42 protein-coding genes (1 of these 42 running past the window's edge) are annotated in these 57671 nt (G+C 63.1%); 32 read left to right on the top strand and 10 right to left on the bottom strand.

Annotated elements, in window-relative coordinates; translation table 11 throughout:
- From prmA to BMX59_RS29540, 8 genes are all read left to right on the top strand, one after another.
- On the top strand, positions 1 to 854 hold the 3' portion of the coding sequence (gene prmA / locus BMX59_RS29575; protein ID WP_071491599.1) for a 50S ribosomal protein L11 methyltransferase. The gene continues 25 nt to the left of window position 1, outside the view; 854 of the gene's 879 nt are visible here — the last part of the coding sequence; the start codon falls outside the window, past its left edge; it ends in the stop codon at positions 852 to 854.
- Between the two features lie 30 nt (positions 855 to 884).
- On the top strand, positions 885 to 2087 hold the full coding sequence (locus BMX59_RS29570) for a DUF3426 domain-containing protein (protein WP_093128475.1): 1203 nt from the start codon (positions 885 to 887) through the stop codon (positions 2085 to 2087).
- Between the two features lie 185 nt (positions 2088 to 2272).
- Positions 2273 to 3286: a tRNA dihydrouridine synthase DusB gene (gene dusB, locus BMX59_RS29565; RefSeq protein WP_092249945.1), complete on the top strand. Its 1014-nt coding sequence runs from the start codon at positions 2273 to 2275 to the stop codon at positions 3284 to 3286.
- Positions 3283 to 3603: a DNA-binding transcriptional regulator Fis gene (gene fis / locus BMX59_RS29560; RefSeq protein ID WP_002555375.1), complete on the top strand. Its 321-nt coding sequence runs from the start codon at positions 3283 to 3285 to the stop codon at positions 3601 to 3603. The genes dusB and fis overlap by 4 nt, the downstream gene beginning before the upstream one ends.
- An 81-nt stretch (positions 3604 to 3684) precedes the next feature.
- Positions 3685 to 5292, top strand: a complete 1608-nt coding sequence (purH, locus tag BMX59_RS29555) for a bifunctional phosphoribosylaminoimidazolecarboxamide formyltransferase/IMP cyclohydrolase (protein WP_092249942.1) — start codon at positions 3685 to 3687, stop codon at positions 5290 to 5292.
- A 113-nt stretch (positions 5293 to 5405) separates the two neighbouring features.
- A complete protein-coding gene (gene purD / locus BMX59_RS29550) occupies positions 5406 to 6698 on the top strand; it encodes a phosphoribosylamine--glycine ligase (RefSeq protein ID WP_071493000.1) in 1293 nt (430 codons plus the stop codon).
- A gap of 100 nt (positions 6699 to 6798) precedes the next feature.
- The gene (locus BMX59_RS29545; protein WP_093128470.1) at positions 6799 to 9570 is read left to right on the top strand and encodes a hybrid sensor histidine kinase/response regulator; all 2772 of its coding nucleotides are present in this window, start codon (positions 6799 to 6801) and stop codon (positions 9568 to 9570) included.
- Between the two features lie 115 nt (positions 9571 to 9685).
- Complete coding sequence (locus tag BMX59_RS29540) at positions 9686 to 10282, top strand: MarC family protein (protein ID WP_003171467.1); 597 nt, start codon at positions 9686 to 9688, stop codon at positions 10280 to 10282.
- Here BMX59_RS29540 and BMX59_RS29535 read toward each other — a convergent pair.
- The 5 genes from BMX59_RS29535 to cobG form a co-directional block, all read right to left on the bottom strand.
- Complete coding sequence (locus tag BMX59_RS29535; protein ID WP_092249936.1) at positions 10279 to 11058, bottom strand: hypothetical protein; 780 nt, start codon at positions 11056 to 11058, stop codon at positions 10279 to 10281. The genes BMX59_RS29540 and BMX59_RS29535 overlap by 4 nt on opposite strands.
- A gap of 236 nt (positions 11059 to 11294) precedes the next feature.
- A complete protein-coding gene (cobJ, locus tag BMX59_RS29530; RefSeq protein WP_092249933.1) occupies positions 11295 to 12932 on the bottom strand; it encodes a precorrin-3B C(17)-methyltransferase in 1638 nt (545 codons plus the stop codon).
- A complete protein-coding gene (locus tag BMX59_RS29525; protein WP_071491607.1) occupies positions 12932 to 13663 on the bottom strand; it encodes a precorrin-2 C(20)-methyltransferase in 732 nt (243 codons plus the stop codon). The genes cobJ and BMX59_RS29525 overlap by 1 nt, the downstream gene beginning before the upstream one ends.
- Entirely contained in the window at positions 13663 to 14289 is a 627-nt protein-coding gene (locus BMX59_RS29520; RefSeq protein ID WP_093128465.1) for a precorrin-8X methylmutase, read from the bottom strand. Before BMX59_RS29520 ends, BMX59_RS29525 begins: the two co-directional genes overlap by 1 nt.
- A complete protein-coding gene (cobG, locus tag BMX59_RS29515) occupies positions 14282 to 15628 on the bottom strand; it encodes a precorrin-3B synthase (RefSeq protein WP_093128462.1) in 1347 nt (448 codons plus the stop codon). The genes BMX59_RS29520 and cobG overlap by 8 nt, the downstream gene beginning before the upstream one ends.
- A 38-nt stretch (positions 15629 to 15666) precedes the next feature.
- On the opposite strand from cobG, the gene cbiE reads away from it, so the two are divergent.
- A complete protein-coding gene (gene cbiE, locus BMX59_RS29510) occupies positions 15667 to 16872 on the top strand; it encodes a precorrin-6y C5,15-methyltransferase (decarboxylating) subunit CbiE (protein ID WP_093128459.1) in 1206 nt (401 codons plus the stop codon).
- Positions 16869 to 17588, top strand: coding sequence for a cobalt-precorrin-6A reductase (locus BMX59_RS29505; protein ID WP_093128456.1), 720 nt, complete (start codon positions 16869 to 16871; stop codon positions 17586 to 17588). The genes cbiE and BMX59_RS29505 overlap by 4 nt, the downstream gene beginning before the upstream one ends.
- Before the next feature lie 118 nt (positions 17589 to 17706).
- Here BMX59_RS29505 and BMX59_RS29500 read toward each other — a convergent pair whose 3' ends face one another.
- Entirely contained in the window at positions 17707 to 17955 is a 249-nt protein-coding gene (locus tag BMX59_RS29500) for a DUF6124 family protein (RefSeq protein WP_093128453.1), read from the bottom strand.
- A 31-nt stretch (positions 17956 to 17986) separates the two neighbouring features.
- Here BMX59_RS29500 and BMX59_RS30365 point away from each other — a divergent pair, with 31 nt between their 5' ends.
- The 15 genes from BMX59_RS30365 to urtE all read left to right on the top strand — a co-directional run bounded on the left by BMX59_RS30365 (position 17987) and on the right by urtE (position 34294).
- Positions 17987 to 18280 (top strand): helix-turn-helix domain-containing protein, encoded by a 294-nt coding sequence (locus BMX59_RS30365; RefSeq protein WP_071491613.1) that lies wholly within the window; start codon positions 17987 to 17989, stop codon positions 18278 to 18280.
- Positions 18281 to 18555: 275 nt separating this feature from the next.
- Positions 18556 to 18951, top strand: a complete 396-nt coding sequence (locus tag BMX59_RS29490; RefSeq protein WP_071491614.1) for a DUF2946 domain-containing protein — start codon at positions 18556 to 18558, stop codon at positions 18949 to 18951.
- 47 nt (positions 18952 to 18998) lie between these two features.
- Complete coding sequence (locus tag BMX59_RS29485) at positions 18999 to 19481, top strand: copper chaperone PCu(A)C (RefSeq protein WP_092249915.1); 483 nt, start codon at positions 18999 to 19001, stop codon at positions 19479 to 19481.
- 11 nt (positions 19482 to 19492) lie between these two features.
- Positions 19493 to 19882, top strand: coding sequence for a DUF2946 domain-containing protein (locus BMX59_RS29480; RefSeq protein WP_071491616.1), 390 nt, complete (start codon positions 19493 to 19495; stop codon positions 19880 to 19882).
- Between the two features lie 93 nt (positions 19883 to 19975).
- The gene (locus BMX59_RS29475; protein WP_093128450.1) at positions 19976 to 22045 is read left to right on the top strand and encodes a TonB-dependent copper receptor; all 2070 of its coding nucleotides are present in this window, start codon (positions 19976 to 19978) and stop codon (positions 22043 to 22045) included.
- Positions 22046 to 22170: 125 nt separating this feature from the next.
- Positions 22171 to 23553, top strand: a complete 1383-nt coding sequence (locus BMX59_RS29470; RefSeq protein WP_093128447.1) for a PepSY-associated TM helix domain-containing protein — start codon at positions 22171 to 22173, stop codon at positions 23551 to 23553.
- A gap of 151 nt (positions 23554 to 23704) precedes the next feature.
- The gene (locus tag BMX59_RS29465) at positions 23705 to 25813 is read left to right on the top strand and encodes a TonB-dependent receptor (RefSeq protein WP_093128444.1); all 2109 of its coding nucleotides are present in this window, start codon (positions 23705 to 23707) and stop codon (positions 25811 to 25813) included.
- A complete protein-coding gene (locus BMX59_RS29460; protein ID WP_092249901.1) occupies positions 25813 to 26601 on the top strand; it encodes an ABC transporter ATP-binding protein in 789 nt (262 codons plus the stop codon). Before BMX59_RS29465 ends, BMX59_RS29460 begins: the two co-directional genes overlap by 1 nt.
- Complete coding sequence (locus BMX59_RS29455; protein WP_092249898.1) at positions 26598 to 27545, top strand: ABC transporter substrate-binding protein; 948 nt, start codon at positions 26598 to 26600, stop codon at positions 27543 to 27545. The genes BMX59_RS29460 and BMX59_RS29455 overlap by 4 nt, the downstream gene beginning before the upstream one ends.
- Positions 27542 to 28552, top strand: coding sequence for a FecCD family ABC transporter permease (locus BMX59_RS29450; protein WP_093128437.1), 1011 nt, complete (start codon positions 27542 to 27544; stop codon positions 28550 to 28552). Before BMX59_RS29455 ends, BMX59_RS29450 begins: the two co-directional genes overlap by 4 nt.
- Before the next feature lie 187 nt (positions 28553 to 28739).
- The gene (gene urtA, locus BMX59_RS29445) at positions 28740 to 30005 is read left to right on the top strand and encodes an urea ABC transporter substrate-binding protein (protein ID WP_093128435.1); all 1266 of its coding nucleotides are present in this window, start codon (positions 28740 to 28742) and stop codon (positions 30003 to 30005) included.
- Between the two features lie 145 nt (positions 30006 to 30150).
- Positions 30151 to 31653 (top strand): urea ABC transporter permease subunit UrtB, encoded by a 1503-nt coding sequence (urtB, locus tag BMX59_RS29440; RefSeq protein WP_093128433.1) that lies wholly within the window; start codon positions 30151 to 30153, stop codon positions 31651 to 31653.
- Positions 31653 to 32720 (top strand): urea ABC transporter permease subunit UrtC, encoded by a 1068-nt coding sequence (gene urtC, locus BMX59_RS29435; RefSeq protein ID WP_092249886.1) that lies wholly within the window; start codon positions 31653 to 31655, stop codon positions 32718 to 32720. The genes urtB and urtC overlap by 1 nt, the downstream gene beginning before the upstream one ends.
- Positions 32717 to 33550, top strand: a complete 834-nt coding sequence (urtD, locus tag BMX59_RS29430) for an urea ABC transporter ATP-binding protein UrtD (RefSeq protein ID WP_170856122.1) — start codon at positions 32717 to 32719, stop codon at positions 33548 to 33550. The genes urtC and urtD overlap by 4 nt, the downstream gene beginning before the upstream one ends.
- A 45-nt stretch (positions 33551 to 33595) precedes the next feature.
- On the top strand, positions 33596 to 34294 hold the full coding sequence (gene urtE / locus BMX59_RS29425) for an urea ABC transporter ATP-binding subunit UrtE (RefSeq protein ID WP_071491627.1): 699 nt from the start codon (positions 33596 to 33598) through the stop codon (positions 34292 to 34294).
- Positions 34295 to 34312: 18 nt separating this feature from the next.
- On the opposite strand, the gene BMX59_RS29420 is transcribed toward urtE, so the two are convergent.
- Together BMX59_RS29420 and BMX59_RS29415 are read right to left on the bottom strand one after the other, a co-directional pair.
- Positions 34313 to 40228 carry a DUF4329 domain-containing protein gene (locus BMX59_RS29420; protein WP_093128430.1) on the bottom strand — a complete coding sequence of 1972 codons (5916 nt, stop codon included), beginning with the start codon at positions 40226 to 40228 and terminating at the stop codon, positions 34313 to 34315.
- A gap of 92 nt (positions 40229 to 40320) precedes the next feature.
- Positions 40321 to 44874: a hypothetical protein gene (locus BMX59_RS29415; protein WP_093128428.1), complete on the bottom strand. Its 4554-nt coding sequence runs from the start codon at positions 44872 to 44874 to the stop codon at positions 40321 to 40323.
- 252 nt (positions 44875 to 45126) lie between these two features.
- Here BMX59_RS29415 and BMX59_RS29410 point away from each other — a divergent pair, with 252 nt between their 5' ends.
- The 6 genes from BMX59_RS29410 (at position 45127) to ureC (ending at position 49452) form a co-directional block, all read left to right on the top strand.
- The gene (locus BMX59_RS29410; RefSeq protein WP_093128426.1) at positions 45127 to 45966 is read left to right on the top strand and encodes an urease accessory protein UreD; all 840 of its coding nucleotides are present in this window, start codon (positions 45127 to 45129) and stop codon (positions 45964 to 45966) included.
- 3 nt (positions 45967 to 45969) lie between these two features.
- Positions 45970 to 46272 (top strand): urease subunit gamma, encoded by a 303-nt coding sequence (ureA, locus tag BMX59_RS29405; protein ID WP_003171437.1) that lies wholly within the window; start codon positions 45970 to 45972, stop codon positions 46270 to 46272.
- A 9-nt stretch (positions 46273 to 46281) separates the two neighbouring features.
- On the top strand, positions 46282 to 46794 hold the full coding sequence (locus BMX59_RS29400; protein WP_092249871.1) for a GNAT family N-acetyltransferase: 513 nt from the start codon (positions 46282 to 46284) through the stop codon (positions 46792 to 46794).
- A gap of 5 nt (positions 46795 to 46799) precedes the next feature.
- Positions 46800 to 47333, top strand: coding sequence for a GNAT family N-acetyltransferase (locus BMX59_RS29395; protein WP_093128424.1), 534 nt, complete (start codon positions 46800 to 46802; stop codon positions 47331 to 47333).
- Positions 47330 to 47635 carry an urease subunit beta gene (locus BMX59_RS29390; RefSeq protein WP_058423547.1) on the top strand — a complete coding sequence of 102 codons (306 nt, stop codon included), beginning with the start codon at positions 47330 to 47332 and terminating at the stop codon, positions 47633 to 47635. The genes BMX59_RS29395 and BMX59_RS29390 overlap by 4 nt, the downstream gene beginning before the upstream one ends.
- Positions 47636 to 47751: 116 nt before the next feature.
- A complete protein-coding gene (ureC, locus tag BMX59_RS29385) occupies positions 47752 to 49452 on the top strand; it encodes an urease subunit alpha (protein WP_071491633.1) in 1701 nt (566 codons plus the stop codon).
- A 20-nt stretch (positions 49453 to 49472) separates the two neighbouring features.
- Here the strand turns inward: ureC and BMX59_RS29380 are convergent, their stop codons facing one another.
- Together BMX59_RS29380 and BMX59_RS29375 are read right to left on the bottom strand one after the other, a co-directional pair.
- Positions 49473 to 54707, bottom strand: coding sequence for an NEL-type E3 ubiquitin ligase domain-containing protein (locus BMX59_RS29380; protein WP_093128422.1), 5235 nt, complete (start codon positions 54705 to 54707; stop codon positions 49473 to 49475).
- A gap of 63 nt (positions 54708 to 54770) precedes the next feature.
- A complete protein-coding gene (locus tag BMX59_RS29375; protein WP_092249862.1) occupies positions 54771 to 55973 on the bottom strand; it encodes a hypothetical protein in 1203 nt (400 codons plus the stop codon).
- A gap of 152 nt (positions 55974 to 56125) precedes the next feature.
- Here BMX59_RS29375 and BMX59_RS29370 point away from each other — a divergent pair.
- The coding region (locus tag BMX59_RS29370; protein ID WP_371914396.1) for a dermonecrotic toxin domain-containing protein at positions 56126 to 57671 on the top strand (1546 nt) is incomplete at its 3' end.

Genomic DNA, 57671 nt, shown 5'->3' with positions numbered 1-57671 from the left:
CCATCAGCCCAGAACAAGCCGAAACCTATGAAGACGCTTTCCTCGAAGTAGGCGCTGTCTCCGTAACGTTCATGGACGCCGAAGACCAGCCGATCTTCGAACCCGAACTCAACACCACGCCCCTGTGGTCCCACACCCATTTGCTGGCCCTGTTCGAAGACGGCACCGATGCCGCCAGCGTCCTGGCCCATATGGAGCTGCTCACCGGCGGCCCGCTGCCAGAGCACCACAGCGAAGTCATCGAAGACCAGGACTGGGAACGCAGCTGGATGGACAACTTCCAGCCGATGCGTTTTGGTCAGCGCCTGTGGATTGTACCGAGCTGGCATGCCGCGCCCGAGCCCGACGCCGTCAACCTGCTGCTGGATCCGGGCCTGGCGTTCGGCACCGGCACCCACCCGACCACCGCGCTGTGCCTGGAATGGCTGGACGGCCAGGACCTGACCGACAGCCACGTGCTGGACTTCGGCTGCGGCTCGGGGATCCTGGCGATTGCCGCCCTGTTGCTCGGCGCCAAGGAAGCCGTGGGCACCGACATCGACGTGCAAGCCCTGGAAGCCTCTCGCGATAACGCCGGGCGCAACAACATTCCTGAAGGCAAATTCCCACTCTACCTGCCGGAGCAATTGCCCCAGGTACAGGCCGACGTGCTGGTGGCCAACATCCTCGCCGGCCCGCTGGTGTCGTTGGCGCCGCAGTTGTCGAGCCTGGTCAAGCCGGGCGGCCGCCTGGCGCTGTCGGGCATCCTGGCCGAGCAGGGCGAAGACGTCGCCGCTGCCTACGCCAAGGATTTCGAGCTGGACCCGATCGCCAACCGCGATGGCTGGGTACGCATCAGCGGTCGTCGGCGCTAGAATGAGCGCTTGCCTGAATCGGATGGCCGCATGACCGACAGTTTCGTCACCCAGTGCCCGCATTGCCAATCGCGCTTTCGCGTCAACCACGCTCAATTGAGCGTGGCCCGTGGCGTGGTGCGCTGCGGCTCGTGCCTGCAAGTGTTCAATGCGGCTCGCCAACTGCTGGAGCAACGCGCCCAGGCGCCGACACCGCAGCCCGAGTCGACTCCCGAGGCGCCGCGCGCGATCAGCCAGAAGCAGTGGAGCGCGGAAGAGCTGGACCTGGACAACCTGGACCTGGATGAAGAACTGGCCAAGCTGGAACGCCGCGAGATTCAGCACACGCAGCCTGTTGGCGCAGATCGTCGCCAGCCCGGCACCGACCGCCGCCAAAAGGATGAGTCCTTCAGCGCCAGCCGCGACACGGTCAAGGCCGAAGAAGAAAAATGGGCGGCAAGCCTGTTCAGCGAGCCGCCTGAAGAGCGCCTCCACGTCACCGAAGACCAGCCAGAACCTGCGACCAGGCAGCGCACCGAACCGTCCATGTCGTTCCACACCGACCATCGCGACGATGAGCCCCCCCTGCGTTCAACACCAGACGATGACGACATCGACCCACCGTTTACACCGCTGACCAAAGCGGCCGAACCCGACGATCGCCTGCCCCCCCGCCGCAAGCGCCCACGCGCTGAAACCAGCGCCCATGACGACCTGCTGCAGGACCTGGAAGACGATCCACTGCACCTCTACGCACAAAAACGCCCGACAGGCCTGGGCCGTCGCCTGGTCTGGCTGCTGCTGGTGCTGATCGCCGCCGCCGGCCTCGCAGGCCAATACATCGCCTACCAATTCGACGACCTGGCCCGCCAGGACGCCTATCGCCCGTGGTTCCAGCAACTGTGCCCCACCCTGGGTTGCACCGTGCCATCGCGGGTCGATATTGCCCATATCAAGAGCAGTAACCTGGTAGTGCGCAGCCACCCGGATTTCGCCGGGGCGCTGGTGGTGGACGCGATCATCTACAACCGCGCCACCTTCTCCCAGCCCTTCCCGCTGCTGGAGCTGCGTTTTGCCGACCTGAACGGCAACCTGATTGCCAGCCGTCGCTTCAAACCCGCCGAATACCTCAGCGGTGAGCTGGCCGGCGTTAGCGAAATGCCATCGCAAACCCCGATCCATATCTCCCTGGATATCCTCGATCCGGGCAACAAAGCCGTGAATTACAGCCTGAGCTTCCACTCGCCCGAGTGAATCGGTTCACGCGTTGAGGTTTGACGGCAGGTTATTGACTTTCCCCTGCGCATCCAAACCGCTGGCGATAAAGAAATAACTGTTCAGATTTTATCCAATTCAGCCTTTATCCAGTCATCGAGAGCGGGTATCATGCCAACCCTTTTTCGAACTCTAATGATCCGGCCCCACAACAGGGAAGTCCTATGTCGGCGGTACGCATCGGCCCATACACATTGCAGAACGGCTTGATCCTCGCCCCGATGGCGGGCGTCACCGACCAGCCCTTTCGTCAGCTGTGCAAGCGTTTGGGCGCGGGTCTAGTAGTCTCGGAAATGGTCACCAGCGACATGAGCTTGTGGAACACCCGCAAATCGCGGATGCGCATGATCCACGAAGGTGATCCCGAGCCCCGCTCGGTACAGATCGCCGGTGGAGATGCACAGATGCTGGCGGATGCGGCCCGTGCCAACGTGGAGTTGGGGGCGCAGATCATCGACATCAACATGGGCTGCCCGGCCAAGAAGGTCTGTAACAAGGCCGCCGGTTCGGCCCTGTTGAAAGATGAGCAGTTGGTGGCCGAGATCCTGCAGGCCGTTGTCGCCGCAGTGGATGTGCCGGTTACCCTGAAGATCCGTACCGGTTGGGACCGGGACAACAAGAACGGCCTGACAGTGGCGAAGATCGCTGAACAGGCAGGCATTACAGCGCTGGCGGTGCATGGCCGTACCCGCGCCGACCTTTACACCGGTGAAGCCGAGTACGACACCATTGCTGCGATCAAGCAGGCGGTATCGATGCCGGTATTCGCCAATGGCGACATCGACTCCGCCGAGAAGGCAAGGCGCGTGCTGCATGCCACCGGTGCCGATGGCTTGTTGATTGGCCGGGCCGCCCAGGGGCGTCCGTGGATTTTTCGTGAGATCGATCATTTTCTGCGTACCGGCGAAGTGTTGCCGGCACCGGGGCTGATCGAGGTGGAACGTATTCTGCTAGAGCATCTGGCCGCCCTGCACGCCTTCTATGGGGACGTGATGGGAGTACGCATTGCTCGCAAGCATGTCGGCTGGTATCTCGCAACCCTGCCGGGCGCCAGGGAGTTTCGCGCCCACTTCAATCGTTTGGATGATACGCAAGCACAGGTCGCCACCGTTCGAGAGTACTTCAGCGAGCGTGAAAAGAGCCTGGGGACAGGGGACGGAGAGGGGGTGGCCGCATGACGATGATGACCGAGACTTTAGTGAGTGGAACAACACCCGTGAGCGACAACGTCAATTTGAAACAGCACCTCAACACGCCGAGCGAAGAAGGCCAGACCCTTCGCGGGAGTGTCGAGAAGGCGCTGCACAATTATTTCGCCCACCTTGAGGGCGCTTCCGTCACGGACGTGTACAACCTGGTGCTCTCCGAAGTCGAGGCGCCCTTGCTCGAAAGCGTGATGAACTACGTCAAGGGCAACCAGACCAAAGCCAGTGAGCTGCTGGGCCTCAACCGTGGCACCTTGCGCAAAAAGCTCAAGCAATACGATTTGCTGTAAGCATTCAATCAAACCAGAAAGGCGCCCGCGTAAAACCGGTCGCCTTTTTTGCTGACTCCTTTGCTTTTGATGGAAATTGAAATGACCGACCAGACTACCCGCCTGCCGATCCGCCGCGCCTTGATCAGTGTCTCCGACAAGACCGGGATCCTCGAATTTGCCCGGGAGCTGGAAGCCCTGGGCGTGGAAATCCTCTCCACGGGCGGGACCTTCAAACTGCTGCGGGACAATGGCGTGGCCGCAGTGGAAGTGGCGGACTACACCGGCTTCGCAGAAATGATGGACGGTCGGGTCAAGACCCTGCACCCGAAAATCCACGGCGGTATCCTCGGCCGTCGTGGCACCGACGACGCGATCATGGCCGAGCACGGCATCAAGCCGATCGACCTGGTGGCCGTCAACCTCTACCCATTCGAAGCCACCATCAACAAGCCAGGCTGCGACCTGCCGACCGCCATCGAAAACATCGATATCGGCGGCCCGACCATGGTGCGTTCGGCGGCCAAGAACCACAAAGACGTGGCCATCGTGGTCAACGCCAGTGATTACGCCAACGTATTGGAAAGCCTGAAAGCCGGTGGCCTGACCTACGCCCAGCGTTTCGACCTAATGCTCAAGGCGTTCGAACACACCGCCGCCTACGACGGCATGATCGCCAACTACATGGGCACCGTGAACCAAGCCGCTGAAACCCTCAGCACCGAAGGCCGCAGCCAGTTCCCGCGCACCTTCAACAGCCAGTTCATCAAGGCCCAGGAAATGCGCTATGGCGAGAACCCGCACCAGAGCGCGGCGTTCTACGTGGAAGCCAAGCCTGCCGAAGTCGGCATCGCCACGGCGACCCAACTGCAAGGCAAGGAGTTGTCCTACAACAACGTGGCCGACACCGACGCCGCGCTGGAATGCGTGAAGAGCTTCGTCAAGCCGGCCTGTGTGATCGTCAAGCACGCCAACCCATGCGGCGTGGCCGTGAGCCCGGATGCTGAAGGCGGTATCCGCCAGGCGTACGAACTGGCCTACGCCACCGATACCGAATCGGCCTTCGGCGGCATCATTGCGTTCAACCGCGAACTGGATGCCGAGACCGCCAAGGCGATCGTCGAGCGTCAGTTCGTTGAAGTGATCATCGCCCCAAGCGTCAGCGAAGAAGCCCGCGCCATCGTTGCAGCCAAAGCCAATGTGCGCCTGCTGGCCTGCGGCGAGTGGTCGGCCGAGCGTGCAGCGGCCTGGGACTACAAGCGCGTCAACGGTGGCTTGCTGGTACAGAGCCGCGACATCGGCATGATCGGCAGCGAAGACCTGAAAGTCGTGACCAAGCGCGCCCCGACCGAGCAGGAGATCAACGACCTGATCTTCGCCTGGAAGGTGGCCAAGTACGTTAAATCCAACGCCATCGTCTACGCCAAGAACCGCCAGACCATCGGGGTCGGCGCCGGCCAGATGAGCCGTGTGAACTCGGCGCGTATCGCCGCGATCAAGGCCGAGCACGCCGGTTTGCAGGTGGTGGGGTCGGTGATGGCTTCCGATGCGTTCTTCCCGTTCCGTGACGGCCTGGACAACGCCGCGAAAGCCGGTGTAACCGCCGTGATCCAACCGGGTGGTTCGATGCGTGATGCCGAAGTGATCGCCGCCGCGGATGAAGCTGGCATCGCCATGGTCTTCACCGGCATGCGTCACTTCCGTCACTGATTCAACTCGATCGAAATGTGGGAGCGGGCTTGTGTGGCGATCGGGCTTGCCACATGAGTTCGGCTCCACATTGAAGCGCACCCTGAGCGCCTACAGAATTTGAGGTTTTTGACATGAATGTTTTGATCATTGGCAGCGGTGGCCGTGAACACGCCCTGGCCTGGAAAGTTGCCCAGGACCCGCGTGTCCAGAAAGTCTTCGTCGCTCCCGGCAACGCTGGCACCGCCATTGAAGCCAAGTGCGAAAACGTTGCCATCGACGTGCTGGCACTTGAGCAACTGGCGGACTTTGCCGAGAAAAATGTGTCCCTGACCATCGTCGGCCCTGAAGTGCCGCTGGTGGCCGGCGTCGTGGACCTGTTCCGCAGCCGTGGCCTGGACTGCTTCGGCCCTACCGCCGGTGCGGCCCAGTTGGAAGGTTCCAAAGCCTTCACCAAGGATTTCCTGGCCCGCCACAAGATCCCGACTGCCGACTACCAGAACTTCACCGAGATCGAGCCGGCCCTGGCTTACCTGCGCGAAAAAGGTGCGCCAATCGTGATCAAGGCCGATGGCCTCGCTGCTGGTAAAGGCGTGATCGTCGCCATGACCCTGCAGGAAGCCGAAGACGCCGTGCGCGATATGCTCGCCGGCAACGCTTTCGGTGACGCAGGTTCCCGCGTGGTCATCGAGGAGTTCCTCGACGGCGAAGAAGCCAGCTTCATCGTGATGGTCGACGGCAAGAACGTCTTGCCGATGGCCACCAGCCAGGACCACAAACGCGTCGGCGACGGCGATACCGGTCCGAACACCGGTGGAATGGGTGCCTACTCCCCTGCCCCGGTGGTCACGGCCGATGTGCACCAGCGCGTCATGGACCTGGTGATCTGGCCGACCGTGCGCGGCATGGCCGACGAAGGCAATGTGTACACCGGTTTCCTGTATGCCGGCCTGATGATCGACAAAGCCGGTAACCCGAAAGTCATCGAGTTCAACTGCCGCTTCGGCGACCCGGAAACCCAACCGGTGATGCTGCGCCTGCAATCGAGCCTGGTGCTGTTGGTCGAGGCGGCATTGGCCCAGGCCCTGGACAAGGTTGAAGCGCAGTGGGATCCACGTCCGAGCGTCGGCATCGTGCTGGCGGCCGGTGGCTACCCTGCCGACTACGCCAAGGGCGATGTGATTGAAGGCCTGGACGCGGCTGCTACGCTGGAAGGCAAGGTGTTCCATGCGGGCACCGCGCTCAAGGATGGCCAGGTCGTGACGGCCGGTGGCCGTGTGCTATGCGCCACCGCCATGGGCGCCAGCGTCGACGCCGCGCAGCAACAGGCGTACAAGCTGGCCGCGAAGATCGACTGGAAAGGCTGCTTCTACCGCAAGGACATCGGCTATCGCGCCATTGCGCGGGAGCGTGGCGAGAACCAGTAAGCAGCTATCCGTTCGGCTAGGCAGGGGCCGCTGGCCCTTGCCGTATGCAGGCCTACCCGCGCATAGTTAACCGTGCATCAACCTACGAAGGGATTTCGCCGTGCGCTGGCTCAGGATCGCCATAGGTTTCACTGTCAGTCTGCTGACACTGCTCTGCTTGTTCCCGGCCCAGGCCGCCGCGCAAGGCAGTGGCTGGGCAGTATTGCTTGATGAACAGGCCGACCTGCAACTGAGCGACATCCGTTCCTCGCGCTACACCAACCAATTCAGCCCCATCGACCTGGACCGCATTACCGCCGCGGAACCGGACGGTGCGTTGTGGGTACGTTTCAAGCTGCAACCCGGCAAGCACGAACAAGTGCTGCGGGTATTCGCCCCGGACCTGTCGCACCTGAGCCTCTACGTGCTGGACGGCGACACCCTGGTGGAACAACAGAGCACCGGCACACGCCAGCCCCAGGCTGAACGGCCGTTGCCCAGCAGTGACTTCATGCTGCCGATGCCCCAGAGCCAGAACCCCCTCGAGGTCTACCTGCGCCTGGTCTCGGAACACGAACTGCGCCCCTACATCACCCTGGAACCGGCCGTGCTCGCCGCCGCCGACCAGACCCAGACGCTGATCTACGGCCTGCTGTTCGGCTGCCTGTTGATGCTGATCCTGCACAACCTCACGCGCTTCGCCTACCACCGCTCGCGCAGCAGCCTGTGGCTGGCGGCCTGCGAAGTGCTGCTGATGCTCAGCCTGGCGCTGCTACTCAACCTGGTGGGCCCATGGCTGCCGAACTGGCATGCGATCCAGACGCCCGGCGCCTACCTGGCGCTATTGCTCACCGCGCCGTGCGGGCTGATGTTTGCCTACCGGTTCTTCATGCCCCTGGGCCCGCACCCGCTGAACAAGCTGTTGATGGCGGACATCCTGTTCATCGTGCTGTGCGGCCTGCTGTTGTTGTTCGTCAACACCCTGCCGCTGAACATCATCACCTACGCCCTGGTGGCCCTGGCCGGCTTGAGCATGTTGTTTGTCTCGGCCTATCACTGGCAGAAAGGCTACCGCCCGGCACGCCTGTTCGTGGTGGCGATGGTGGTGTTCAACATCGGTACGCTGATCATCCTGCCAGCGTTGCTGGGCCTGACGATGGTCTCGCCCCAGGGCCTGATCGTCACGCTGCTGGCGTTTATCTGCCTGAGCGGCCTGCTGATGAGCCTGGCGTTGGGCGAACGCCAGCGTGCGATTGTCGAGGCGCGTTTCAGCCTCAGCCGCGACCTGGCGGCGAGCAATGCCGAAATCGCGGCCAAGGCCGAGTTCCTGGCCAAGATCAGCCACGAAATCCGCACCCCCATGAACGGTGTGCTGGGCATGACCGAACTGCTGTTGGGTACGCCGCTGTCGGTGAAACAGCGCGACTACGTGCAGACCATCCACAGCGCCGGCAACGAACTGCTTACGCTGATCAATGAAATCCTCGATATCTCCAAGCTCGAATCCGGCCAGATCGAACTGGACGATGTGCAATTCGACCTCAATGCGCTGATCGAAGACTGCCTGAGTATCTTCCGCGCCAAGGCCGAGCAGCAGAATGTCGAACTGATCAGCTTTATCCAGCCCCAGGTGCCCCGCGTGATCAGCGGCGACCCGACGCGCCTGCGCCAGGCCATGTTGAGCCTGCTGGAAAACGCCCTGCAAAAGACCGACGAAGGCGAAGTGCTGATCGTGGTGGCACTGGACGACCGCAGCACCAAGCCACGCCTGCGCATTGCCGTGCAGGACAGCGGCCTGCCCATGGAAGCCTCGGAGCGCGACGCCCTGCTGCACAGTGAGCTGCACAGCAAGAATTTCTTCTCGGCCACCCGCCTCAATGGCCACCTGGGCCTGGTCATCGCCCGCCAGTTGATCCTGTTGATGAACGGCGAGTTCGGCATCAAGAGCGGCAGCCACCAGGGCAGCACCCTGTGGCTGACCCTGCCGCTGGACCCGGAGCGCCTGGAACACCCGACCTCCGACCTCGACGGCCCGCTCAAAGGCGCGCGCGTGCTAGTGGTGGACGACAACGACACCTGCCGCAAAGTGCTGGTGCAACAATGTTCCGCCTGGGGCCTCAACGTCAGCGCCGTGCCCTCGGGCAAGGAAGCCCTGGCGTTGCTGCGCACCAAGGCGCACCTGCGCGACTACTTCGACGTGGTGCTGCTGGACCAGAACATGCCCTGCATGACCGGCATGCAACTGGCGGCGAAGATCAAGGAGGACCCGAGCCTGAACCATGACATCCTGCTGATCATGCTTACCGGCATCAGCAATGCGCCGAGCAAGATCATTGCGCGCAATTGCGGGATCAAGCGCATCCTCGCCAAACCGGTGGCCGGCTATACGCTCAAGACCACCCTGGCCGACGAACTGACTCAGCGCAGCAAAGGCAACGTGCCGCCACGTCCGGTCCTCAGCACTCCGGCCGCCATCACCGTGCCGGCGGATTTCCGCATCCTGGTAGCCGAAGACAACAGCATCTCCACCAAGGTGATCCGCGGCATGCTCGGCAAGCTCAACCTCGACCCGGACACCGCCAGCAACGGCGAGGAAGCGCTGGAGGCGATGAAGGCCCAGCGTTATGACCTGGTGTTGATGGACTGTGAAATGCCGATCCTCGATGGTTTCTCGGCGACCCAGCAACTGCGCGCGTGGGAAGTCAGCCACCAGCGCATCCGCACGCCGGTGGTGGCGTTGACGGCGCACATTCTGTCGGAACACAAGGAACGTGCGCGCCAGGCCGGGATGGATGGGCATATGGCCAAGCCGGTGGAGTTGTCGCAGTTGCGCGAGCTGGTGGAATTCTGGGTCGCCCAGCGGCAACAGCGCCCAGAACACGCACCTTCCTGAACTTGAAATGCAGTCAAATGTGGGAGGGGCAAGTCGAATCGTCGCACCGCCCCTCCCGCCTTTGATCTCTTTCGCCTGATAGACTCTCCACACTTTCCTCCTGCGAGCCGCCCCCATGCTCCACGTGTTATTCAGCGTCTACCTGAAAATGCTGGTGCTCTACAGCCCGTTCTTCGTGCTGTCCTGCTTTATCAGCCTGACCCGTGGTTATTCCAGCAAAGAGCGGCGGCGCCTGGCGTGGAAAGTGGCGCTGGCGACCCTGGTCTCGAGCGTGTTGCTCTACCTGTTCGGCCGGGTGATTTTCAGTGTGTTCGGCATCACCGTCGACGCCTTCCGCATCGGCGCCGGCAGTGTGCTGTTCATTTCCGCCCTGGGCATGGCCCAGGGCAAGTCGGCGGTGCAGACCGACAACGTGCAGCAGGACGTGACCATCGTGCCGCTGACCATCCCCCTCACGGTCGGCCCCGGCACCATCGGTGCGCTGCTGGTGATGGGCGTCAGCCAACCGCACTGGGATGACAAGCTCACCGCTATCCTCAGCATCGCCCTGGCCAGCCTCACGGTGGGCGTGGTGCTGTACCTGTCCAACCGTATCGAACGCATCCTCGGTGACCAGGGCTTGCAGATTGTCAGTCGGTTGATGGGATTGTTCGTGTGTGCCCTGGCCGCACAAATCATCTTTACCGGCGTGCGCGGCTACCTGGTGCCCTAGATCCGGTATTTGGCAATTGCCAGTTGTACCTTGTCCCCCGCGCTTTCGCGCATCAGTTGGATCGTCTTTTCATTGATCACCGAGGTATTGAGCACCAGGCACGTCTGCCCGCTGAAGGCCTCGAACGAGGAGCTGTCCCACTCCAGGAAGGGCAGCCCCGTCTGTTTGCTCACGCCGTGAGTGCTGTAGGTCACCAGCACCATCGTCAATTCGCCATCGATTTCGGCACAAGAGGCCAGGCCGAAATCACCGCCCTGGTGCACCGAGCTGTTGCGTTTGAACAATTCAAAAGACGCCGGCGTCTGCTTCAACGCCTCCAATGCATCGGCCGCCAGTTTCGGCAGCATGCCCAGCAGCGGCGCGGACAAGGACGTGGAAGCCAACAGCGTGGCAATAAGATTCAGCGCCGCCAGCTGCACGGTCAGCCCCTTGCCCGAACGTGAGACCCGTTCGAAGCTGCTGCGCACCGGGAGCCACCCCAGGCTGACCATCACCTTGATGAATTCGTCGTACCAGTCCTCGGTACCGCGGTGTATTTTCAATACATCGCTGACGTAACTGCTGGCCAGCAAATAACTCTTACGGACATATTCTCGCTTCAGACCCGACAGGCCTTCGGCAAACGAAATCACGCCGTTGTTGACCACGGCTGCGTTGAAGTCATCTTCGGTGTCCAGCGGTACAGCTGCGTGCTTGCCTGACGCGCCCGGTAATTTGTAGGCGGCAATCAACTTGCGCCTTTTTGTCGTGTTGATCCGTCTGTGATGTCGCTCCATTTTGATTCTCCACAAGCACCCCAAAGTGGGGCTTGTGTCCACCCTAGTTCACCGGCCGATGGGCTTTCCAGGCGATAAACATCCCTTGGCGCAAGGCGTTAAACCGTAACGCCCAGCAATAACGCGGCATGACCGGCGTGCCTCCATATTTCGTTGTAAAAAAAAGAAAAAACGCCGAATAACGCCAGAAAAATCCCTGGGCTATTCGGCGCTTTCAGGCAACCGACAGGCCGTTTTCAGGAAGCGGGTTTTTCACCGTACCATCGTGGTGTGTAGACCCATTCGCCACCATCGGCACGGGGAAATGTGCAGGTAGTGGACGAGCCGATCAACACCATGGTGCGCATGTCCACTTGATCCGGCGTCAGTTGCCCCAGCGTGGTGACACGCAGGGTCTGCCCCGGGCGACCTATATCGCGGCCCAGCACCACCGGCGTTTGCGGCGTGCGATGCAGGGCGACGATTTCCAGGGCGCGCCCCAGTTGCCACGGCCGCGCACGCGAGATCGGGTTGTAGAACGCCAAGGCCAGGTCGGCCTGGGACGCGAGGTCCAGGCGTTTTTCGATGATCGACCAGGGTTTGAGGTTATCCGACAGCGACATCACGCAGAAGTCATGGCCCAGCGGTGCGCCCGCCTGGGCGGCAGTGGCCAGGCTGGCCGAGACCCCGGGCAGGATTTCCAGGTCGACCTGATGCCAGGCCGGATCGCTGGATTCGTGCAGCGCTTCGATCACCGCAGCCGCCATAGCGAATACCCCCGGGTCACCGGAGGACACCACCACCACCGAGCGACCTTGGGCCGCCAGCTCGAAGGCGTGGCGGGCCCGCTGCATTTCTTCGCGGTTATCGGTGCAGTGTTGCACTTGATCATCGCGGAACGGGCCGGCCATGCGCACATAGGTTTCGTAACCCAGCACATCGGTGCAACGCGCCAACTCAGCCTTCACCGCAGGCACCATCAACTCGGCGGCACCGGGGCCAAGGCCGATCACGGCAAGGCGGCCACGAACACGACCAATCTGCGACAACTCCAGCGGCTGTTCAGCCACGCTGACCACGATATCGGCGTCCTGGCAAACGCTGGTAAAACGCAACGGCACACCCAGCGCCAACGCCGCCTCATGCAGCGACGCTTCGGCCATCTGCGTTTCGCTGGCCAGCAGGCACGCCAGGGATTGCACGGCCAGACCCGCTTCATGCAACGCCGTGCGTACACGCTCGGCCAATTGCGCGCCGGGTTTGCAGGTCACACTGACGGTCTTCGGGTAGATCAGCAACTCATTGGCGGTGGGTTGGCGCTCGGCACTGCCGACATGAATCGCCAGGCGCGCTTGTGGGTCCTGCGGCAAGTTGGCTTGGTCCAGCCAAGGCGCTGCGCCTTCGATGCGCACGTTTTCACCGGCCAGCAAGTCGGACACGAAACGCTTGCCCAACTCCAGGTCGGCCAGCTCGTAGCCCTGCGGCGGGTTGAGCAGGCAGGTGCCAAAACGCAGTTCGCCACTGGTGGTGATCGCAGCGGCCACATTCAACGCAGCAGCAATTTCGCGCGCCATGACGTTCACACCGCCAAGGCCCCCCAGCAACGGCACTACGGCGCTGCCGTCTTCAGCCACGGCCAGCACGGCCGGCTCTTCGCCTTTTTCCAGCAGCAGCGGCGCCAGGGTGCGGATCACGATACCGGCCGCGCACAGCGCAATCAGCGGCGTGCCCTGCTGGTACAACTGGCGCAGGGTCGTGCCGAACTCGCTGTAGGCCTGGTCAGCACCTTCAACGCGGCCGGCAAGACCGTGGATCAGCGCCTCGGGATAAACCTGTTGGATCCTGCGCGCGGTGGCCAGGCTGCCCTGGCCCAGAATGACAATCGCCGGGCTCATCAACCTTGCCACCTTTCACCCGGCACGATGATCAGCGAGAAATAGGGCGAAGACGCCGGGTCGACCTGATCCAGCGGCACGATCTTCTGGTTGGCCATCGTGGCGCGCTCCACATAGAGGGCACGCTCGGCCAGGCCGAGTTCTTCGAGCACCAGGCGCACTTTCGGGAAGTTGCGCCCCAGCTTCATGATCACCGCCGCGTCGGCGTCCGCCAGGCGGCGCTTGAGGTCCTCATGGGGCAACACGCCCGAAAGCACCGACAGGCTCTGGTTGCGATACACCAGCGGCGCCCCCAACACCGAGGCGCCGCCGAGCATCGAGCACACGCCGGGGATGACTTGCGCTTCATAGCGTTCGGCAAGTCGGTCATGCAGATACATGTAGGAACCGTAGAAGAACGGGTCACCTTCGCAGATCACCGCCACATCGCGACCGGCATCCAGGTGCGCGGCAACGTCGACACTGGCAGCGTCGTAGAAATCGCTGATCACCTGCTCATAGGACATCGGCGCCGGCAGTACCTCGGTAGTCACCGGGTACACCAGCGGCATCAAGGTCTGTTGCGGCACCAAGTGATCTTCGATGATGCCGAAGGCATTGCCCTTCTTGCCCTTGGCCACGAAGTACGCCACCACTGGCGATTCGCGCAGCAGGCGCAGGGCCTTGAGGGTGATCAGTTCCGGGTCACCGGGGCCTACGCCCAGGCCGATCAAACGTCCGCGTGCCGGCATTATTCGACCTCCGTGGCCAGGGCATTCACCGCAGCGGCGGCCATCGCACTGCCGCCCAGGCGGCCCTGCATGATCACGAACGGCACGCCACGGCTGTCCGCCGCCAGCATCGCCTTGGATTCGGCGGCGCCGACAAACCCGACCGGGAAGCCAAGGATCAAGGCAGGTTTAGGCGCACCGGCATCGAGCATTTCCAGCAGGTAGAACAACGCGGTCGGCGCATTGCCGATCACTACTACGCTGCCTTCCAGATGCGGGCGCCACAGCTCCAGCGCGGCGGCGGAACGGGTGTTGCCCAGTCCACGCGCCAGCTCCGGTACGCTGTCGTCGCGCAGGGTGCAGATCACCGGGTTATTGGCCGGCAGGCGCGCACGGGTCACACCTTCGGAAACCATCCGCGCATCACACAGGATCGGCGCGCCAGCGGCCAACGCATCGCGCCCGGCCTTGCCCGCGCCTTCGGAAAACTGCAGGCCGTCGATGGCCTCGACCATGCCGCACGCATGAATCACCCGCACCGCGAGTTTCTCCAGGTCGGCCGGAATGCGCTCCAACCTGGCTTCCGCGCGAATAATGGCGAAGGAGTTGCGATAGATCTCCTGACCGTCGCGGATGTAATCAATCATCGGTGTTGCTCCGTGGACGAGCGCGCAACAGGGCGCCCGCCGCTTCAATGGAAAGGGTGCGCGCGTGCAGCCGGCCGAAACCGGACTGGGCTGCCTCGCGGAAATAGAGGTCGTAGTGGCCGGGGCTCACCGCCAGCAAGGTGACCGGCGCGACATGCGCGGCGGCACAGGAACGGGGGCAGCCGGACAGGTGCACGTCATGGCCGGGGTTCAGCGCAGCCAGTTGCACGGCGTCAGCCTTGGTGTCGGCCAGGGCCTTGCCGCAACCGCTGGAACCCGTGCAGGCGGTCATGCGCGCCAGGGGTTGGTCGATGGAGCAAAGGAAGCCCAGTTGCGCCAGGCGCTCGGTCACGGCGTGCGGTTTTTCGATGTTGGGCAACAGCACGCCTTGCCAAGGGGTGAAGCGCAAGGTGCCGTCGCCGTACTCACTGGCCAGGTGTGCGGCGCCTTTGAGCATCGTCGCGTCCAGGCGCCCCAAGGGTGCGATGACGGCGACGTAGAACTGATTCCTTTGAACCTGTGGATAAGTGCCGAGGTGCAGCAAAGCCCCGTTGGGCGGGCGTTTGAAGCCTTCAGCCGACAGCAATGGCAGGCGCAGATGCCCCAGCAAGTTATCCACAGCCAGATGCCGCATGCGGGTTTGTTCCGGGCCGGCCAGTTCGAGGAACGCCTCCAGCACGGCCACCACCAGCGCATGACCCTGCTCGAGCGGCACGGCGGCCAGCGGCGCATCCAGCCCCGGGCAACCGGCCAGGCCAAAGGCGAGGAGCGTCTGGCCATTGCGAATAAAGGCCGACAGCCACAGGTCGTGGTGATGTTCGAGCATCGCCAGGGCTTCGCCGCCATCCAGTTGTACGGCGAACTTGGCCGACAGTTCATGGAAACGGGGATGGTTTTGCAGGGTGGCGAGAATCTGCTCAGCCAACGGGCGGGTGTCGAACAGCATCTGCGGGTCGATCCCGGCGCTGGGGCTGAGCATCAGGTTGCGTACATCGTCGCCGGCGGCATTGTCGGGACCCAGGCCTGCGGCCAGTAGCAGGGCGATCAATGCCTGCTCTTGGGCACCGATCCCGCGAATCTGCAGGTTGGCCCGGTTGGTCGCCTCGATCACCCCGCCCGCATGGGCCTGGGCCGCGTCCGCCACGGCATGGGCTTGTGTAGCGCTGATCGAACCACCGGCCAACTTGATCCGGCAAATGCCGCCGTCCAACGCCTGGACAATGCGCAGCAACCCCGGACAAGCCGAGGGGCGCAAGGTATTCACAGCGGGCGTTGGGTTCACGGGGCTACCGGTTGGTGGGTAAAGGCGCGGTATTATGCCTGCTTTGTCCGGCGGCATGAAAAGCCTGCCCGTCGGATGTCGTTCAAGGAATTCATATGTCGCCCTGGCTGACGGTTGTAGGCATCGGAGAAGACGGCTTCAAGGGACTGGGCAGGAACGCCCGGCATGCCCTGTTGCACGCCACGCGGATTATAGGCGGCCAGCGCCAGTTGGACCTGTTGCCGGTGTGTATCCGTGGCGAGCGCCAGGTGTGGCCGAGCCCGTTTTCCCTGGAACCGGTGCTGGCGCGGCGCGGCGAGCCGGTGTGCGTGCTGGCCAGCGGCGATCCGATGTTCTATGGCGTGGGGGCCAGCCTGGCGCGGCAGGTGCCCGCTGAAGAGTTGCTGATTTTACCGGCGCCCTCGTCGGTGTCCCTCGCGGCGGCGCGGTTGGGCTGGCCTTTGCAGGACGTGGTGACGTTGTCCGTGGTGGCCCGACCGTTGGCCGCGATCAATGCGCACCTGGCCAGTGGCGTGCGCTTGTTGGTGCTGAGCAATGACGGTCGCAGTCCTGGCTTGATTGCCTCGTTATTGGCGCAGTCCGGTTTCGGCCAGAGCCGGTTGAGCGTGTTCGAGCACTTGGGCGGCACGGATGAGCGGCGTATCGAAGGTTTGGCGGATGAGTGGCAGCACGCCTGCGTCGCCGATTTGAATCTGCTCGCCATCGACTGCGTCGCTTCTGGGGCAACACCGCGCCTGTCGCGCCTGGCAGGCCTGCCCGACTCAGCCTTCAAGCACGACGGCCAACTGACCAAGCGCGATGTGCGCGCCATGACCCTCGCCCGCCTCGCCCCCATGCCCGGTGAGTTGCTGTGGGACGTGGGCGCGGGCAGCGGTTCCATCGGTATCGAGTGGATGCGTGCGCACCCGAGCTGCCGTGCGTTGGCGATTGAAGCCGATGAAGGCCGCCAAGGCCTGATCGAACACAACCGCGACTCCCTTGGCGTGCCCGGGCTGCAACTGGTTCGCGGCAAGGCGCCCGAGGCGTTGAGCGGCCTGGAAGCCCCGGACGCCATCTTCATCGGCGGCGGCGTCACCCGCGACGGCGTGCTCGATACCTGCTGGCAACACCTGCGCCCCGGTGGTCGGCTGGTGGCCAATGCCGTGACCCTGCAAAGCGAAATGACCCTGATGAACTGGCGTGCCCAGCATGGCGGCGAACTGACGCGCATCCACGTGGCGCAGGCGCAGCCGTTGGGGGAATTCGATACGTGGCGCCAGGCGTTGCCGATTACCTTGCTGGAAGTGGTCAAGCCGCTATGAAACGCATCCTGCTGTTGGGTGGCGTGACTGAAGCGCTGGCCATTGCTCGTACGCTGGGCCCGGAACATATCTACAGCCTGGCCGGGGTTGGACGTGTGCCCACCGACCTGACCTGTCAGGTGCGAGTCGGTGGTTATGGTGGTGCCGAGGGCTTGGCGCGATTTGTTCGGGATGAAGGGATTGGGCTGATTGTCGACGCGACCCATCCATATGCCGCGCAGATCAGCCGCAATGCCGCCGAAGCTGCGCGCGCGTGCGGCGTGCCTTGCTGGGCATTGCGCCGACCGGCGTGGCAGCCGCAGATGGGGGATGACTGGCGTGAGGTGAGTGATTGGGCTTCGTTGATTGAAGCGTTGAAGCCCTTCAAACGCCCGCTGTTCACCTTGGGCCGCGAGCCGTTGCAGCATCTGGATGAAATCCCGCCGGAGCAGTTCTGGACGCTGCGCGCACTGGATGTGTATCCGGGGAATGCGCGGTGTGAAGTGATTGGCGCGCGCGGGCCGTTTTTGATTGCGGATGAGCGTGCGTTGTTCGAGCGGCGCGGCATTGATGTGCTGATCAGCAAGAACAGCGGGAGCACGGCAACGGAGCCGAAGTTGGAGGTGGCACGGGAGCGCGGGGTGCCGGTGTTGGTGTTGAAGCGGCCGATGTTGGCGATGGTAGATCGAGAATTCACTACTGTGCCTGCGGTACTACAGGCAATCGCCACTCTCTAAACACCATCGATTCAGTGTGGGAGGGGGCTTGCCCCGATTACGGTGTATCAGTCTAAACATCTGTGACGGGTCCATCGCCATCGGGGGCAAGCCCCCTCCCACATTTAGAACAGCATCATCACGCAGCGCTTTTCGTTTGCCCGGCAGCATCGTGTACACGCCCCGCAAGCAACTGCGTCAGCTCAATCAACTGCGCGACGCCGAGCAATGCTTCGCGTGGCGCGCCTTCCAGGTTGAAGGCAATGTCACAACTCAGCGCATTGGCTGAGGCCAGGGTTTCGCTGAGGTTGACCAAAAGGTCTTCACTGCTGATTCCATCGGACACGGTGAAAAGCCGGACGGGGGGATTTGGGGTGGGTTTGATCATTCTAAGAGCGCGACCTCTTGGCGATGAACACATGATCGCAAATTCCGAGTTTGCGGACGCACTCAGCGTTGAAGCCGAAGCCCTGAAATCGGATGAACCTGAAGTAGCAGCGCGATTAAACCAATGGCTGGAAAAGGCCCAATACCTCCCTGACAGAAAGACAGGATTCACTCGTTTCGACGCCGCTGACTATCTCCTAACGCAAGAAGATATGGATGCTTTCCTCGAAGCCTGCATCGAAGAGGACCCAGGCGATGGTTCTTTGATCAAAATAGGGAGAGACGACATTGCTCGCGCAACCCGCAGGCTCAACACCAAGCGATAGCCGAACACTGGCAAAATGTGGGAGGGGGCTTGCCCCCGATGGCGGCGTGTCAGCCACTGGTTTGTTGGCTGGGCTGGCGCTAGCGGTGGCAAGTGAATCGTTGCACCAGCCCTCCCACATTTGAACTGTGCAGCTTTGAAGATCGGCATCCACTCGATTCCCCGTCTATCCTCAAACCAGTCACTGCGACACCAAACCACACCGCCCCTTTTTACTTATCCCCACCGATCAGGCTAAATACCCGCCTGATCGTTTAACCCTACGGATTGTCCGCCATGGCCCGTCAACGCTTTGCAATTGCCTGGATCGCCTGCCTTGCAGTGCTGTTCAATGCCTTTGCCATGCCGATGGCCAGCGCCATGCAGCAGTCCAGCGACCCGGTCCGGCAATTGCTGTGGGGCAGTTTCTGTTCCTCAAATGGCGCAAGCCTCAAGACCATCGCCCTGGGCAAGCTGGAGATCCCGGCGCCGCAGCAGGACGATCATTCCACCATGCAGCATTGCTGGTGTTGCTCGGGCTCGGCACCGTTGGTGGCGTTGCCGGGGCATGTGCCGCAGTTGTATCTCACCCAATTCAATACTTCACAGCGCTTGCCGCCGCCCCGGCTGCACAGCCCGCCCCCGCGTCAGCAATGGCCAAGCCTCAACCCCCGCGCCTCTCCAACGGCTTGATCTTCTTCGCAAGTGAACTGCGTTTAGAACCGTTCTGGAGAACTGCCATGCTCAAATCTTCCCTGCTTCTGGCTGCGTTGTTGCTGCCGGTGTTCAGTGCTGCCAATGCCGATGACTACAAGGCCGGCGACCTGCTGGTCAGCGATCCCTGGTCCCAGGAATTGCCACCGAATGCGCCAACCGTCGCGGCGTACTTTGTGATTCACAACACCGGAGAAAGCCCGGACCGCCTGCTCAGTGTCGACACCCCCGTGGCGGACAAGGCCGAGCTGCATGAGCATGTAATGCAGGGCGACCTGATGAAGATGCAGCAGGTGCCCAGCGTCGCCGTACCGGCCAAGGGCGAGCTGACCTTCGCGCCCATGGCGTATCACGTGATGCTGCTGGGCCTCAAGGACCGCAGCCTGCTTGCCGACGGCAAGCAATTCCCGCTGACCCTCACCTTCGAAAAAGCCGGCAAGGTCGAGGTGGAAGTGTCGGTGCAGAAAGTGCCGCCGATGGCCACCCACGAGCACAAGCACGCCCAATAGGCTGACACTCGATGGGCGCCCCTCGCGCCAGGTTGTCTCCACATTCGCGTATGAAGCGCGGCAGTTGGATCAGCCTGTTCGCCATGCTGATGATCTTTATCGGTCCGCTGATTTCCCAAGCGATGCCGATGGACCATCACGCCGGTATGTCGATGGACATGCCGATGGACCACGGCGCCTCCCATCACCCCAAGGCGCCTGACGAACACCACGCCCTCTGGTCCAAGTGCGGCTATTGCGACCTGCTCTATAGCTGCCCCGCCCTGCCCGGCGGCGTTTCAATCTTCACCCTGAGCAGCCCGCCGCCCGCCAGCGCCCTCACCCCCGCCACACGCCTGGGCCATGCCCGGCAGAGCATCTTCCCCGGCGCCCGCAGCCGCGCGCCGCCCATCGCTTCGTAGGCACTTAACACCGTTACTTCACACCGGCCGACTTTAGACAGACAGCCGCAGGCTGCTGGCCGTGTTGTTTACGATTGCTAGATGGAATGTGTCATGTCCAGGTTTCCTGCTGACTCCCGTATGGGATATACCCCTGTGCTCGCTGCCCTGTGCGGCGCGCTGCTTGCCCCTCACGCTCAGGCCGATGACCACGCCGAACATGAGCTGACGCCCACCGTGATCACGGCAATCGCCCCCAGCTCACCGCTGACCGTTATCACCAACCCGAAAGACCCACGCCAACCGGTGCCCGCCAGCGATGGCGGCGACTACCTCAAGACCATCCCCGGCTTCGCCCTGGTGCGCAATGGCGGCACCAATGGCGACCCGGTGCTGCGCGGCATGTTCGGCTCACGCCTGAACATCCTCACCAACGGCAGCATGATGCTCGGCGCCTGCCCCGGCCGCATGGACGCCCCCACCTCGTACATCTCGCCCGAGACCTACGACAAGCTCACCGTGATCAAAGGCCCGCAAACCGTGCTCTGGGGCCCGGGCGCATCGGCCGGCACCATTCTGTTCGAGCGCGAGCCGGAGCAGTTCGGCGAACTCGGCACACGTCTCAACGCCAGTGTGCTGGCCGGTTCCAACGGGCGCTTCGACAAGGTCATCGACGCTGCTGCCGGCGGGCCACTGGGCTACGTGCGGGTGATCGGCAACCAGGCCCACGCCGATGACTACAAGGACGGCAACAACGACACCGTCGCCTCGCGCTATGACAAATGGAATGGCGATGTGGCGGTCGGCTTCACCCCCGACGCCGACACCCTGCTGGAACTCACCGCCGGCCGTGGCGATGGCGAGGCGCGTTATGCCGGGCGCGGTATGGACGGTTCGCAGTTCCTGCGCGAGAGCCTGGGGCTGCGCTTTGAAAAGTCCAACATCGGCGAGGTGCTGGATAAGGTCGAGGCCCAGGTCTATTACAACTACGCCGACCACGTGATGGACAACTACAGCCTGCGCACGCCATCCGGCACCGGCATGATGGCGGGGCCCATGGCGTCCAACGTCGACCGGCGCACCCTCGGCGCACGTATCAAGGCCACCTGGCGCTGGGCCGATGTGCAACTGATCGGCGGCCTGGACGCGCAGACCAACGAACACCGCCAGCGCAGCAGCATGGGCATCGACACCTACAAGGACTTGCCCCGGGTCAAGGACGCCAACTTCCACAACTACGGCGCGTTCGGCGAACTGACCTGGTACGCCGCCGACCGCGATCGCCTGATCACCGGTGCGCGGCTGGACCGCGTTTCGGCCAAGGATCTGCGCCAGACCAGCGGCTCGGGGATGATGACCCGCCCCAACCCGACCGCCGACGACACCCGCGCCGACACGTTGCCCTCGGGCTTCGTGCGGTATGAACACGACCTGGCCGACAGCCCCACCACCCTCTACGCCGGCCTGGGCCACTCGGAGCGCTTCCCGGATTACTGGGAGCTGTTTTCCCCCAACACCGGCGCGGTCGGTTCGGTGAATGCCTTCGACGGCGTGAAGCCGGAGAAAACCACCCAGCTCGACTTCGGCGCGCAATACAAAGCCGACGACCTTGAAGCCTGGGCCTCGGGTTACATCGGCCGGGTGCAGGACTTCATCCTGTTCGACTACAGGCCCGGCATGATGGGCACCACCTCCCAGGCCCGCAACGTCGACGCGCGCATCGTGGGCGGCGAATTGGGCGCGGCCTACAAGCTCACCCGCAACTGGAAAGCCGACGCCACCCTCGCCTATGCCTGGGGCAAAAACAGCAGCGACGGCAAGGCGCTGCCGCAGATGCCGCCGCTGGATGCACGACTGGGCCTGACCTACAGCGAAGACGACTGGAGCGCCGGTGCGTTGTGGCGCGTGGTCGCGGCGCAGAACCGCATCGACCAGAACAAAGGCAATGTGGTCGGCAAGGACTACGACAAGAGCGGCGGCTTTGGCGTGTTCTCGCTGAACGCGGCGTACCGCATCAACAAGCACTTCAAGGTCAGCACCGGCGTCGACAACCTGTTCGGCAAGGCCTATGCCGAGCACCTGAACCTGGCCGGTAACGCCGGGTTCGGCTACCCGGCGAGTGACCCGCAAGCCATCAAGGAGCCAGGCCGAACACTCTGGACCAAAGTCGACATGAGCTTCTAAGAGCATCGCGGGCAAGCGCCCTCCCACACTTTTGATGTTGTGAACACCATCAAATGTGGGAGGGGGCTTGCCCCCGATGACGGCCGACCAGACACAAAAAATTCAACGCCTTGCGGAGCCCAATGATGAGCACTCAAAAAATATCCTTCTACAACCTGGCCTGGCGCTGGCACTTCTACGCCGGCCTCTTCGTCGCCCCTTTCATGGTGCTGCTGGCCCTGACCGGCATCATCTACCTGTTCAAACCCCAGCTCGACCCGCTGATGTACGGCGACCTGCTCAAGGTGCAGAGCGCCGCGCACGCCCTGAGCGCCGACGAGCAACTGCAACGCGCCCAGGCGGCCTACCCCAAGGCCGCGATCAGCAAATACCTGCCCGCCGCCGACGCCACCAGCAGCGCGCAATTCGTGACGCATCAGGACGGCCGCGAAGTGACGGTCTTTGTCGACCCCTATCGCGGCACGGTCCTCGGCGAGCAGGATGCCAAATACAACCTGCAAGCCATCGCCCGCGCCCTGCACGGCGAGCTGATGATCGGCACGGTCGGCGACCGTCTTGTAGAACTCGCCGCCGGTTGGGGCGTGATGCTGGTGGTGTCGGGCCTGTACCTGTGGTGGCCGCGCGGCAAGTCATCAGCCGGTGTTCTATGGCCACGCTTCACCACCCGTGGCCGGGTGTTCTGGCGCGACCTGCATGCGGTCACCGGTTTCTGGGGCGCCTCGCTGTTGCTGGTGATGCTGCTCAGCGGCATGACCTGGACCGGCTTCTGGGGCAAGCAGTACGCCGAGCTGTGGAATCGCTTTCCAGCGGCGATGTGGAACAACGTGCCGCAGTCCGACCAGCAGGCGCGCAGCCTCAATACCGCCAGCCAACAGACCGTGCCCTGGGCCATGGAGAACACGCCGATGCCGATGTCCGGCGACCACGCCGAGCACATGAACCACGGCGCCATGCACGCCGGTCCCGCTGCACCCACGGTGCGCCTGCAACAGGTGGTCGACCTGGCCAATGCACGCCACGTCGAGCCCGGCTACAGCATCACCTTCCCCACCACCGCCGAAGGTGTGTTCACCGTCGCGATGTTCGCCAACGACCCACGCAACGACGCTACCCTGCACGTCGACCAGTACACCGGCAAGGTCCTCGCCGATGTGCGCTGGGAGCATTACAACCTGGTGGCGCGCGCCACCGAGACCGGCGTGATGCTGCACGAAGGCAAGATGTTCGGCTGGGTCAATCAGCTGATCGTGCTGCTGATCTGCCTGATGATCCTGCTGAGCGCGGTCAGCGGCGTGGTGATCTGGTGGAAGCGTCGTCCGGTGGGCGGGCTGGGCGTGCCGCCGCTGCGCCACGACCTGCCGAAGTGGAAAACCGCGATGGTGATCATGTTCGGGCTGGCGATCATTTTCCCGCTGGTGGGTGCGTCGTTGATCGTGGTGTGGGTGCTGGACCGCCTGGTGTTGGCGCGGCTGTTCGCACAACGTGAATCTGCCTCAGGTTCGACATGAAGTCGGCGAGATGCCCTACATAGAGGCGTTATGTAGTCTTACGCGGGCTTTCGCCCACGCCGCAGTAAGTGTTAACTTATAACACTTACTGCTTACTCCAGCTCGCCGCGCCCAGCGGCGAGCACTGCCTTCAAGAAGACTTTTTCGTCCGATGAACAAGTACCTCGCGTCCGGCCTGTGCCTGCTCGCCCTGCATACCAGCGCCCAGGCCCTGACCCTGCCCGCCAGCCCCGTCACTGCACCTGCCGTGGACGATGACCACGTCGACCTCAAGACCCCGACCACCGCCGGTTCGCGCCTGAACCTCAGCGCCCTGCAAACCCCCGGCAGCGTCGAGAGCCAGACCGGCGTGCAGATCCGCGAACGCGGCGACGCCAGTGTGCAGGACGCGATTTCCCGCGCCACCGGCATCAGCCGCACCGGCACGCCGGGCGACGGCGGCACCTCGTTGTCGGCCCGGGGTTTTACCGGCCAGGGCTCGGTGATGCAGTTGTATGACGGCAACCGCATGTACATGGGCATGGGCACCTCGACCTTCCCGGTGGACACCTGGTCGGTGGAGCGCGTCGACGTACTGCGCGGCCCGGCCTCGGTGCTGTACGGCGAAGGCGCCACCGGTGCGGTGATCAACACCGTGCCGAAAAAGCCTTTCGAGGGCGAGATCGAAAACCACATCCGCCTCGGCTACGGCTCGTATGATCGCCAGCAACAAGCCCTGGACAGCGGCGGCTCGCTGACCGACACCCTGAGCTACCGCCTGAACCTCAATCGCCTGCGCAGCAACGGATTCATCGACCGCGGCGACTCCAGCAGCGACTTCGTCAGCGGTGCCCTGCGCTGGCAGGCGGCAGACAACCTGAGCTTCACTTTCGCCAGCGACTACGGCGACCAGCGCCCGCAGAACTACTTCGGCACACCGCTGATCAACGGCCAGTTGCACAAGGGCCTGCGCAACAAGAACTACAACGTCAGCAACGACACCCAGCACTACAACGACCAGTGGACACGCCTGACCAGCGAGTGGCAGATCAACGACAGCGTCAGCGCCACCAACGAGCTGTATTACCTGAAAAACCAGCGTCGCTGGCAGAACGCGGAGAACTACAACTTCACCGGCGGCCAACTGACCCGCAGCGGCAACTACGGCATCAAGCACAACCAGGAACAGGTGGGCGACCGCCAGACCTTCACCTTCAAGCACAGCCTGTTCGGCCTCGAGAGCCAGACCGTGACCGGTGTGGAATACAACCGCATCCGCTTCCGCCTGGCCAGTAACTCGCCGTTTACCGACACGTTTGCCAGCGGCCAACCCATCGACGTGAACCACCCCGCGCCGGGCCAGTTCGCCAGCAACGACCCGTTCAAGCCGCTGTTCGCCAGCACCACCAAAACCGTCGCCGGCTTCGCGGAAAACCGCCTGCAGCTCACCGACCAACTGTCGCTGATCACCGGCATCCGCCGCGACTACGCGCACATCGACCGTGATGACCTGCGCACCGGCAGCCAGTCCGACAAGACCCTTACCGGCAATAACTGGAAGGCGGGCCTGGTCTACGCGATCACGCCCGACACCTCGGTCTATGGCCAGTACGCCACCAGCACCGACGGCGTCGGTGGCCTGATTTCCCTGAGCCCGGGCCAGCAGCAGTTCGACCTGTCCACGGCCAGGCAGACCGAGATCGGCATCAAACAGGCCTTCTGGGATCAGCGCGGCGAATGGACATTGGCGGCGTATCACATCGTCAAAAAGAAACTGCTCACCGACGTGCCGGGCAATCCGAGCCTGCAGCAGCAAGTCGGCCAACAATCCTCCCGTGGCCTGGAAGCCAGCCTCGACCTGCAACTGCCCCACGCCTGGCAACTGCAAGCCAACGCGGCCATCGTGCATGCGCAGTACGACGACTTCAAACAGGACGTCAACGGCGTGCAAGTGTCCCGCGACGGCAACCGCCCGGTGGACGTCCCACGTCGCACCGCCAACCTGTGGCTGAGCAAGGCGGTGACCGACGATATCCGCGCCGGTGCCGGTGTGCGTTATGTGGATGCACGTTATGCCGACATGGCCAACCAGAATGAGTTGCCCAGCTACACCGTGGTCGATGCCACCGTGTCGTGGAAAGCCCTGCGCAACACCACCCTGGGCCTGCAGTTGAACAACCTGTTCGACCGCACCTACGCCGTCAGCCAATACAACGACGGCCAGCAGTGGATCCTCGGCGAACCACGCTCGTTTTTTGTCACGGCGGACTACACCTTCTGATGACCGCACTCACCCTCAGCGACCTGGCCTGGACCCCGCCGGGGCATGACCATTGTCATCACCAGTTCCAACTGCGTGACGCCAGCCTGCAAGTCGGTGCGGGAGAGTTCGTCGGCCTGATCGGGCCTAACGGCAGCGGCAAGACCAGCCTGTTGCGCTGCGCCTACCGGTTCAGCAAACCGGCGTGCGGCGACGTGTTGCTCGACCATCAGAACGTGTGGAAACAGAGTTCGAAGTGGTGCGCGCAACGCATTGCCGTGGTGCTGCAGGAGTTCCCGGATGCGTTCGGCCTGCGCGTCGATGAAGTGGTCGCCATGGGCCGTACGCCGCACAAGGGCCTGTTCGACGGCGACACGCTGCACGACCGGCAGTTGATCCAACGGGTGCTGACGTCAGTCGGCATGCACGGCTTCGAGGATCACGCTTTCGCCACCCTGTCAGGGGGTGAAAAGCAACGTGTGATCCTGGCCCGCGCCCTGGCCCAGCAACCGCAGTTGCTGATCCTCGACGAGCCGACCAACCACCTCGACCCGCGCTACCAACTGGAGCTGCTGCGGCTGGTCAAGCGCCTGCACATCGGCACCCTGGCGAGCATTCACGACCTCAACCTGGCCGCCGCCTTCTGCGATCGCCTGTATGTGATCAACCACGGGCGCATCGTCGCCAGCGGCACGCCCCATGAGGTGCTGACCCGCGAACTGCTGCGCGATGTGTTTGGCGTCGAAGCGTTGATCGATCCCCACCCGCTGTCCGGCTACCCCCGAATCACCTGGATAACCCAACCATGATCCTGCGTTCGCTGCTTGCCACTACCTTGTTGTTCAATGCCACCGGGGCACTCGCCGAAGCGACCCACTACCCGGTGACCATCAAGAGCTGCAACCGCGACGTGACCTTCCAGGAAGCGCCGAAACACGCGGTCAGCCACGACATCAACATGACCCAGATGATGCTCGCCCTCGGCCTCAAACCGAGCATGGCCGGTTACAGCGGCGTTACCGGCTGGAAGTCGGTCACGCCGGAAATGGCCGGGCTGCTCGACGGCCTGCCGGAGCTGGCGAGCAAGTATCCCTCGGTGGAAACCCTGCTCAACGCCAATGTGGATTTCTTCTTCGCCGGCTGGGACTACGGCATGCGCGTGGGCGGCGACCTCACGCCAAGCACGCTGCAACCCTTGGGCATCAACGTGTATGAGCTGACCGAATCCTGCGCCTTCGTGATGAAGCGCCCGGCCGCGACCCTGGAAGACACTTATAACGACCTGCGCAACCTGGGCAGGATTTTCGATGTGCAGGAACGCGCCAATGCCTTGATCGCGCAGATGCAGGCGCAGGTCGCCGAGGTGCAACAGGACCTGCCCGCCGACAAGCCCCGGGTGTTCCTCTACGACAGCGGTGAAGACCGCGCCATGACCTCCGGCCGCCTGGGCATGCCCCAGGCGCTGATCGACGCGGCGGGCGGGCGCAACATTCTCGATGACATCGACGCCAGTTGGACCCGCGTCAACTGGGAGACCGTGGTGGAGCGCAACCCGCAGGTGATCGTGATCGTCGACTACAGCGAAGTCACTGCCGAGCAGAAGGAGCAATTCCTGCTCAACAACCCGGCGCTGCAAGCGGTGGATGCGATCCGCAACCAGCGCTTTATCGTGATCCCTTACGTGCAGGCCACGCCGGGTATCGACAACGTGCTGGCGGTGGAAACCCTGGCCAAGGGGTTCCACGGCGAATGATCACCCGTCGCTATGGGCTGCTGCTCGCCACGCTTGGCGCGGTGCTGCTGGTCTCCTGCGTGCTCTCGCTGGGCTTCGGCCCGGCACGGGTGCCAGTGGACGTCGTGTGGCGCATCCTGCTGTACAAAGCGCTCGGCATCGGTCAAGCGAATTGGCCGGCCGGGCAGGAACATATCGTGTGGCTGATCCGTGTGCCGCGCATGCTGCTCGGCGCGCTGGTGGGCGCCGGGCTGGCGTTGATCGGCGCGGTGTTGCAGGCAGTCACGCGCAACCCGCTGGCCGATCCGCACCTGCTTGGTGTCACGTCCGGCGCCACCCTGGGCGCGGTGATCGTGGTGCTGCATGTGGGCGAAGTCATCGGCCTGCTGACCTTGCCCATCGCCGCGTTTGTCGGAGCTTTGGCGAGCATGCTGGTGGTGTTGGCCGTGGCCAGTCGCAACGGTCGCCTGGAAAGCGATCGTCTGTTGCTGTGCGGTGTGGCGGTGTCCTTTGTGATGATGGCGGCGGCCAATCTGCTGCTGTTCATGGGCGACCATCGCGCCGCCTCGGCGGTGATGTTCTGGATGCTCGGCGGCCTCGGCCTGGCGCGCTGGGAGCTGCTGGCGATTCCGGCGCTGACGGTACTGCTGGGACTTCTGGTGCTGCTGGGCATGGCACGCCCGTTGAACGCGCTGATGGCCGGCGAACAGACCGCCGTGACCCTCGGCCTGAACGCCCGCACCGTGCGGCTGAAGGTGTTCCTGGTGGCCTCATTGATGACCGGTGTGCTGGTGTCCATCAGCGGCTCCATCGGTTTTGTAGGGCTGATGGTGCCGCACATCGCTCGGCGTCTCGTCGGTGCCGAGCATCGCCGCCTGCTGCCGATCTGCGTGCTGCTGGGCAGTCTGTTCCTGGTCTGGGTCGACGTGGCCGCCCGCACGCTGATCGCCCCTGAAGACCTGCCCATCGGCGTGGCCACGGCGGCGATTGGCGGGGTGTTTTTCATCGGGCTGATGCGCAAGCGCTGACCGCGCCCCGTTGTAGCGCATAGCGATGCACCTGGCACGCAGCCCTGCCATTTGATGGTGCGCAACCCGAGCGCAACACGCGGCCAGGCGACTATTTCATGCCTTTTCCCGACTAGGCACAGCGCTTGCAATCACCTCCTCGACTTTGTCCCTCTCATAACAATCTTGAGTTCACGGAGATCGCACCATGAAGCGTCGTAGCTTGATCAAGGCTTTCACTCTTTCGGCGTCCATTGCCGCCATGGGCATGACCTGGACGATCCAGGCCGCCGAGACCATCAAGGTCGGCATCCTGCACTCGTTGTCCGGCACCATGGCGATCTCCGAAACCTCGCTCAAAGACATGGCGCTGATGACCATTGACGAGATCAACGCCAAGGGCGGCGTGAACGGCAAGATGCTCGAACCGGTGGTGGTCGACCCGGCGTCCAACTGGCCGCTGTTCGCCGAGAAGGGCCGCCAGTTGCTGACCCAGGACAAGGTCGCCGTGGTGTTCGGCTGCTGGACTTCGGTGTCGCGCAAATCGGTGTTGCCGGTGTTCGAAGAACTCAACGGCCTGCTGTTCTACCCGGTGCAATACGAAGGCGAAGAGATGTCGCCGAACGTGTTCTATACCGGCGCGGCGCCCAACCAGCAGGCGATCCCGGCGGTGGAGTACCTGATGAGCGAAGAAGGCGGTGCGGCCAAGCGCTTCTTCCTGCTGGGCACCGACTACGTGTACCCGCGCACCACCAACAAGATCCTGCGCTCGTTCCTGCACTCCAAGGGCGTCGCGGATAAGGACATCGAAGAGGTCTACACCCCGTTCGGGCACAGCGACTACCAGACCATCGTCGCCAACATCAAGAAGTTCTCCGCCGGCGGCAAGACCGCGGTGATCTCCACCGTGAACGGCGACTCCAACGTGCCGTTCTACAAAGAGCTGGCCAACCAGGGGCTGAAAGCCACCGATGTACCGGTGGTGGCGTTCTCGGTGGGCGAAGAAGAATTGCGTGGTATCGACACCAAGCCCCTGGTGGGCAACCTGGCGGCCTGGAACTACTTCCAGTCGGTGGAGAACCCGGTGAACAAGAAGTTCGTGGCCGACTGGAAAGCCTACGCCAAGAAACACAACCTGCCGGGCGCGGATAAAGCCGTGACCAACGACCCGATGGAAGCCACCTACGTGGGCATCCACATGTGGGCGCAGGCTGCCGAGAAAGCCAAGTCCACCGATGTCGACAAAGTGCGCGAAGCCCTGGCCGGCCAGACCTTTGCCGCGCCATCGGGCTTTACCCTGACCATGGACAAGACCAACCACCACCTGCACAAGCCGGTGATGATCGGCGAGATCCAGGCCGATGGGCAGTTCTCGGTGGTGTGGCAGACCCAGGAGCCGATCCGCGCACAACCGTGGAGCCCGTACATCCCCGGCAATGACAAGAAGCCGGACTATGCGGTGAAAAGTAACTAAGCCCCAAGCGCAGATAACAATGTGGGAGGGGACTTGCCCCCGATAGCTGAGTGTCAGGCTCTGCATGTGCTGACTGACCCACCGCCATCGGGGGCAAGCCCCCTCCCACATCAAGCTTGTCCGCGCGTGATCAGGACATTTGTTTATGCCCACTGCCCTCTACCGCTGTTTACTGGCTTTGCTGCTGTTGCTGCCTTTGGCCGCACACGCCAGCGACGCCGAAGACTTCCTGTCCGCCAACCCCACCCAACAAGCCAAACTGCTCCAGGACTGGGCCGCCCAGCCTGACCCGGCGCGCATCGAGCTGATGGACGCCCTGCAACAAGGTCAGCTCACCGTCAACGGTGAGACCAGGACCGTACGCCTGAACAACCGCCTGCGCGGCCTGATCGATAACGTGCAGGCCAGCCAGCAACTGCTCGCCGCCGACCCCAAGGTGCGTCTGGCCGCCGCGAAGACCTTGCAGAAAAGCGCGCAACCCGCGCAGTTGAAATTCCTCGACCAGCAAGTCGCCACGGAAACCGATGAGCAGGTGCACAGCGCCCTCAGCCTGGCACTGGCCAACCTGCAACTGGTCGACACCGACCCGGCCATTCGCCTGAATGCCGTGCGTTTGCTCGGCAGTACCGGCGACCCGCTGGCCCGCACGCGCCTGGAAGCCCTGCTTGCGCCGGGCGTTGAAAGCGATGTCGCCGTGCATACCGCCGCCGAAACCAGCCTGGCCCAGGTCAAGCGCAAATTGATGATCGGCGAACTGCTCGGGCAAGCCTTCAGCGGCATGTCCCTGGGCTCGATCCTGCTGCTCGCGGCCCTGGGCCTGGCGATCACCTTCGGCCTGCTGGGCGTGATCAATATGGCCCACGGCGAGATGCTGATGCTGGGTGCCTACTCCACCTACGTGGTGCAACTGCTGATGCAACGCTACGTACCGGCGGCCATCGAGTTCTACCCATTGGTCGCGCTGCCGGTGGCGTTCTTCGTCACCGCCGCCATCGGCATGGCCCTGGAGCGCACGGTGATCCGTCACCTCTACGGGCGGCCCCTGGAAACCCTGCTGGCGACCTGGGGCATCAGCCTGATGCTGATCCAACTGGTGCGCCTGGTGTTCGGCGCGCAGAACGTCGAGGTGTCCAACCCGGCGTGGTTGTCCGGTGGTATCCAGGTGCTGCCCAACCTGGTGCTGCCGTACAACCGCATCGTGATCATCGCCTTTGCGCTGTGCGTGGTACTGCTGACCTGGCTGCTGCTGAACAAGACCCGCCTGGGCCTCAACGTGCGTGCGGTCACCCAGAACCGCAACATGGCCGCCTGCTGCGGCGTGCCCACCGGGCGCGTGGACATGCTCGCGTTTGGCCTGGGTTCGGGTATTGCAGGTCTGGGCGGGGTCGCTCTGAGCCAGATCGGCAACGTCGGCCCGGACCTGGGCCAGAGCTACATCATCGACTCGTTCCTGGTGGTGGTGCTTGGCGGCGTCGGTCAGTTGGCCGGCAGCGTCACGGCGGCGTTCGGCCTGGGCATCGCCAACAAAATCCTGGAACCGCAGATCGGTGCCGTGCTCGGCAAGATCCTGATCCTCGCGCTGATCATTCTGTTTATCCAGAAACGCCCGCAGGGACTCTTCGCACTGAAAGGACGGGTGATCGACTGATGAACCAGCCATTGATGCTCACGGCCACGCAAAAGGCCGGCCCCAAGCTGACGATTGCCCTCGGCGCGATGATCCTCGCGGTGCTGCTCGCGCTGCCGCTGCTGTCGCTGTTGCCGCCGGACAATCTCTTTCATGTCTCGGCCTATACCTTGACCCTGGTGGGCAAGATCCTCTGCTACGCCATCGTCGCCCTCGCCCTCGACCTGGTGTGGGGCTACGCGGGCATGCTGTCCCTCGGCCACGGCCTGTTCTTTGCGCTGGGCGGTTATGCCATGGGCATGTACCTGATGCGCCAGGCCGCCGGCGATGAGCTACCGGCGTTCATGACCTTCCTGTCGTGGACCGAACTGCCGTGGTACTGGGTGGGCACCGAGCACTTCCTCTGGGCCTTGTGCCTGGTGGTGCTCGCGCCGGGGTTGCTGGCGCTGGTGTTCGGCTTCTTCGCCTTCCGTTCGCGGATCAAGGGCGTGTACTTCTCGATCATGACCCAGGCCCTGACCTTCGCCGGCATGCTGCTGTTTTTCCGCAACGAGACCGGCTTTGGCGGCAACAACGGCTTCACCAATTTCCGCAGCATCCTCGGGTTTGGCATTACCGAGCCGGGCACGCGGGCGGTGCTGTTTGTCGCCACCGTCGCCTTGCTGGTGGCCAGCCTGTACATCGGCTGGCGCCTGGCGCAGAGCAAGTTCGGCCGGGTGCTGACCGCGCTGCGCGATGCCGAGAACCGCCTGATGTTCTGCGGCTACGACCCGCGTGGTTTCAAGCTGTTCGTGTGGGTGTTGAGCGCGGTGTTGTGTGGTTTGGCCGGGGCGCTGTATGTGCCGCAGGTGGGCATTATCAACCCCAGCGAAATGTCGCCGACCAACTCCATCGAAGCCGCCGTGTGGGTGGCCCTGGGCGGGCGCGGCACGCTGATCGGCCCATTGCTCGGCGCTGGCGTGGTCAATGGCATGAAGAGCTGGTTCACCGTGGCCTTCCCGGAGTACTGGCTGTTCTTCCTCGGGGCGCTGTTCATCCTCGTCACCCTGTACCTGCCCAAGGGCGTTATCGGCCTGTTGAAGAAATGAGGAACGTCATGCTGGAACCCATTTTCGATGCGGGCAGCGGCCGCGATGCCATCGGCCTTGGCCAGGCAGCCGGCAAGGGCCTGAACACCCGCCACGGCACCATCCTGACCCTGGAAGACATCAGCGTGAGCTTTGATGGCTTCAAGGCCCTCAACGACCTGAACCTGTACATCGGCGTCGGCGAACTGCGCTGCATCATCGGCCCCAACGGTGCGGGCAAGACCACGCTGATGGACGTGATCACCGGCAAGACCCGCCCCAGCCACGGCACCGCCTGGTTTGGCGAAAACCTCGACCTGACCGGCATGAGCGAAGTGCAGATCGCCCAGGCCGGCATCGGTCGCAAGTTCCAGAAACCAACGGTGTTCGAGGCCTTGAGCGTGTTCGAAAACCTGGAGCTGGCGCAGAAGACCGACAAATCGGTGTGGGCCAGCCTGCGCGCACGCCTGAGCGGCGAACAGAAAGACCGCATCGATGAAGTGCTCGACACCATCCGCCTGACCGCCTGCGCACCGCGCCAGGCCGGGTTGCTGTCTCACGGCCAGAAGCAGTTCCTGGAAATCGGCATGCTGCTGATGCAGGACCCGCAACTGTTGCTGCTGGACGAACCGGTGGCGGGGATGACCGACGCCGAGACCGAGTTCACCGCCGAACTGTTCAAGCGCCTGGCGGGCAAGCATTCGCTGATGGTGGTGGAGCACGACATGGGTTTTGTCGGCTCGATTGCCGACCACGTGACGGTGTTGCACCAGGGCAGCGTGCTGGCCGAAGGGTCGCTGGAGCAGGTGCAGGAAAACGAGCGGGTGATCGAGGTTTACCTCGGTCGCTGACCAGGACACTGGCTTGCTTTATGTGGGATCTAAGGAGGTTTGAGAATGCTGCAAGTCGACAAGCTGCACCAATACTACGGCGGTAGCCACATCCTGCGCGGGCTGTCCTTTGATGTGAAGGTCGGCGAAGTCACCTGCCTGCTCGGGCGCAACGGCGTGGGCAAGACCACCTTGCTCAAGTGCCTGATGGGCCTGTTGCCGGCCAAGGAAGGCGCGGTGACCTGGGAAGGCCGGGCCATCACGGCGTTCAAGCCGCACCAGCGGGTGCACGCCGGTATCGCCTACGTACCCCAGGGCCGGGAAATCTTTGGCCGGCTGACGGTGGAAGAAAACCTGCTGATGGGGCTGTCGCGTTTTGGCGCGAAGGAGGCCAGGGAGGTGCCGGCCTTTATCTACGAATTGTTCCCGGTGTTGCTGCAAATGAAACACCGGCGCGGCGGCGACTTGTCCGGTGGCCAGCAACAACAATTGGCCATCGGCCGCGCTCTGGCCAGCCGGCCGCGCCTGTTGATCCTCGATGAGCCCACCGAAGGCATCCAGCCTTCGGTGATCAAGGAAATCGGCGCGGTGATCCAGAAGCTCGCCGCACGCGGTGACATGGCGATCCTGCTGGTGGAGCAGTTCTACGATTTCGCCGCCGAGCTGGCCGACCAGTACCTGGTGATGTCCCGGGGCGAGATCGTGCAGCAGGGGCGCGGAGACCAGATGGAAAGCGAGGGCGTGCGCGGCCTGGTGACGATCTGAGCCGCCCCCCTTCAACGCTCAACCGTGCGGCACTTTGCGCAGCTCCATCAAGAACCGCGACGCGACATGCCCCCTCGGCTGCCAGAATGAATCGGGCTCCAGCACATACAACCTGCCGGAATTGAACAGCGTCGTGAGCGCCTCGCGGGTGCTGACCCTGGGTTTGTCCGATTCGGGATCGACCCAGCCGAACAGCAACAAGTCGTGCTCGGCACGCTCGAAGCTGGGCGCATAGACCAACAGCGCGCCCGCCCTGGGGGTGAAGTAGTAACGGGCACCCACCACGTTATCCTGCCTCAGCATATCGACCACGAACCGACACTCTTTTTGTGAGATGAAGTTGTCGGCGATGGCCTGTTCATACCGATCCGCCGATTGCTCCAGACCGACCTCCCACTTGTGCAGTTGCTGCACGCCCATCACGCGATAACCCGCCGGGTACTTGGGGCGCGGCGTGGTGCGTGGGTCCAGGTTCATCACCCCACCAAACAGGCGCTGGTAGGCACGCGTGCCGCTGCGCAGTCCCACATAGACACTGGGCCCGCTGTCGTCCACCGGTTCACTGGCCAGGTAACTGTTGCCTGCCGGGTTTTGCAGGATGGCGGCCATCCACGCCTTGCCTGGAGCGGCCGGGTAGCGGCGCCACAGATCGCGCGCGGCGTCGTCCGGATGGGAGAACAACGGCCCGAGGGTAACCCTGGCATCCAGCGCCTCAGCGGCCGTAGAGACGGAACGCTCGCTCCAGGTTTGCAGGACGGGGCCCTTGCCGGCCCAGATATCACCCGTCACCAGCACATCGAGCTGCCCCGCACGGGCGACCTGGAGGATGTATTCACGGGGGTTGAAGTCCCCATTCAACCGCTTGATGTATGCCTGCAACTGCGGCTCGGCATCCCAATCATCGTCCAGCCGCGTGGCCTGGTATTTGAGCAAGGCGCTGTCGGCGCAGGACAGGTACAGCGGCAGAAAGGCCGTTGCGCCGGCATTTTTTCTCGTACGCACCACCCCCAACGCGGCGCGCAGCACACTCGGCGGGATGAACGCGTGATACACCGGGGACGCTCGCAATTCTTGCGGCTGCCGGGCCGGGGCGTACAGGTACAGTGCCGCCACCGTACAGCCCACCGGCAAGCGCCCGCCCAGCAGCACCCGATCATAGGGGAACCTCTTGTCTTCACCCTCCACCGGCAGGCTGGCCATCCAATGCCCGTTGGCCAGTTTGAAGATAAATCCGTAGGTCAGGCGCTCGTGCCCGCCCGCCCGCTCATGGGCATCGCGTGCGGCGTCGTCGATATGGCTGAACACCGGCCCCATGGCACGGTCCGCCGTGGCGTGGATGAACCGATCCGGGCTCAGGAACCCACGGGCAGGCAGCCAGGCGCTGCCCAGGGCCTGTGCATTGCCCCACAACGCACTGCCCTGCACCACCGACAGGGACGCGACGTTAAGTACCCGGTTGACGTATTCGACAGGCGTCAGGCGGCCATCGCGCATCTGTTGCTCCAGCTGATTGCTCAGTGGGTCGTGGGGTGTCCGCCCGGCCGGTGCCACGGCTTGCCTGAGTGCCTCAAGGTCGTCTGCCAGCCGGCCTTGCTGCGTCGTGCCCAATGCGTTTTTGCAACTGAACCCGACTACCGAACCGTCGAGCCCGAACAGATACTCATGGCTCCACAGGTGCTGGCAGGTGAGTGCCGTGGCCAGCACCTCGGTGGAAAACATCGCCCGGTAAACCGCTTCGCCGTCCTCATCCAGGATGAAGCCGGGCAATACATCGCGGCGCGAACGGTAGCGCCCCACCAGCGTCAGGCCAGGAGCCAGCCAGTCGGCACGCACATCCTCATCCGGCAGGATCCACTTGGGATCGAAATTCTCCGTCGCCACGGGCAACGGCTCGGTGGCGACAAACAGGCCATCGACACGCTTGAGCAGCAAGCCTGCGTAGATCTTGTCACGACGTTCACCCACTCGTTCGTGTGCATAGCGCACGGCGTCGTTCTGATCAAAGAACGCCGGGCTCAACGCTCTGCGACTGAAGTCCGCATAGGGCAGCCAGTCCGCTCCCAGCCTGTTGCTTTCCTCGTCCCAGCATTCGCTGGTCACCAACACGCCAAGCCAGCTGGTGGCGATGACATTCCTGATAAAGGCCTGGGCTGACAACTGACCCGAACTCAGGCGGGTGTGTACGTCCTCAAAAATACCGGACGATTGTTTGACCGGGTCGAAGAGCCGCGTCGAAATGTCTGCCTGGTACTCGAGCAAGGCATTATCCAGAGTGGAAATGAACACAGGCAGGGTCACCTCGCTGCCCGTATCCCGCCAACGCCTGGCGGCCAGGAAGGCGCTGTACAAGTCAGCCGAGGACAGGAAGTGCCTGGCCAGCCAGCGCTGTGGATTCTGCAGTGCCTCGGGCATCCACCGGCGCGCGTACACCAAACCGTGCAACTCGAACGGCGCGGGGTAGATGAACGCCCCGTCGTCCTGGGTGGCAAACAGACTTGCCTGGGTGAACAACGGGTTGGCCGCGTCTGCGGGGACAAATTCGCTCACCACGTACTCATCCTTGTCGGCGTGCTTGAGCAAAAACGCAAACGCCGTCTGGGCCGGGTGATAGCCCCGTCGCAGGCGTCGGTGGGCGTCCGTGACGGCATCCCGGGCAGTGGAAAATATCGCGCCGAAAGCCACCTGTTGCGGTCTTGCAAAAGGTGCCGAGGCCGGGTACGGGCGCCAGGTTGCCAACACATTGCCCGGAGGTCCCCACAATGGGCTGCCGAGCACAATGCGCAGGCCCAGGGCGGACATGTGTCGCACCATGGCCAGCGGCTCGCGTGCCTCAAACCCACTACCGGGCGCCACCTCGGCCATCAGCGCCAATTGTTCCTTGGCCCCCGTGAGATCAAAGGCGATCAGGCCATCTTCATCACAGGAGAGATACCCGGTGGAGACCCAGTGTCGATTGCCGATCAGGCTGTGCAGGTCGGCATCGCTGAACCGTTGCCAATCCACGCTGGCCTCTTCCCGCGTCCAGCCCTGGCGCTGCATATGCCCCCGATCCAGGCGCGCCAGCGAACGGCATGAGGCGTACTGTCCATGCAGCGTGTAGGGTTCGGGGACCAACAGCACGCCGGCATGATCCACGGGGAATACTGTCTCGAGGGCAAAGCGCCCGGCGTCGGTGCAAGCAATCGGCAAGGTGGCGATAAACCGCTGGTCCGGCGTCCTGAGGATGCAGCCGCAGTACTGCGCGTACCGAGCGGCATTCACCTGTTCATGGGCAAACCGCGCCGCATCATCGGCATGCAGGAACGGTGCGCTGAACACCGGCGTCCGATACCGGGCGAAGGGTTTCCAGGTTTGCTCCACGCGCCCGGTCACGTCCCAGAGCCGGCCGGCCACCTGCACCGACAGCGCCCCTGCCGCCGCAACCCGCAGCACGTACTCAGTGGGCGTTACCGCACCGGAGAGCAGGCTGGCCTGGTGACCGTTATCGGTGACGCGACCGGTAGGCGTGACCCCATACAACTGGCTCTCGAGGCCGGTCCCGCTGAACCGGTATTGCAGTTGCGCGCCATCTCGGGTGCTCAGGTAAAACGAACGCAGCGTCCGGTCCGCTGCCCGTGCCTGGGCGATCGCCGCGCCGAGGTCCTCGGGCGCCACAAAGCTCTCGTACAGCCAATGCTCTCGAGTATTCATCCCAAGGGCTGGGAGCGACTGATAGCAAATGCCGTGCAGTTCATGCCCCTCGGGTATCACTGGCTCGCCCTTGGCATCGCGTGCGAACACCGATGCAGGCGAAAACAACGACCTGCCGACCGCCTCGGTCAAGGGTAGGGGCAACGTGGCGAAATACGCTGGGGCCTGGGTGTCTTTGAGAATGAACGCGACCTGCCTCACTCCCGGCTTGAGGTTGAACCGGGCGTGCACCACTTCAGCCGCCAGTTCCGGGTGAGACACGACCCAGGTATACGCCGGCTCCACCGGAGTCACCGCTACAAACGGCTCAAAGGGTTGCCATGTGACAGGCACCCGGCCCCGGGAATTGCCGAACACCGGGTTTGTCTCGATGACATGAAACTCGCCCGCGCGCACCATCTTATCGAGGACATGCGGGGGCGCGCCGCGGAACCGGTCAAGCCGCGGCTTGATGGTACCGGTGCGCTGGATTTCCTGCAGCGCGTCATGAAGATCAAGTTCCAGCGCACTGCCACTGCGTACATATTTGATCAGCGAACCCGCCGTGCCCGAATAGTAGAGGCTGGGAATGGGTTGCCCACGCCTGGTGAAACTGGCGACATACGTCCGCAAAGGGACATTGAGGGTCAACAGCAGTCGTTCGTCCAGCGTCCATTCATCGTCATAATCCGAGCCGGCGGCCAATATCTTGCGTATTTTTTCCGGGTCGGTGTCCACGGCGATGAAAAAGCCGTGGTAGCGGTAATCCGGTGGCAAGGCCATAGCATCGAGCACGGTACCGAATGACAGGCCCATTTGCGCGAGCAGCTCGGTGTCGCCAATAGGCGCCGTCGACACGAACCTGCCGTCGCTGCGCTGCAGGATAAACCCCAGTTGCAGGATGTCGCGCTGACGCACGCGCTCATAGAGATAACGGGCCGCGTCATCGGCCCTGAAGTAGGCCGGGCTCAAGTCAGCCTGCTGCCGTTCAAACCAGGGCTGGACTTTCCCGAGGCTGCGCCAGATCGTTCCGCCCTCGCGGACGTTCAACTCGCCCATGCTCGCCAAGCGGTCGACATAACGGTATTCGGTCAGCGTACCGTCCTCGAGTTGCGGTTGTGCCGCCGCCCCATCCGCCCCCAGAAACGAACGCTCGGCATGCGTCCCCGAGAGGGTATAGCTCATCAGGCTTTTATCAATGAGCCGCTGATACAGGGTCGGCGACCTCTGTGGGTCGAACAGCGCCGGCGCCGATGCCAGCATCTCGGCCAGGCTCGCCAGGAACACCGGTGAAATCGCCGGCAGGCTCGCCGAGGTCCGGCCCAGCAGGGCACCCTCGATCAAAAAGCCTGGCGGCAACTGCGCCTGGCCATCGTTGCCCCGTGGAAATACCTGCGGGGGCAGCGCGCCTTCCGGGGTCAACCGTTCGCCAAGGGTACAGACATAGGCGTCCTCTCCCGTGGCCTTGAGCAGATACCCGAAAAAGGGCTGGTCGAGTGCCTTGTCGGTGGCGGGAATCAACTCGGACACGAGCGGCTTGGGCATGACCGGAGAGAAGAACGGCTGCATCCGGTCACCGCCCGTCAAGGGCCGACTCAGGGCCCAGTCGTTGAGTACCCATGCCTTGCTCACCCGCCCCCGCACGCCGCCCCAGGCACTGTTGGCCACCAGCACCGACAGTGCACCCGCCTCGGCCAGCGCCGGCACGTAGTCCTTGAAAAAATCGATGTTCGGGTGGTTGACCGGGTCAAGCTGGGAGAGGAACGCCTGCAGCTTCCCCCGGGTGCGCACTACAAATTTCAACAAGGTGCCATCCGGCCCGGACAGGTAACTCGCCGCCACGTGGCCGCTCAACCGCTCGATGACCTGCATGTCCGGATACGAATACAGACCCCGCAGGAGGGTGCGCTCCCGGGGCGGGAACAGCCTGGCGGGAAAGTCGTCATCGGTATCGGGATGGGAGTGGTAGAACCCGTAGCAGGTATAGCCCGCCGGCAGGATCGGCTTGCCGTCCACGATCCGGATCACACTGTCGAGGGCAATCTGTTTGGCGGCGCCCCTTTTTGGCACCGTCGCGAAGTAACGCTCTGTGTACTTGAGAATCGCACCGCCGTACTCCCCCTCGCGTTTCTTGCCGATGTGCCGGTGGGCCCAATAAGCGGCGTCATCCGCAGTGATGAACGGCGGGCTGAGTGCCGGCAGGCCAGCGCCTGAGGCAGGTGTTTGCCGACTGTCATCGGCGTGCGGCGAAGCATGGGTATCCATCGTGAAGCCCCCTCGGGCGTGATCTGGGAAACGGACATTTAAAGCGCCCGTTCTTCCCGCAGGGTCTTAACTATGTGTGGTGCGCCAAGGCGTCAGAATTCGTCCTTGGCCGGGCGCTGGGGCTGCACCTCCATGTGCGGTTGTTGCTGGCCGTCGCGCACCGACCAATCCACATGCAACAAGCCGCTGAGTGTCCAGTAGTCATCCGGCTCCAGCACGTACAGGTGCCCATCGGTGGCAAGGCGCGACAGCCATTCAGTCGGCTGGTAATCGACAGGGCCGAAAAACAACTGGCCAGTGAACAGCTCCTCCTCCCGCGGGGTAAACCTGGGTTGGTACTTGAGCAAAGCACCTTGACGCGTGGTCAGGTAGCAGAAGGCGCCCTGGACGCCGCCCACTTTCAACAGGTTGCGATAAAACCCCAACTCGTCCCGACTGACGAAATGAGCCGCGAGGTCTTCATTGCCGGAGCCCTCGCCCATTGTCTTGTAGAAAAGATGGCAAGCCTGCAGTTGGTACCCCTTGGGATAGTCCGGTGTCGGCGGGTCGGGAAACAGCAACGTGCTTTCATACAGAAACAGGCGTTGCGGCACCGATGACTCGATACCGTGGTCCTCAAGGGGTTCGGCCGCAATGAACGAAGCCCGCGCAGCATCCACCAGAATCGCCCCCAGCCCTTGCTCCTTTTGGAATGTCCCCATGCGGTGGGCGGTCGCGCGGGCAGCGTCGTCCGGGTGTGAAAACAGCGGGCCGAACAGTAATGGGCGGTTTTGCCGCGAGTCTGCGGCCTTGGTGCCGGCAACCCAGTCGGCGTCGACCTTGCCGCGCACGCTCCACGTGGTGCTGACCTGCTCCACCTGAATCTCCAGGGCACCGGCTAACTGACGCACATACGCCAAGGCCTGCAAGCGTCCGGCCTTAAGTTGCCGCCAGATCTCGGTCGAAGGCATGCCCGCGGCGAACGGCGTGGCGCTGGTGGGGTTCAGTTTGAGCCAGGCGCCGTCCACACACCCCACATAGATCGGCAAATAGGCATGATGGGTCGGCGTTCGCACGCCCCAGGCGCGCGCCAGGTCCTGGGGCGACACGAAACGGCTGTACAACGGGTCGTGCTCCAGAATGTCCGCCCTTGCCGGCGGGCACAGGTAGAGCCCCAGCAGCTCGAAGCCCTGGGGCGCAAGGCCGTCGAGCATCACTCGGTCCAGGCTCAATGCCCCACTGTCACCGGGCAGCGGGACACTGGCCACATACCGCTCGACATGCCTGGCCTTCAACAGCAGGCCGAACTGCAGACGCTCACGCGCGCCAGCCAGGCGGTGCAGATAAGCCTGCAGGTCAATGCGTTGCGCAAACACCGGCGTCAGCCCCGTGTCCGCCGCGACAGGCCCCGTCATGGCCGAGACAGCACCGGGTACCCAGTGCGTGAGCGTGCGCGCGGCCCCCCACAGTGCACTGCCCTGGACAACCCGCAGCTCACCCGCACGGGCAACGCGATTGACGAACTCGCTGGGGGTCAGGGTGCCGTCGCGAAAGCTGCGTTCGATGTCGTTGCGTTCGGGGTGATCCTTGTCGCGGCCGCGCACCGACACTTTATGCTCCAGGCTCTGTTCAAGCGCGCTGTGGCTGGGCGTGTAGCACAACAGCGCATCGTCGTCGCACAACAGGTATTCAGGCCCGACCGAATGCCTGGGCGGCACCGTCGAAGGGCTGAGTATCGCCGCCAGGAACGCCGTGGAAAACATGTTCCAGTACACCGCGCGCTCCTGCTCGGGAAGCGCAAAGGGCACCTCACCCGCCACCCGCGAGTGGTAACGCGCCACACAGGTACTGGCGTGCAGAAACATAGCCTGCGTCACCAGTTCATCAAGGCGAATCCAACCCGGCGCGAAGTCTTCGACCTGCACCGGCAACGGCTCGGTGGCAGTGAACAAGCCGTCGGTACGCCGCAGGATCAGCCCGCCGTACACTCGGTCGCGCCGCGCGCCCAGGCGCTCCAGGGCATAACGCGCGGCGTCATCCGCGTTGCTGAATACCGGGCCCAACAGGCGACGGCTGATGTGCGCGAACGCCAGCCAGTCGGCTCCGACCCGCCCTGGCACGTCCCAGCATTCACTGGGCACCCGCACAGACAATTGACCACTTGCCGCCATTTGGCGGACATAGCTGCGTGGCGTCAATGTCAGCGCCAGCTTGGCCGGCAGCACCTGCGGATCGACCTGGCCGGAGTCGTCGACAAACAGGGGAAACGGATCTTGCCGGGTGTGGAACTCCAGCAGTGCGCCATCGAGTGGCGAACAGTACAGCGGCAACGGTGACATCAGCCCTCCACGCCTCACGCCACGCTCATCGTAGAGGGCCTGATACAGCGCCTGCGCATCGATGAAATGGCGGGCCAGCCAGGCCTCCTGCCCCACCAGTGCGCGGGCCATGCGCTGGCAGGCGTAGTACACGGCATACACTCGAAACTCATCGATCAGGACCGGGGCGCCGAACTCTGCAGCGTGATAGAGGCGATCCAGCAAGTGCCCCGGCAGGACGGGAGTGGCTGCGAACTCATCCAGCGTCACATGCTTGATCACCAACCCCAGGCCACTCGCGCCGATGGCGTAGCGCGTGCGCCCACGGGCACAGGCGTGCTCCACGGCCTGGGCGGCAGTGGCAAATACGGGGCCCAGTTCCGGTGGTGAGGCAACCCGGTACTCATCGGGTTCGAACGGCCCGGACCAGTCGCTCTCCACCTTGCCCGCAGGCCCCCAGACCCGGCTGCCCACCACCACCCGCAGCAACCCGCCCAAGACCGTTTCGCGCACCAGGTCGCCAGGCTGCAACGTGCCGTCCTGCAATTGGTGCTGCACTTCACTGCCACCGGGGCCAGGGGCGACGCGGGCACGCAGGTCATGGGCCATGCCCGGCGCAAACGGCTCATAGCACAGCAGGCTGTCCGCCGAGCCCGACAGGTAGGCCAGCGGGACGTCCTGTTGCAGGCCGAACACAGCATGCAAATCCGTGTCCGTAAACATCTGGCCCGCGATTGCCGCTTCCTCTTCAGACCACTTGAAAGCGCCGTTCTCGGCGCGTCTGCGCGAGCTATAGATACCCCGTACACGATGCCCCTTCGGCAGCAAGATGAGCTGGCCATGGCGGTCCAGCGGGTAGACCTGGCTCAAGTCGAAACGCCCGCCTGGGTTTGCCAACGGCTCGGTCGCGACGAAGCGGTGATCATCACGCTGCAGAATCAGGCCGATGTAGCTGTGATCGCGCCGGCTGCCGATTTGCTCGTGGGCGTAGCGCGCGGCATCATCAGCCATCACGAACGCCGGACCAAAGGTCAGGGCATGACGGGCATAGGGTTTCCACTGCGCACCGACGCGTCCGGGAACGTCCCACAACAGGCTGGTGCGCAGCACCGTCAGCTCGCTGGCTGCAGCCACTTTCCGTACAAACTCCAGGGGCGTCATAACGCCCGCCACCAACCCCGCATTCAGGTTGTTGTCGATGCCGCGCTGCGACGTCGGTGTTGGATTGAAAAATGGCGACTGCGCCTGGGCATTGGCGAACAGCAACTTGAGTTGCGCACCGTCATAAGTGCTCAGATAAAACCCGAACCCGGGCCCGCCGGTGACCACCCTGGACAAATTGATAGCATGGGCCAACGGCAGCGGTTGGATAAAGCGCTCATACAACCACGGTTGCCTGACCTTCGGCGGCGCGGGCACATCGGCACACAATGTATAGGCGCCCACAAGTGTCCAGATATGCGGGATAAAGAAATTGCCGTCGTTGTCCGACCGAAACACAACCGCTGGATCGAACTGCACCTGAGCCACCACTACCGGCTCGGTCGCCATGAATGCCTGGCGGCTGCGGTGCTTGAGGATGAATCCGACTTGCTGCGCGTCGGGATTACGCAGCAGTTGCTCATGGACCAGCGCCATGACCTTTTCGGGGTCGTCCAGGATCGGCCCCAGGTAAGGCTCTTGGACAATGGGGTTCGGATTGGGCAAGTAGGCACGCCACTGGCTGGACAGGTCTGCACGCCACCCCGCCCAGACCGGCGAGCTGACGACCACCGACACTTGGCCGACCGCCAGCAATTCCTGGATGTAGGCTTCGACCGGCTCGCTGTCCAAGGGTAGCGCCGGTGTCGCCTGCCCCTTCAGCCGAGCCCGCATGCGCAGGACAAAGTCCTGTGGCATCGGCCCCTCATTGAGCACGAACCTGACCAGGGAGCCTTGCGGCCAAACGGTGTAGAACACCCTTAAAAAGCTGGTCGCCAATACGGCCTCGAAGCAGGGGACACTTTGCGTGAGGGTAATGCGGGAGGCCGACCAGCCCGGGCGCAGGCGGCTGATCTGGGCATGACGGTCGATATCACAGAAGTAGTACGCCTCGTATTGATAGCCATGGTTTCGCATCTGAACGAAGGCCGGGACCATGGTCTCGACATCGCTGAACAGAAAATCCTCCAACCGCCCTTCTTGAGGGTACGAAGCGCGACAGTAGCCCTGCGCGTCGGTAAAGATATACCCGCCGCAGGATCGGCCCTTGGTCCTGTCGATCTGCGCCGCCGCGTAACGTGCGGCATCATTCAACGCGCCAAAAGATGGGCTCAGGCGGTGCAACAGGGTCTGGGCGGAATAGGTCATGCAGTTCACTCCTTGATAAAAGGGTGGACCACCACCCTTACAGTGCCACCATCTTGGCGAGGGGCGCAGAGAGCAGGCGTTAGATAACTAATGTGCGCGCACCATAACGGCTCAGCGAGCGGGCCGCGCTCGACCATGGCGCACCAATACGGCGCACTTCACTGCGCCTGCCCACCGTGACGTTGGGCTTGCCCCCGGCACGTCCTTTGCTTTACCCAGGCACGGCCTAAAAAAAGACCACCTGCATTCACCATGAACCTGCCCGCCTCCACCGCCCTGTTCACCCCCAGCTGGCATGCCGAGCTGGAACTCGGCTACGCCCGTATCGGTGACACCACCCGCCCGGTGATGCGTCGCCACCTGGGCCCGCTGCGGGTGCAGAAGCACCTGTACGCCGAGGGCCCCGAAGTGTGCCAGCACATCATCGTGCACCCGCCCGGCGGGATTGCCGGCGGTGACCGCCTGGATATCCGCGCGCATGTCGCCGAAGGCGCCTGGGCGCAATTGACCAGCCCCGGCGCGGCCAAGTGGTATCGCGCCAGCGGCCCTGCCTATCAGCAACTGAAACTCACCGTGCAAGCCGGCGCCACCCTGGAATGGCTGCCCCAGGAAACCATCGTGTTCAGTGCGGCCCAGGCCGAGCTCACCACGCGCATCGACCTGCAGGGCGATGCCCGTCTGTTTTACTGGGACGTGGTCGCCCTGGGTCGCCCGGCCAGTGGCGAGCGCTTCGATCTGGGGCATTTCCAGTCTCATCTGGATATCCGCCGCGACGGCCGGTTGCTCTGGCATGAACGCCAGCGCATTGTGGGCGCCGACGGCTTGCTGGAGTCGCCCATCGGGCTGGATGGCCAGCCGGTGTTCGCGACGCTGCTGCTCACCGGTGAAATCGACACAGACTTACTGGAACACTGCCGCACCCTGCCCCATGCAGTACGCGGCGACCTGACCCAATTGCCCGGCTTGCTGGTCGCCCGTTGCCTGGCCAGTGAAGCACTGCTGGCGCGGGCATGGCTGATCGATTTATGGCGCTTGTTGCGCCCGGCGGTGCTCGGCCGGGAAGCCGTTTCACCACGAATCTGGAGTACCTGAACCATGGACCTGACCCCACGGGAAAAAGACAAACTGCTGATCTTCACCGCAGGCCTGGTGGCCGAGCGCCGGCTGGCGCGCGGAGTGAAGCTCAACTACCCGGAAACCATCGCCTACATCTCCGCCGCGCTGATGGAAGGCGCCCGCGACGGCCGCACCGTGGCCGACCTGATGCACTACGGCACCACGTTGCTCAGCCGCGAACAGGTGATGGAAGGCATCCCGGAAATGATTCCGGACATCCAGGTGGAAGCCACCTTTCCCGACGGCACCAAACTGGTCACCGTCCACCAACCCATCGCGTGAGGCCTGGTCATGATTCGTGATGCGACCCAAGACGACTTGCCGGCGATCCGCGATATCTACAACGATGCGGTACTCAACACCACAGCGATCTGGAACGAACAGCCGGTGGACCTGGGCAATCGCCAGGCCTGGTTCAGTGCGCGGCATGCCCAGGGATACCCGATCCTGGTCTCGCTGGAAAACGATGAAGTCACCGGTTATGCCTCGTTCGGCGACTGGCGCCCTTTCGAAGGTTTCCGCTACAGCGTCGAGCACTCGGTGTATGTGCGTCACGACCAGCGTGGCAAAGGCCTCGGCCCACGCCTGATGCAAGCGCTTATCGAACGTGCGCGGGAAGGCGGTAAATACGTGATGGTCGCCGCCATCGAAAGCGGCAACCTGGCTTCCGTGCGCCTGCATGAACGATTGGGCTTCGTGACCACCGGGCAAATGCCGCAGGTAGGCATCAAGTTCGGCCGTTGGCTGGACCTGACCTTCATGCAACTGGCCTTGAACCCGGGCGCCGAACCGCCCCAGGAGTGAAAACGATGAACGCCACGCACCTGCGTCGAGTCAATGCAGAAAGTTTTGCCCATTACCGCCCGGGCTTGATCGAGTTGTTGCTGGATGCCGTCAGGCACGGCGCATCGGTCGGCTTCATGGCGGACTTCGATGAGGCCCAGGCGCGTGCTTACCTGAGCAATGTGCAGGCGAGTATTGAAGACGCCAGCCTGTTGCTCTGGGTCGTGGTACGCGACGAACAGGTGATCGCCAGTGTGCAATTGGCCTTGTGCCAAAAAGCCAACGGCCTCAACCGCGCCGAAGTGCAAAAGTTGCTGGTACACAGCAGCGCGCGGCGTCATGGCCTGGGCCAGCAACTGATGCACACCCTGGAGCTCGCCGCACGCCAGCACCAGCGCGGCCTGCTGTACCTGGACACCGAAGCCGGTTCACCGGCCGAAGCCTTCTACCAGTCGCTGCGCTACACCAGGCTCGGTGAACTGCCCGACTACTGCCAAAGCCCGGACGGGCGCTACAGCCCGACCGCCATTTACTTCAAGAAACTGGGGCAACCTGCATGATTCCTGGCGAATACCGGATCCAGCCTGGCGACATCGAACTCAACGTGGGCCGGCGCACCGTCACTCTAAGCGTGGCCAACAGTGGCGACCGGCCGATTCAGGTGGGCTCGCACTACCATTTCTTCGAGACCAATGACGCACTGACGTTTGACCGGGCGGCGAGTCGTGGCATGCGCCTGAATATTCCGGCGGGCACGGCGGTGCGGTTCGAGCCGGGACAGAGTCGCGAGGTCGAGTTGGTGGATTTGAGTGGTGGCAGGCGGGTATTCGGCTTTGCAGGTCGGATCATGGGTGATCTTTAGGGCCTTATCGGGGGCAAGCCCCCTCCCACATTTTGACCGTGTTCACACATCAAGGTGGGAGGGGGCTTGCCCCCGATAGCGATCTCACATTCAACACATATCTTCAGGGCAACCACATGAAAATCAGCCGCCAAGCCTACGCCGACATGTACGGCCCCACCGTCGGTGACAAGGTCCGCCTGGCCGACACCGAGCTGTTCGTCGAGGTCGAACAGGACTTCACCGTCTACGGCGAAGAAGTGAAATTCGGTGGCGGTAAAGTGATCCGCGATGGCCAGGGCCAAAGCCAGTTGCTCGCCCATGAAGTGGTCGACACCCTGATCACCAATGCCTTGATCATCGATCACTGGGGCATCGTCAAGGCTGACGTGGGCTTGAAAAATGGCCGCATCCACGCCATCGGCAAGGCCGGCAACCCGGATATCCAGCCCGGCGTGACCATGGCCATCGGCGCCAGTACCGAAGTGATCGCCGGTGAAGGCATGATCCTCACCGCCGGCGGCATCGACAGCCATGTGCACTTCATCTGCCCGCAGCAGATCGAAGAGGCCCTGAACAGCGGCGTCACCACCCTGATCGGCGGCGGCACAGGCCCCGCCACCGGTACCAATGCCACTACCTGCACCTCTGGCCCGTGGCACCTGGCGCGCATGCTCCAGGCCAGCGACTCATTCCCGATGAATATCGGCTTCACCGGCAAAGGCAACGCCAGCCTGCCCGAGCCATTGATCGAGCAGGTCAAGGCCGGCGCCATCGGCTTGAAGCTGCACGAAGACTGGGGCACCACCCCCGCCAGCATCGACAACTGCCTGAGCGTGGCCGACGAGTACGACGTACAAGTGGCGATCCACAGCGACACCCTCAACGAGTCCGGCTTTGTCGAAACCACCCTCGCCGCGCTCAAGGGCCGCACCATCCACACCTACCACACCGAAGGCGCCGGTGGCGGCCACGCGCCGGACATCATCAAGGCCTGCGGCTTTGCGAATGTGCTGCCCAGCTCCACCAACCCGACACGGCCCTTCACCCGCAACACCATCGACGAACACCTGGACATGCTGATGGTCTGCCATCACCTCGACCCGAGCATCGCAGAAGACGTCGCCTTCGCCGAAAGCCGTATCCGCCGCGAGACCATCGCCGCCGAAGATATCCTGCATGACCTTGGCGCATTTTCCATGATCAGCTCCGACAGCCAGGCCATGGGCCGCGTCGGCGAAGTCATCACACGCACCTGGCAGACCGCCGACAAAATGAAAAGACAGCGCGGCCCGCTGCCGGGCGACGGTGCAGGCAACGACAACTTCCGAATCAAGCGCTACATCGCCAAGTACACCATCAACCCGGCGATTACCCATGGCGTCAGCCATATCGTCGGCTCCATCGAAGTGGGCAAGTGGGCCGACCTGGTGCTGTGGCGCCCGGCGTTCTTCGGGGTCAAGCCGACGCTGATCCTCAAGGGCGGCGCGATTGCCGCCAGCCTCATGGGCGACGCCAACGCCTCGATCCCCACGCCGCAACCGGTGCACTACCGGCCGATGTTCGCCAGCTTTGGCAGCGCCTTGCACGCCACCAGCCTGACCTTCATCAGCCAGGCGGCCCGTGACGCCGGGCTGCCCGAGGCCCTGGGCCTGAAAAAGCAGATCGCCGTGGTCAAGGGTTGTCGCGACGTGCAGAAAACCGACTTGATCCACAACGATTACCTGCCCGACATCGACGTCGATCCCCAGACCTACCAGGTCAAGGCCGACGGCGTGCTGTTATGGTGCGAACCGGCGGATGTGCTGCCGATGGCCCAGCGTTACTTCCTGTTCTGAGGTGTACGGCCTGCGTCCGGTTACAAGTCCTGGTACAAGTCTTCGATGCTGTCCAACTTGGCGCGCTGTAACGCTTCGTCGGTGAGCTTTTCCACTTGGGCCCGGTCTTGCGCCGCCAGTTTCTCCATTTCGGCGTCGAGCTGCGCCTGGGTCATCAGTGCCCCCGGCGGCACCTCGGCGGCCGGCTTGCCCAGGTGTTCCGCCAGCCGCAGTACCTCGCTGCGCCAACGGTCCTTTTGCACCGGATCAGCGGCGTCGAGCCAGGCTTGCTGGGCATCGCGCAGATCCAGCCAGGCCTCTGCCTTGCCTTGCAGCGTCCTGAAGGGCTCTGTGTGGGCCTGCCGGAGATAATCCAGCCAGAACGGCTGCTCACTGATCGATTGCCGCAACAGGTTACCTTCCTCAAGGGCGAGCACTCGCTTGCGGGCCTGTTCGATCATGTCCGCGGTCACGTCCGGCTCCGAGAACATCATCCGAGCGGATTGCCAGGGCAAGTGCAATTTGTCCCGGGGCGCCAATTCGGTCGCGTAGATCAGGTAGACCTCTACCTCGTCGATGTCGCGCATCGCATTGCCCTGCGCATCGCGATGGGTGATGCGTTCGCCATCGGCGTCGCGCTCGGGGTATTTGCGCCCTTCGGCCAGCAGCGCATCGACCCGGGCACGAGCGATCCGACCCAGTTCATCCAGGCGTGACTTGCCGCGCGCCACAGCCAGCAAGTCGCGCTCCACCGTGTCCGGGAGAAGCGAGTCGTACGCCCGCGCCACCAGCACTTCAACGCCCATGGCATTGAACAGTTGGGCACCGGCATCCACACAGGTGGTGGGCGCCGCGGCCATGGCAAACAGTTTTTCACGCAAGGCTGTGTTGGCGGCCGCGGATTCGATCATTTTCCACACTTTGCGCGTGAGATCGATTTTGGCCGCGCCCTCTTGTTCAAGTGCATCCGCCGATTCGGACAGTTTGCGCAACTCATCGAAAAACGGCTCGGACCCGTGCTCATTTTCCAGGGCGTCCCAGGTGTCCTGTTTGGCCTGCCACTGCTCATCGCTCAGGCCGCTGCGCCAATGGATGCTGTCCATCACCCCCCGCAGCGGATAGGTACGGTCCGGCTCCAGCCCGACGGACAGTCGGTAGCCCCTGACGATCTCCAGATTCTGCGCAGAAATGAACGTCGGTTCCACGCTGATACGGGTACGTGCCACGGTGTTTGCGTGGCTTGACCCAGGTTCGACCTGGGGAACGCTGTCCAACCGATTGGCGCTCAGGTCCAGCACGAACGAACGCGCCCGTGGTTGCTCAAACAAGCCCGTGGGCCAGGTGGTCTGCCCGCTGTTGCTGAGCAGCAGCATGCCCAGGTCCGGCATGCGGCCGATGTCGGGCGCGCGGCCAAGCGGATTGCTTTCCAGCCCCAGGTAGTTCAGCTCCGTAAGCCCACTCAAGTGGTTGACGGCGTTCGTGTCCAGGACGATCCGATTATCGGACAGGTCCAGTGCGGTCAATCGCTGCATCTGACCTATCGGCTCCGGCAGCACCCTCAGTTTGTTGCCATCCAGGCCCAACCGCCACAGCCGCTTGAAATAACGCAGGAAGGGGCTGGGGTCGGTCGAGATTTTCGCATCCGATAGCTCAAGGGCCGAAACATGGTCGAAATTGGCGGTCAACAGCGGCAGTTGCTCAAGCTGGCCGTGCAGGTCTTCGCCGGACAGGTCGAGGACTTGCCCATGGGCATACCCGCTGATATCCACATCCTCGGGGCCCGTGCGGCGCCAGGCTTCGCGCAAGGCCTTGACGATCCGCAGCCGGGCGAACCGTTGTTGCTGGAACGCCCCGGAACGACGCTGCTCCTCGGTGACCTGGTTGAAGTGTTCGCGCTGCCAGTTCTGCAACGTGTTGTCGAGTGTCTTGTACTCCAGCTCCAGGGCCTTGAGCCGGGATTGGTACTCCAACCCCATGTCGTCGATGAACGCGTTTATTTGCTCGAAGGTAAACCCAGGGAAAAGGGTGCGCACGCGCTCCTCGATGATATGCCCCCAGACCGTATTCTGACCGTGGTTGCTGGCCAGGTACCCCAATTTCCCGCTCGCCAGGCGCAGTGACGGCCGATGTGAAAAGAGGTACCGCCGCTGCTGGAGTTTAAGCACCGTGCGCAACTGGTCACGGGGCAGCGCCGCGGCAATGATCCTGGCCTTCAGCTCCTGCCCTTGCTTGATGTTCGGCAAGCCGATGGCCTGGCGGTGCTCGTCGGGCAAGGCGTGCTGGATGGCTGAGTAGAGGTCGTCGGGCTCATGCAGGGTTTCATCGCGGACATTGCGTGCCTGGTAACGGCCCTCTCCAACCCGCACCAACACCTTGCGTTCAGTCGCCTGCTGCGGGCCGAAACTGGCCCGTAGCTCACCGTCCAGCTCTGCCTCACGCACTTCCAGGCGCAGGTTGTCCTTCCATCCCGCCAACCTCGGCACTGAATTGACGACCAGGGCTTCGGTGTCCTTATCCGCCAGCGCCTCCAGGTACAGGCCCTCGTAGGCGTGGGTCAGGCGCATGTTCTGCTGCAGTTCGTGTGCCTGCTGCGCCAGCCGCAGCGGCACACGCTGCTGGGTGTCGAGCACTGCTCTCTCCTGCGCAGTAGCGCTTCCCAACAACTCCTGGACCATGAGCGTCGGGACCCGCGCAAACTGGCGCTTGATCAATTGGGTTGCGGCGTCCGTGGGCGGCTGCTGCTCGGCGTAGAGGCTGCGCATCAATCGCGCGCGCTGGGTAACCGCGAAGGTTTGCAGGCGCGTCTTCAGGGCCGCGCTGCGCAGTTCCGGCGTCCTGGGGGTGTAGCCAGGCAACAAGGTGTGGATCTGGGCTTCATCGAGAAAAGCGATCACCCGCGCGGGTAACTGGCCGTTCATCAGTTCTGTACGGCTGATCCGCAGGGTGTCGCGGGTGGAAGCGCCGGGAGCGCCGTACTTCACCGACGGGCTGCCTGGCTCGGTGTCCGAAAACGCTTCGATCGCCAGCTGTTGCGGCCAACCCGTGAGGTCCACGGCCAGTGAGGCTGGAAAGCTGCACAATGCGCTGGAATGCTTGCCCGCGCCGATTTCCTCGGCCACCGTCCCCGCATCGCGATAGGCACGGAACTGGCGCACGGTATCCAGCAGGATCGCCGGCACCGGCTCACCTTCGACATGCACCCGACGCAAGCGGTCTTGCGTCACGCCACTGGCGTGGCGGATCTGTTCCAGCTCGGTGTCACTGAAACCGTCCATCACCGGCCCCAGGCGGCGCATCAGGGTAGCGCCTTGCCACTTCAAGGGTTGCTCAAGTTCATGGTTCCAGGCGCCCTCGCCATTGGCGGTCAGGCGCGGCAAATAGGCATCGTCCCGTGACGGGTGCTCGATATGAAAACGCTCGGTCTGCGGGTCTTGCCGTACCGCATAGCGCTTGCCCTCCAGTTCCAGCAGCTGTTTGCCGTCGACCTGGTGCAGCCCCTGTGCGTCGGCGACGGAACCGGCGGGCAACGGCGAAGTATGCTCGTAGATGGACAGATCGGGCTTCCACAGCCGGGTCTTGCCGCTGGGCAACTGCACCGCCTTGAGCTGCTCGATGAAGGGCGACAGGGTCAAGTGAGCCACGCCCACACCGGCCGCCAGCAGGGCCAGGTTTTCCAGCACATCGGTGATATGCGCCCAACCGGCTTCGCGGTCCCCCTGTGCCCACTCGATAACACCGTCCAGCACTTCGTATAGCAACTGCCCCGCCGTGACCAGGGACATCGCCACCCCCAGCGGCGGAACCACCATGCCCAGCAGGTTCACGGCAAACAGGCCGGTATTCAGATAATGCTCAAGACGCCGCGCACGTTCAGCATCGTCCGCGTCGGCAGTGCTCACGGCCTGGGCCCGCGCATCGGCATACAGGCGCTTGCGCAAGCTTTCGTAGCGATGGGGCCACAGGTCCACTTCCTCCCACAGCCCCTTGATCGCATTCGCGCCGATATTGAATTCCGGCGCGCTGATCGGCACCCGTATCTGCTGCCGAGGCTCACCGAAAATCGATGGAATACTCTGCAGGTACGACGGCGTCACCAGTGACGTGAGGTACTGGCCCCATTCGGACCGCAACCAATCCTCGATGAACGATCCTGGCGGTGCATCCACCACCAGCTCGGTAAGCCGGCGAAAGTAGTAGGGGCGATGCCGGTAATCAATGAACCGGCTGTAGAACCGCTGGTATTCGGTAACCGGTAACTCTACGGAGCGGTCGCCATGGGTCTGCGTGCCGGCAGTAAGACGGGCTGTCACGGCGTTGCTGAAGTCGGCAAATGACGCGTACCGCTTGATCGGATGCTCGGGGTCGTCCGGGACGTAGATGATCACCCATTGGGAATAGCGATATTTGACGCAGGGGTCGATGACCAGGCAATCGCTCATGCGCAGGTTCATCATGCACGGCACGCGGTACCACACTTGCTTGTCGCCCAGCATGATCGATTGTTCACCGGCCAGCACACGCATCAGCAAGGCATGATCGCTCGCGTCGATATCACCCTTGACCAGGGCCAGGTAGGCCGCCGCCTTGAACGCGGCTTTCTGGTGGGTCAGGTAGCGCTCGCGCAGCAAGCCCTCGGCGACCGCGTCCTGGGGTTCCAGGAAGGTCTTGAGGTAGGCCTGGTACTGCGCGCCAAGGTCCAGGTCACGGCACAATTGCACAAAGGTTTCGATCTGCAACGAAGTGGCATGGCGTTCGAACTGGCCGCGCGCATCGGGTGGGGTGATAAAGCCTGAGGATTGGTTGAAAAATCCCTTCTCGGCCTCCCGCGCTTCGAAGTTGTTCAACGCCGCCTGCAACAACGAAAAGGACTTGCTCTTGAACCCGCCCGTTGGCCGGCCGAAGGCATCTTCCACCGGTGAATAAAGCCGCAGCCAGGTTTGATGGACGTCCAGTTCGAAGCCCGCTTTTTTCAAGGCCGCCTCCAGCAACGGCTGGGCAAACGCAGTCACTGACTGCAATTTGCCCATGGACTTTTCCAACTGGTTGAGCGCATCGCAGCGCGCATCCATCAGGGTCTTGAGCTGGTCCTTCTGGACCTGGGAGGCGGCGGCGTACCAGTCGGGAATTTGCGGCGCAGTCTCTTTGAGGGCCTGACGACGCTCAGGCGAGGCCTGGATAAGGCATGGTGCGATGGCCTGTTTGATCAGCGTGTAATGCTGGCCTTGATCGATGGGTGCGGACGATGCGGAGGGTTCCACTGCGAGGGACTTGGACATGGGATGACTACTGTGTGACTTGAAGATCACCGGATCCTAGCCCCCCCGCAGGAGGGAGCGGGGTTAACTATTTATCCGACCGTCAACGCGGTTACGCGTGTGCTGTCCAGGCTCCGCGCCCCGTCCGTTCGTGCGCCCCCTGCCGAGGGTGATCGACTCGAAGAGGTCGCGGGTCACATCCTCGACGGGCGGGCTCTCCAGTAGACTGTTCATCTGAGTCTCAGGCAGCACCGCCGCCTCCACGGCAGCCCTCAATTGCTCTGGGTTCGACAAGTGCAGGCGGCTGCGTTCCTGGGGCCGCAATGCGTCCCAGACCAGTGTGTAGAAATCCCGCCTATCCTCCTGGACGGGCACTTCCAGCATCCTGCCGGGTTCAGCCGTCTCGATCCCGATGGCATCCACGGGAGCGCCCCCCAATTGCTGCTTGAGCTCAATGCGAGTGCCCGGTTCCCAGCCGGGCAGTGTCTCCAGCAAGCGCAAGCCCAAGCGCATGCTGTCCAGGGCCGGCGGTGTACCGTACTGCAGGTCCTCATAGAGACAGAATTCGCGGATGAACCGTTCGCACACCCTGGCCTGTTCTGCCTGCACCTGCGGCAACAGACCGCTGCTACGAAACGCCCGTAATTGCTCGGGATTCAATGTCGCTACCAACCGCTGAGCGATGGGCGCAGATAGATGGGGACAGGCATCGAGCACACTGCGCACGTCCCGGCAGACTTGCCTGGCGAGGGCCTGCATGAGCGCATCAATCCGCTCACGTCTGAAGCAACCCGCATAGCGACCCAGGGTTTCGCGCAATTTGCCGGCGCGCACCGCCAACGTCTCACCCTCTTCCCCAGGTATTTTCTGCAGGGTTGGATCGCTGCGCTGCAACACGCGCAGCACTTCTTCCAGCACTTCGCCTCGCGCCAATTGCTGCTCACTCAGGGGCAGCCTTATGGGCGGCGTGGACGAAGCAATCAGATCATCGAAGTACACCTGCCCGCCCCCCAACACTTGCAGACGCGGTGCATCGGGCAAGAAGCCGCAGTGTTTCATGAAGTACAGTTGATACCTCGGATCGGCGTGGGAGTAGACCAGCGGATCCGTGCTTTGCATCTGCTCGACAAACATTCCGAGGTGCTGACGCATACGAGCGCGAAGCCGTGTGTAGTGCAGTAATGAGGTCAAAAGTGGCTGGGACTGCATCAAACTCTGGCACGACACTCCCACGGAGGAAGACGGCAGAGGGGTCGCAGCGGAGGTTGGGCGTGTTTCGTCGGTCATGGTGATGCTCCTGAAGCATAGGAAGACTGAATCTGAGCCTTCCCCACCTGCAGGTGGCGGTAGATAGTTAATCTGCCTGTGCATACCTATCTACCGCGTCATGTCCCTGCGCGGGTGATGTGCTGTCCGCTCCCAAATCCAAGGAGTGACTCATGGCAGCTTTACCCCCAATGGACGAGATTCGCCCAGCCGTCTCGGAGAGTGTGCACACCACTTTCCTCGAGAGCGCCATCCCCGACTGGCTGAAAAAAGCCACGCCGCAACAGTTAGATGCACTCAAGACCGCGCCCGACGCACTGCCAGACTGGTACCAGCACGCCTCTGCGGCGCAACGCCAGTCGCTTATGGACTGCATCACCGCCGGCTTCACGGCCCAGAGCACGCTGGACAACGCCATGTCCCAGTTGCAGGACATCGACACCTTCGCCCGGCCGTTGTTGGTCAAGGCCCTCAAGGATCAGTTCAAGGTCGAGCTGGACGTCGACAAAACCTATATCCGCCTGAGAAAGAGCGTGACGATGGGTGTCTTCAACGTCACCGCCGGCTGGTTCGAGGCGCTCAAGCTGCCACTGCTGCAAGCCGCCCTGCACAATTTCGAAGCCGCGGAATGCGAAGCCGGTGCCTTTCATGCCTCCTCGGGGTTCGTGGTCCAGGCGGCGACTGGAACCGGCTTTGACCCCGTCACCACCACGCTGACCGTGGAGCAATTCACCCGCCTGTGCCGCACGCTGGATATTGGCACGCAGTACCAGGCCTATCTCAAGGCGTTCCTGGAGCCCGAGGACGCGGTGGCGCAGGCCGTGTTGCGCAACAAATTCACTGTCGCCCACACGACCGCCCTGCACGTGGCCGCCGAACAAGCGCTGATGAAAAAAGACATCAGCGACGCCGAATACCGCATGGTGCTATCGGTGGTCGCCGGTGAACACGAACCTTTACTGAACGGCAAGCGTGTATGGTTCCGCGACTTGAGCCTGATGAACCACCGCCTCACGGGCGTTGTGGTGTTTCTCTTCAGTACGTCCCAGATCCGCGATGAGAGCGAGTTGCTGCTGTACATCCCCAACGACCCGCAGTCGCCGCTCAAGCGCTATTCCCTGGGGGAACTCGCGCCGCTGTTCAAGCAACGCTTCACCACCCCGGACACCCCGCCCGCCGAGCGCGAAGGCCCCACCGCTTATCAGCGGTTCTTCAGCCAGTTCGTCAACTACGCCGACCGCGCGGACTATTTCAGCCAGTTCACCGAGAACGCCCCAGAGACCACCTTCGTCCAGGAGCTGGCCCCCTTTGCGCCTCTGCTGGATCAGCTACGCCAAGCAACCGACCCCTTTTACATCTTCAATAAAGTCAACACTCTACCTCCACCCCCCGCGCCCAGGCAGGTGCCCAACCAAGACCCCTTCCTGAACCCGATCGTCACGCCGCCGGTGCACACCGGCCTTTTCTGGCCGGACGACTTCGACTTGTGGAACTACCTCTACGAGCAACACCGCGCCAAGCTGTATGCCGACGCCCGCGCCCACGCCGTGCCCACCGCAGACGTGGATGCCAGGGTGCGCTCGCGCAAACTGGCGGCGCTGCTCAATATCGGCATGCTGCTGTTGACCGGCGTGTCGATGTTCGTACCCGGGCTGGGCGAGGTCATGATGGGGGTGATGGCCAGCCAACTGCTGTATGAAGCCTTCGAAGGCGTGGTGG

The organism is Pseudomonas sp. NFR09 (assembly GCF_900111535.1).
GTDB classification, from domain to species: domain Bacteria; phylum Pseudomonadota; class Gammaproteobacteria; order Pseudomonadales; family Pseudomonadaceae; genus Aquipseudomonas; species Aquipseudomonas extremorientalis.
This window is presented reverse-complemented; position numbering and strand designations above follow the sequence as displayed.

Excerpts from the sequence above, each read along its gene's own strand:
- urtC (WP_092249886.1), top strand. The coding sequence starts at position 31,653 with ATGAACCAGCCATTGATGCTCACGGCCACGCAAAAGGCCGGCCCCAAG.
- BMX59_RS29375 (WP_092249862.1), bottom strand. The coding sequence starts at position 55,973 with ATGACCGACGAAACACGCCCAACCTCCGCTGCGACCCCTCTGCCGTCT.
- BMX59_RS29460 (WP_092249901.1), top strand. The coding sequence starts at position 25,813 with ATGACCGCACTCACCCTCAGCGACCTGGCCTGGACCCCGCCGGGGCAT.
- BMX59_RS30365 (WP_071491613.1), top strand. The coding sequence starts at position 17,987 with ATGATCGCAAATTCCGAGTTTGCGGACGCACTCAGCGTTGAAGCCGAA.
- cbiE (WP_093128459.1), top strand. The coding sequence starts at position 15,667 with ATGTCGCCCTGGCTGACGGTTGTAGGCATCGGAGAAGACGGCTTCAAG.
- BMX59_RS29415 (WP_093128428.1), bottom strand. The coding sequence starts at position 44,874 with ATGACCTATTCCGCCCAGACCCTGTTGCACCGCCTGAGCCCATCTTTT.
- BMX59_RS29540 (WP_003171467.1), top strand. The coding sequence starts at position 9,686 with ATGCTCCACGTGTTATTCAGCGTCTACCTGAAAATGCTGGTGCTCTAC.
- cobG (WP_093128462.1), bottom strand. The coding sequence starts at position 15,628 with ATGCCGCCGGACAAAGCAGGCATAATACCGCGCCTTTACCCACCAACC.
- purH (WP_092249942.1), top strand. The coding sequence starts at position 3,685 with ATGACCGACCAGACTACCCGCCTGCCGATCCGCCGCGCCTTGATCAGT.
- BMX59_RS29470 (WP_093128447.1), top strand. The coding sequence starts at position 22,171 with ATGAGCACTCAAAAAATATCCTTCTACAACCTGGCCTGGCGCTGGCAC.
- BMX59_RS29505 (WP_093128456.1), top strand. The coding sequence starts at position 16,869 with ATGAAACGCATCCTGCTGTTGGGTGGCGTGACTGAAGCGCTGGCCATT.
- cobJ (WP_092249933.1), bottom strand. The coding sequence starts at position 12,932 with ATGAGCCCGGCGATTGTCATTCTGGGCCAGGGCAGCCTGGCCACCGCG.
- BMX59_RS29395 (WP_093128424.1), top strand. The coding sequence starts at position 46,800 with ATGAACGCCACGCACCTGCGTCGAGTCAATGCAGAAAGTTTTGCCCAT.
- ureC (WP_071491633.1), top strand. The coding sequence starts at position 47,752 with ATGAAAATCAGCCGCCAAGCCTACGCCGACATGTACGGCCCCACCGTC.
- BMX59_RS29390 (WP_058423547.1), top strand. The coding sequence starts at position 47,330 with ATGATTCCTGGCGAATACCGGATCCAGCCTGGCGACATCGAACTCAAC.
- BMX59_RS29485 (WP_092249915.1), top strand. The coding sequence starts at position 18,999 with ATGCTCAAATCTTCCCTGCTTCTGGCTGCGTTGTTGCTGCCGGTGTTC.
- BMX59_RS29400 (WP_092249871.1), top strand. The coding sequence starts at position 46,282 with ATGATTCGTGATGCGACCCAAGACGACTTGCCGGCGATCCGCGATATC.
- ureA (WP_003171437.1), top strand. The coding sequence starts at position 45,970 with ATGGACCTGACCCCACGGGAAAAAGACAAACTGCTGATCTTCACCGCA.
- urtE (WP_071491627.1), top strand. The coding sequence starts at position 33,596 with ATGCTGCAAGTCGACAAGCTGCACCAATACTACGGCGGTAGCCACATC.
- BMX59_RS29465 (WP_093128444.1), top strand. The coding sequence starts at position 23,705 with ATGAACAAGTACCTCGCGTCCGGCCTGTGCCTGCTCGCCCTGCATACC.
- BMX59_RS29480 (WP_071491616.1), top strand. The coding sequence starts at position 19,493 with ATGGGCGCCCCTCGCGCCAGGTTGTCTCCACATTCGCGTATGAAGCGC.
- dusB (WP_092249945.1), top strand. The coding sequence starts at position 2,273 with ATGTCGGCGGTACGCATCGGCCCATACACATTGCAGAACGGCTTGATC.
- BMX59_RS29455 (WP_092249898.1), top strand. The coding sequence starts at position 26,598 with ATGATCCTGCGTTCGCTGCTTGCCACTACCTTGTTGTTCAATGCCACC.
- BMX59_RS29490 (WP_071491614.1), top strand. The coding sequence starts at position 18,556 with ATGGCCCGTCAACGCTTTGCAATTGCCTGGATCGCCTGCCTTGCAGTG.
- BMX59_RS29475 (WP_093128450.1), top strand. The coding sequence starts at position 19,976 with ATGTCCAGGTTTCCTGCTGACTCCCGTATGGGATATACCCCTGTGCTC.
- BMX59_RS29380 (WP_093128422.1), bottom strand. The coding sequence starts at position 54,707 with ATGTCCAAGTCCCTCGCAGTGGAACCCTCCGCATCGTCCGCACCCATC.
- fis (WP_002555375.1), top strand. The coding sequence starts at position 3,283 with ATGACGATGATGACCGAGACTTTAGTGAGTGGAACAACACCCGTGAGC.
- BMX59_RS29420 (WP_093128430.1), bottom strand. The coding sequence starts at position 40,228 with ATGGATACCCATGCTTCGCCGCACGCCGATGACAGTCGGCAAACACCT.
- BMX59_RS29535 (WP_092249936.1), bottom strand. The coding sequence starts at position 11,058 with ATGGAGCGACATCACAGACGGATCAACACGACAAAAAGGCGCAAGTTG.
- BMX59_RS29410 (WP_093128426.1), top strand. The coding sequence starts at position 45,127 with ATGAACCTGCCCGCCTCCACCGCCCTGTTCACCCCCAGCTGGCATGCC.
- BMX59_RS29570 (WP_093128475.1), top strand. The coding sequence starts at position 885 with ATGACCGACAGTTTCGTCACCCAGTGCCCGCATTGCCAATCGCGCTTT.
- BMX59_RS29450 (WP_093128437.1), top strand. The coding sequence starts at position 27,542 with ATGATCACCCGTCGCTATGGGCTGCTGCTCGCCACGCTTGGCGCGGTG.
- urtB (WP_093128433.1), top strand. The coding sequence starts at position 30,151 with ATGCCCACTGCCCTCTACCGCTGTTTACTGGCTTTGCTGCTGTTGCTG.
- BMX59_RS29525 (WP_071491607.1), bottom strand. The coding sequence starts at position 13,663 with ATGCCGGCACGCGGACGTTTGATCGGCCTGGGCGTAGGCCCCGGTGAC.
- BMX59_RS29520 (WP_093128465.1), bottom strand. The coding sequence starts at position 14,289 with ATGATTGATTACATCCGCGACGGTCAGGAGATCTATCGCAACTCCTTC.
- BMX59_RS29500 (WP_093128453.1), bottom strand. The coding sequence starts at position 17,955 with ATGATCAAACCCACCCCAAATCCCCCCGTCCGGCTTTTCACCGTGTCC.
- urtD (WP_170856122.1), top strand. The coding sequence starts at position 32,717 with ATGAGGAACGTCATGCTGGAACCCATTTTCGATGCGGGCAGCGGCCGC.
- purD (WP_071493000.1), top strand. The coding sequence starts at position 5,406 with ATGAATGTTTTGATCATTGGCAGCGGTGGCCGTGAACACGCCCTGGCC.
- urtA (WP_093128435.1), top strand. The coding sequence starts at position 28,740 with ATGAAGCGTCGTAGCTTGATCAAGGCTTTCACTCTTTCGGCGTCCATT.